We start from the raw sequence: 55,150 nt of genomic DNA, 5'->3' as shown, positions 1-55,150 counted from the left end.
TATCCTAGGCTTTTCGTGAACAAGCTGCTGTTGCGCTTGTGCGAGGCCTTCATGCCTACCTACAAACCCAATCTCTCGTTTTTTCGTCCCCATCCGGCTACGCCGGGCGCGAAGTCCCGAAAGATTGCGATCAGGGTCGATAAGGACCTTTGTCCAATGTTTTGGCAGTTCTACAAAGAGCTGCCGTATGGGTCCCGAGTGCTAGTCGCCATCAACCTCATGAACCACTACGTCCAAATGGTTGAAGGCGATAGGCAGATGCTTGAGCAAGTTTACTGGAAGGGGACGATGGAAGACCTCCCAGCCGTTGCTTCCGTTCAGGAGGCTCAACGTGAAGCTCAGCCGCTTGAGCCCTTAGCAGAAGGGAATCTACAAGCAGTACCACCTGACAACTCGTCCTCGGATGATGACGCTGCTCTCGCGCCTTCCCCGACCATCGACCCTTTATCAGCAGTCCATGTCGGGCTTTGACAGGAAGCCGTTGTTCATACAACCCTGAGCAACGGCTCCTATCCTCCGCCAACTCAAACATCCCCAATCCAAAAGTGGGTTAGCCCGTCTGAATGAGTCAGCTCTAGCTGCACTAAATCACCCCACTGGTGGAATGAATGGATCAGCGCAGCAAGCTCTGTTTCATTTCCATGAGCGACCAAAAGCGGGGCCGGTGTAGCCGCAGCTAGAATCTGTTGGGCAGTCATCCTTGATGGATCAATACGAAAAGTGATCCTAGATGGTGCAGCTTTGGCAGCAGCCACCAGGGCGAGAGCCAATTCATCGCAGTCCGCAGCCCTGATCATTGCCGATGCACCCAATAGCAGCCGCCGCTGGAGCATGAAATCTCGAAGTGATCGAATCGCTTGGCCATCCAGCTGGTGGCAATTCGAATCGAACAGATGTTGTCCGAGAGTAACGGTGGAAGTGATGTGCTCGTATCGATGAGCTTGACCGAGAAGAAACTGGCGCTGGGTCCCATCGGAACGAGGACGAACCTGAAAACCGTACCTGGAGCCTCGATAAGAAGGCAGCCGACCATTTCTTGGAAGTCGGCCAGGGCGACGTTGTGGTAGCTGCGATGGTTGGCTAACTGAAAGGCCATGCGGCGAATGAAAGGATTGGAAGGCTCGGGCCACTCAGGTTCAAGCTGATCAGCTTCGAAGGATAGCTTATCGAGGCCAGCCCAAAAGCCGTCCTCTGGCTGATAGAACAGGTCATTGTCCATCGTCGCGAATCCTGTATTCATACGAGAGCAGCCTTCCGGTAGACCTTGGTATTCGAAATCCAGCCCGGCTGAGCGTACTGGGTAATATCGTGCGACCACCTACTGGAATGTAACTCTGGGACATACCTGCTGATAAAGGGAATCTGCTGAACACCCACAACACACAAAGCGCTGGCAATCTGTTCACGGCCATCAGAAGCAGCAATCGGCAGTTCGTCGTAAAGCAAGATCATTTCCATGATCTGCGAATCATCAGCGTAGTCGGGTGAGGGGGGCACAAAAACGAACGGCGACTGAGGTAGCCTGCGTGTCTCGCTGATCGCCTGGGCCGGCGTACCTACTAGGTGAGGTCGGGGAACAAACCTGATTTCGTTGATTGCGTCCTCAACGGTCTTAGTCCAAGGGAAAGGGTGGGCAAGCTCATCGGCAGCCGAGGCAATCGAGGCTGCCCCAGGTATAAGCGCATCAGGAAACATTCCCAGCTCTAGCCGAATTAGATTCCCAGCAGCATCAAGGCTGTAACTGAAATGAATCATTTGCCGTCGCCCAGCCCAATCTGGTCACGGAAGTTGGCGTCGAGCTTGTTCCAGTACGGCTCCGTGTACAAAGACTTGTAGTTAGCAGTGACGATTTGAGGAATGGTGAGGTTGTCTCCATCGAGCTTGAGGTGATGGATCAAGCTGTTGATGGGCCAGTTAGCACCACGAACGTTGAAAGCGCCCAGGTTGGAAAAATAGGCATCAACAACGTTGCCCTGTGGATCAACGATGAACCAGTGACGCGCCCAGTGATCCCAATAATTGCCGGCCACATCATCGAACCCTTCGATGCGCTGGAACTCAGTAGCCGCGATGTAGTCATTGCCTTGCTTCTTCGCAAAGGGAAGGTAAGGCTTTAGCCATTGGTCGTAGCGCATAGAGGAACCATTCCCCCCCAGTCTGGTGGCAGGGGAATAGATGTAGTAGTCAACCTGTGGGCCGTGAGGTTTCAAGAACAGAGGGATGAAGTTATCCGGCACAGAGTCAAGGGACTCAACATATGGGCTCCCAGGATTCCGGTCGTACTGGAGCCATGCGACCTTCACGGTCGCTGATAGGCCATTGTCACGAAGGAACTGTTTGACACGTTGTACTGCCACCGCATCAGTAGCTAGGCGCTCAGTGATCGGATCACCGCCATCAGTCCATCCTGGCGACGCCATGTACACTACCCACTCAGGACGGTGTGTGTACGGCTGAGGGGCAATATTCTCCTTGAAAGTCCCGAATGTCTTGAAAACAGTCTGCCCTTTACCAGGGAAGGTCATTGGCAAAACGTTGACCTTTGATGGCTCGTAGGTAGCTTCTGTTAGGCCGGCTGCATTTTTGGACTCGTCCTTGCAGCCAGCCGAGGCAACGGCAAAGGCGGCAAGCAGGGTAGTGATGATGATTTTTTTCATGTGATCCTCCGTTGCTGTCTTTATAACGGCTCAGCATTTGGAATCAATAAGAAAGGCCCCGTAGGGCCTTTTGTGTTACTCGGAAGGTTTGGGCGGCTGTGGTGGAACAAGTGGGTTTCCGCCTCCGCCACCTCCACCAGATGGCTTGTCGCCGGTCGGTTTTGTACCGCCAGTCGATTTGCCGCCAGAGCCTGATCCACTACCAGAGCCCCCTTGCTGTCCCTGTCCGAGATTGCCCCTTCTATTCTGCGCTCCGCCACCGGCATTGGCGATCTGAGAAACTTGCTGGCTGATTGCAGACACCGTTTGGTTGAGTGCCTTAGTCGCTCCGCCAGCTTTGGTCGCCGCAGCCATTCTTGCACCACGACCGAGAACGCCTGTGACCAGTGAGGCGACAGCGCCTACCATAGCCGCGCCTCGGGCAGCTGCTTGCGTGCCTGCCGCACCGGGATTGAAGCTGGTGATAGCACGTACATCATCCCACAGAATGAATTTCGCGATAGCAACCTCGGCAATCGTAATAACAGTGTAGATGATTGACTCTGCGCTCATAACACTGATCGAGGAAGCCACGTCAACACCACCAGGGTCAAAAGTGTTGGTGATTGCTTGAAAGCCTTTGTTATAGGCAATTAAGTTGGCAGACAGCGACAAAAGAAGATTGTTGATGAATACCACGATGAAGGGGAAAGCCATAAGTTTGAAAAACGATACTAGAACCTTATGACCGAAAATTACCGAAACCACAGCAAATACAGGGAAGGTCAGCAACAAGAGCGCTACGATCATGGCCATGCTTGAAATCATTGTAGGAATCTTATATTCAAGCATCCATTTATCGTATTTGCTGCTGATTTCGGCAGCACCCTGATAGATGGTATCACCGAATGCTTCGACCAGTGATTCATCATATTTTTCTGTACTGCCAGCCTGCTGGAGTTCCTTGTTCATCGCGTCATTGATGCCCCTGCGTACAGCGTTAGCAGCCGACAATGAAACGTATGCTTGAGCAAGCTCTAGATTTTCGTAGCCAGGAACGCCTTTGGCGCCAGTACGAAGACTTTTCATAGTCTCGTTTGCAATTAGATAAAGGTCATAGCAGTTTTTAGGGTAAAAAACGTAGTCACCTTGAGTGTTAGGCTCAGTAGCCGTGGCGCCAATAGGCAGCATCTTCTGAAAGTCGCTGCCAGAGGATGAGACGGACTTGAAGGCATCAGAGCTTGACTCGTCTGATGCTCCATTGTTGGAAAGTTTGTTTTTGTAGTAGTTGCTTGTTGGTATTCGATAGCCTTTAGTTCCGTCAATTTGGCTATTGGCTGGAGGTAAATTTTTGAGGTAGCTAACAGCTTCGGTCCGTCGATTGTTGAGCTTGTTAGCCTCGATAGTCGTTAAGACAATAGGACTCAACTTGGTGAAGTCAAGAGTCTTCATCGCAAGCGTTTGCCAGTCAAAATTGTCATTGTTTGCACGCGCAGTGTACTGTCCTAGCGTAGTAGCGTCTCCAACCTCCATGCCGAGGGTATTGGCGCCAATACCTACGCTCCGAAGGATAGCTTTATCCTTATCGGAAGTAGCTTGTTTCAGCGCTTCTGAACCACATTGCTGCTGGAAGTCAAGGACTGCTGCGCGCCCCTCACCATTTAGGAACTTTTCAGCAAATATTTCAGCCTTATCGTTGTAGGCCATAGCAAGCGCCTCCCTGCTAGGCCCACCACCGTTCACGGCACCACTTACTGTAGCTTTCCAGCTAGCGGCCACGATGTTGTCAAAGACATTAGTGATCGTTCCCGCTACCACAAACGAATAATAGCCACCTACAGACAGTTCAGTACCTGCTGCACGTCCAAGGTGCTTGGTGTTCGTAGTCGGGCTAACCAGGAACCCGGCAACAAAGACCATCCCAAGAACAGCTATACCAGTGAGCAACTTGTCAACTGGAGACTTGAGAAAACAAACAGCAGCCCACGCCAGCCCAACTGAATATAGTATTCCAACGGCACCTTGCCTGAAATACGGGGCCATAAAGGCCATGTTGTGGAAGTAATACTGGTACAGGGATTCGAAATTCCCTACCAGTAGTTTCAAGTACATCCATTCTAGAAAGTCAGTTTCCATTTCTATTCGCTCAAGAAGCGTGGACGAGTTCGTTGCGCTTGAGGTCCCAATTGATTTCTTGGGTCAGATTGTCAAGCTCAGACTTCAAAGACTCGATAGAGTGTACGTATTGACGCTTTCTCAGGTCTGACAACACCTGATCGTCTGGCTGGTTTTGGATGCCAGTCAGAACAGCGATTTCAAGTGTATTGACGACATTGTTGAGGTCTTTCAAAGCGATCAGCTGCGCAAGGTTCTGAATCATTGCAAGACCCTGCGCTTGGTTTTGCCGATCAGATTCAGAGTTCATCAGTTTAGCTAGTTTACGATGTTGCATTCGTGTAATGGCGACGCCAGTACGGTTGTAAATAGCTTTGAAGCCGGCAGAATTCACGAAAGTATCTTCGTCGGCTGACATAACCTCTGTGATCCACCCTTCATATGAAACAACTAGGTCAGCGGCGTATTTGCGGAGGGTCATCGTGCGTGGAATGACACCGCTCTCGCCGTTATCACTTATCTTATAGTCTGGTAGAAGGGGGCCGTAATTTTTAATATCGTCACAAGGAATGCCGCTAGCGGCAAGAATCATTGTGCGTAGCCCCTCGCTATCAATGTTAGAGCAGGCCTTAGCTCTTACACCATTGTTGGTGCTGCCCGGAGTATTTCCGTTAGAGCCTGAACCGCTACCGCTTGAACCATTGCCCCCAGTATTGAAGCTAACAAGCCCGCCAGTTGCGCTTGATACTTTTCCAAGATATTGGCTACTGCGCTCGGTTACTTTCTGCTTGGTATCTTTCATGACTCCAGCAACATTAGAAAGAAGACCGTCGTCAGACATACACTCTGGGTCTTTGTAGCCTGCCTCGGCTGTGCAACGAGCTTCGGCCATTGCCTGAACCTTTTCCTCGGCAGCTTTATCTGCAATTGCACGAACGCCAGAACAACTCATGTTTGTCAGATCAAGACCAAACTGTCCGACATTATTAAGCTCATCAATGACGGCTTTCACAGTAGGCTGGGAATACGCAAGATACATAATCGCCAAGGTCGGAGCATTCTGGATGAAGGCTTCAACCATCTGTTGATACTGTGCCAGTTGACCGTCGATTACCCCGCCCAGGTTGATCCCATCGCAGCCAACCCCTACCTGAGTGGAGCCGTAACCGCTCAAAGCTGTCGTCCTGTCAGGGAAATAAGGTGTGTAAGAATTGAACTGCTTGCCTGTTCCTTCTATCAGTGCGCCGGCTCCGCTGACCACCTTGCCGCCGTAGGTGGTCACGTTTTCCATGCTCATTGCCCATGGAGAGTTAGATGGATCACTGGCATACGGGTCTTGAATTTTGGGCTCAGAACTGGCGATCAGGCTATCTTCGAGCGCAAATGTCGGAGCAGCCACCGAGAATGTGCATGCGGCGAAAATGGATACGGCAATCTTGTTCATTTTCATGTCAATACGTCTCACTTCTTGGCCGTAATAATGTGGCTGATCCCTTGCAGTCGTTCTTCGAGCTGGACGATGCTTCTAACGCCGGGTAGGGGTTCACGCTGCTTCATAGCTAGGTTGTCAATCCAAGTGGTCGGCCATTTATCTACACCTGCCTTCAAAGCGTTACGTGCCTCAAGCGGGTTTAGGATGCGACCTTTAAGGCCTCGATCAGTAACTTTTGATTTGAAGCCGTCTGGATTATCGTCGAACTGAAAAACAGTAATCTTTAATGCAGGATAACGCTCTTGGAGTTTAGCCATGGTTGAAAGCTGAACCTCACACGCGCCGCACATACTATGAACGAAGACTGAAACAGCGAGCGCAGACGTATTAATTGCTTTAGGCGAATCGAATTGCTGCTTTGCTTTTTCAAGGCCAATAATGTTGTCAAGAGGCCCTGCATCCCACATTGCGGATTGATAGAGGCTTGCGGACTTTTTGTACTCTCCCCAGGTTTGGTCCATGTATTTCACAGCAGCCATGGCTGCTTCTGGTGTCTGCTCCAGTTGGAGCCGAATCATTGCTGATGGGGTCCCTGGTACAAAGTTAAATTCAAGGCCAGACGCATTAGTGACGCGAATAGGCGCAGTGGGATTTTTCTTTGCCTGCTTGTTCACTTCCGTGCAGTTCTTCATCCACTGCATATTCTGGCAGTCCATGATATTTGGCAGTTTTGCCAGTTCTTCATTTTCCTTTTTTGACTGATAGTCAGCCATCGTCTGCATAGCGCCCGCCATTGCCCTAGCAAGAATGTCCTCTGTTGTAGCGCTGTTTGAGACAGCAAAAGGAGCATTAAAGATTACTCCCCCAGCCAAGAATGCGATTCCGATCTTGAAGGTAGATTTCATTGCTAACCTCGTATTAAAGCATGCTGGAAATGGTAGACGTAAGAGACGAGAAATCGTCAATGATCTTTGGCTGTCCGCTTGGCGGTAGCACGACGAAAGAAGGTAGTTTTCTAACCCCGTGTTGTTTTGCTAAGTTACCTTTGAAGTCAGGTGTAAATCCATTCGGGGGCAGAACTGATCCGCCAGTAGGAGGGGTGTCTGGTTTCCAGGTTTCTGGCCGTATTACTACAAAGAATTTAGTCCGTATCTTATTGCCAAACTGACGCTCTAGAGATTGAGCTGAACTATAAAGGCGCTCAGCTGTTGAATCGGTTCGCTCCAAGAAGACAAGTACGTCTATTCGAGGTATGTCGGCAGACTCGATTGCATTGTCGGTGAATCGAAGAACCTCGGCTTTGTACTTCTCCAATTGTGCGTTTACAGTTGCTATATCAGCTTGGCTAGGCAAACCATTTGTGCCAGCTATGGTGGGAAGGGCGCCGCTTACTTGCTGCTCAAACATTGCTTTGGCTCTTGGCAGCATTGCTTTAGCTCCTTCGTGCCCTTTAGCCGCAGCAACGGTGAAGAATTTAATTGCGCGTTCCAGGTTGTCGCCATATTCAGGTGAGCGCACCATCATTTCGCCGAGATAAAACATTGACTGAACTTCACCCGACTGAGCTAGTGGGAATAGAATTTCCCAAGCTTTCTCTTTATCACCGCTGCGCATAGCGGCAAGGCCTGCTTTCAGTTGATCTGCCGGTAGGCCAGAACTTTGCTCAGCAGCACTTACAGTATTTGTAGAAAGAAATGTACTAATAATTAGCAAGAACAGAATGCGCACGGGCTTTCTCTCTCTGGTAGATGGGGAGTAGTGCTTTCATGTAGACAGCCCGGACGGAGGGTGTCTTTGAGTGGTAGTCGCCAGCAGCCTCAATATCTGATTTGCCTCTACTTTTGTGTCTGGCCACTTCGGATGCTGCGTATGATAGGTTGTAAGCTGGATCGAACCACTGCTGTACCCTAGCCTTGCTGACGCCATGGAATCTGTAATTTACCTGAGCAATACCAATATCTGTGTTTATTACCCATAGCTGCCGAACACGTCCCTGGCCTGATTTGAGTTCCTTTAGGTTGTCGTTCCGCACAGTAATTGGCTGCATCCCTGCCTTTACCTGAGCGGCCTTGTAGCTATTCATAAATGCAATAGCATCTTGCCTGTTTGAGAAAAACTGCCGTACCGTCTTGCCTTTTAATGGTTTTACTTTGGCCATCCATGGGTTCTTGCTTATTTGCCAAAGTGCCCATACCGCTTCATTTTTACTTTGAAAGTAGAAACCTTCACCATCACAGTTAAAGGTCCAAGGATGCTTACCTGACTCCTTTTGAGCCAGGGCGCGAAGAACAATTGGATCAATTCCTTTGCTCCGCGCTGCGGCATCGATGAGGGAGTCATATTGACTTGCCCAGGTGCATTGCGAAAATAGGATCGCTATTACTGCAATAGCGCGCATCAGAATAAATCCTCGATTGTCGAGAACCTGTGCTTCCTTAGCCAGGCCACTGCGCAATTGCGTCGATAGGCAGTGGCTTCTAATCTGCGGAACAGGGGAGGGTGGGGGTTATAGTGCTTGGTCCCCAGTATCTTATGAAGCCCTTCGTGAAAAAGTACGTAGCAGAGCACGTATCTAGGGGCTTTGTAACCAATGCTCGAAAGAGCAGGGGACACTAGAATTTCTTCAACATCGTTCCGAATTTCGATGCTCGCAACTGCTGGAGCAATGGACTCCGGGTCGTTGTGCCATATCTGTTGCGAAGTATTGAACCAAATTGGCTCTTTCAAGTGGCGGAGCGTACTGATATAGAGGCTATTTATATGCCTCAGCTCGTACTGACAGAATGGCTTGAGTAGTTTCTTTGCCTTGTCCCAGTCACGCTCTGCATAAGCCTGTATGGCCTGTGCTATCAGTGCCTGTTCACTTTCGGGCAGGTGTTTCAATTCCTCAGCTGGGTCGCGAGGCTCAACGGCGCTGGGATAATCCCAGCGCGCATTGACTTCTAACTTATTGCTAAAGCGTTCTTTGTTAATTACCGCCAGACATTGCTGCAACAGGAGGTTATCTTTCTCTGTTGGCTGAATCTTTAACGTCTGTTTAACCTGCGGCACAGCCATTGGGTGAACTCCAGAACTTGTGAACTACATCGCCTTTGGCGTTCTGTAGATCAAGTCGGTCCCCAACGATGTTGACTCGAAGCCCCTCTATGAAATCGCCTTGGCCTACCATGTCTTCTGCACCACGGTGGGTGATGAAGGCATGCGGGACGCATGTGGTGCAATTCCTGGCCGCTTGGGCTACCGCAGTCACGCAAATGCGTGGTCTTGCGATAGCTTTCGGCGCAGAGGCGACTCGATTCGTCGAGTGCGAGCGCTGTGCAGCGGTGGTCTGCTTTGCGGGCTGAGTTTTTGTGGTTTTGGCGCTCGGACTCGGGCGACTGGTTAGCTTCGCCACTTCGTCTTTCGCCTTGGCAAGGTCAGTCTTGAGCTTGCCCACCTCGTTCTCCAACTCACCAATCCGACCATCCTTCTCTGCCAATTTGGCATTGAGGTTGGCTACGTCAGCATTCGCGCCCTGATCTTTCAGTTCGCCAGAACTACTATCCGCATTTTTGATCTGGGTGCCACTCAACTCGGTGGACTTACTATTAGGTGCATCAAACGGGTTCGCATCCGAGGCGCCGATCAGGCCCAAGTCGGCTTCGACGTTCAGGGTTGGCTCAGCCTTTACCTCATTCGCACCAGTGACTTGCAGCGCAGCGGCAGGCTCAGTTTTCACTTTGCCCGTGAATGGATCGAGGATTTCGTTTCCGTCATCCCCAAGTCTGGTGAGCTGTTCGTCGAGGTCCGCTGTCAGCAGGTCAGTGCCAATTGGATCATTTGCAGCATCCTTGCCTCCCTCCGCTGGTACACCGAATCCAAGCTCATCAAGCGAGCTTGTGCTGGATGTGGTCTGGATCGGTGATTCATCATCCGCAGGACCAGCTAAATCGAATGTCGGCCCGTCCACTTCCTCGCCCGCAGGCACTTCCAGTTGTCCCTGGTTCTGAGCCTGTTCGCTACCTGCTTGCTCAGTCGGCATCGGTGCGGGTGACTGGAATTGCCAGTAAATGCCAGCGATAGCCATGGCGCCAAGCACCAACAGCTTCTGCTTGTTATCAAGCCCTTTGGGTTTCGGCTTTTGTTCCTGGGGTTCCATTTCGATGATGAGCGCATCATCGATTTCGTCTTCTGGGACAGCCGAAATACGATCTTTCTCGGTGCGGCTTTCAGCAGCCAAAGCCTCGTCCATTGTTTCGTCGGGAGCACCGATGCTTTCGTTCTCGGGAGTCGAGGAACCTTTCTTGCCTTCTGCTTTGTCCTTGGCGTCTTGGTTCATGCGAGACAATCCGTCACGAATCCGCGAGCCAAGGTTCCCAAGCATGTTCGTTTTGTCACTCATTCGTTCGCTCCTAGAGCCGGCAGAAAGGTCGGCGCTTCTTCAATCCAGCGGCCAGGTGCAATCTGGACGCATTCTTCGTGTGTCGGGACCAGCATTCCGTTGATCACTCGGCCTGGAATTTCAACGCCGCATTGGATGATTGGCGCTTCCCAGGTGAATCGGTCGCGTGCTCTCATCTTCCCTTTCATATCAATGAGTACGTCCTGTACCCCTTTTTCGTATGCCTGACGCTCAAGAACCGTTTGCGGGGCAACAATTTTTTCTTTCTTGGCGGCCTTGGCCTCATCGACGATGCTTTCTCTCGGCTCGTATTTGGAGGCGCAACCGGCCAGAAGGATGGCGGTTGCAGTTGTGAGTGCGGCACTACGCAGCGTCTTGGACATGGAATCTGGCTCCGTAAGGGTATTCATCTGCTAGTTCGACGATGGCTCGTTGACGTGCTAGCTGCTCGTCAATGCCTTGTTTCTTGATGAGTTCTTGAGTTCTCTGTTCTCGCAGCACGTAGTCCTCCGGCGCGGACGATGCGATCCAGAGTGATACCGAGCTTGCGAATAGTCGGAAGACTCCCGAGTAATAGAGCCCCTGTTCGGTTCGCATCCGATAAAAGACTTCGGAGTAGAGCGGCGGAAGTGATGCCAGCGACCGCCACAACTCAATTTCCTCATCTGAGAAGCTGAGTTCACTTTTTGCGAGCTTGTAGTCCGACTCCGAGCAGGCAAGAAAGAAGTAATGCGAGGTGTTCTCCAGGATGCCATCCTGCTGATCCCCAGAGCCGTTTGCCTCCGCGTTGAGGATTCGCACAAAGTCTTTGACTGTCTGACTAATGAGTAGACACCCAGCTTTGTATTTCCGCATTTCCCGGTAAAAACCGGCCAAGGCAGCGGCTGCGGTGGGGGAGGACAGTGTTGCCCACGCTTCGTCCACTGCAATCAGCTTCTTCCTGTCCTTGTCGAGCTTGAACTTGCAGTACATGTCGATTTGGCGGAACAGCGCGAGCGTGACGATTGGTAGAGCGTCAGATTTCGCCATACGCTGTGTTTCAAGTACGGTGAAATCATTGTCCCAATCAACCTGTAATTTCCCGTCGAAAATTGCAGCATATGGGCCATTGCCATAAAACAAGGTCAGCCGTTCTACCAAGTCTTCACCAGACAGGTCGGTGAAGTTTGTCTTGGCGAGCTTAGGCATGAAGTCGCTCATGATCGGCTCATCGAACGGCCTTGTTTCTACCCACTCGCTAAAAAACTCCGAAAGGGCGGTATAGAGAAGCGGTCGCGATTTGGTATGCACCGCAGCATTGGCGTCGCCATTGCCGGTAGTCATTGCCATGACCAGCAGGTCAGCAATGAACATAGTCTCGTCGCTTTTCGGTACAAGATTCTTCCCGTCCTCATCTTTGCTGAGATAGAACGGGTTGATGCAGATTGGATAGATAGTGCGGCCTGTCGTTTTATCGACATATGGCTCAGTCGCGAGGCGAATATAGTTACCACCAAGCACGATGCAGAGTGATTCGTAGCTATCACCCTTATCAATGATCCAGACCTTGGGTCGGTACTTGACCCTTGTGCCCATCAGGATGTTGTTGAAAGCGAACGACTTACCACTACCAGTTGTACCAACGATCAGCGAGTGGGCTGTAACAACCAAGTTGCCGAAAAGGTCAAGGTAAATTGGCTGGCCAAGGCGATTGTTCATGATCAGGCCAGGGTCAGGCACACCCTGGTACTCCATGAAAATCGGGCACATATGCGAAAGACTTTCAGTGAGGTGAGGGGTGTCCCGGCGCAGCAAGGATCGGCTTTTTTCTACATAGTTCAGCGGAAAGGCGGTGCGAACCGCTGCGTCACCGCGCATCTTCTCCGCAGAGCCAATTCGCCAGAATAGCGACTCAAGCTGCTCAGTTTGAGTTTCGAGTTTTTCACTATCAAAACCCATCAAGCACACATGAATGGATGTGTCAAAAAACTGCTCACGACCTACCACGTTCTCGCTGGAGGTTTTGCCCTTCACTGCATCCAGGTCGTCTTCCTGTTGTTGCAGTGTCAGCTTGTCCCCAAGGCGCATTCCTTTTTTGGAGGCGATCAACTTGCCTCGCGCCGCAAGTCGTGCCGTGACCTTAGCCTTCGTGGGTACGTACCAGTTGAGTGTGATAAGTGACTCACTCTCAATGCCGCGCATTGCAGTTTGGAGCATTCCCGGCGCGGACTTCGCAGGTTTGCCTATGACCGAAACAGCGCGAATGAAGTAATCATGTCCGCTATCGTGAATAGTGTAACCCTTACCGCTAGTTCTAACTTGCGAGAAAGCGGTTGCAGAGTTTATTGCCTGATGACTCGGAGTCATGTCAGGTGATTTCAGGCACTCATATACAGGCATATCTGGGCGGTATGCCGGTGGTTCCATGTTGTAGTAGCGAACAGGATTGAGAAGCTGGTATTGCCAGTTTACGAAGCCCTGACCATTCAGTTCTTCTGGGCTGAACCCTTGAGCCGCCAAGGTCTGTGCGATGCCGTTGCAAAGTGAGCCGAACTTCTCGCTATGCTTGGAGTAGGCCTCATGTGCAAGCGCATCGGCGTCTGCTAAACCAACAGATGCAAGTGCTGCTTTCCAAGTTTGGTCAATGAACTTGCCAAACATGTACTCCGGTTCCCACATGAAGATCAGGTAGTAATTCGATATGAATGGGTAGCGCCCTTCATTGATTTCACGCTGGATCGCGTTTGAGACGTTGGCTCTCACGTCATCATTTTCTTCGTTGTCCAAGGCCGACATGGCATCGGCACGCATCTTCTCCAATGTGGCGGAGCTGAGCTTGGCAAAAAAACCGTTTGGGGAAATTGCAGCGTTGTACTGGCGCTTGATGATCGAGTCAGCTAGTGCTGATTCGAATTCGCCGAGGTCTGTATCCAGGTTTCGAGCGTAGTGCGACATTAGTGCGCGAATATCGCGATGCGTATGACGGATGAATTGACCTGAACTGCCATAAGGGAAGTTATTCAGCGCTTCGCCGAATGATGCGCATACGGCATGCAGTTCCTCATTGTTGAGCATGGCGCCGTCCGCGCCCTGGATGCGCCAAATCTTTGCAAATCGGCCATCGACGGTGTGGAAGTAGCATCCATGTTCCTCAAACAGGTAGGCGTCGCTCAGAAGCTCAATCGGCATACCGCCTTGGTAGTTACGCCTCGCGAGTGCTTGGAGGTCTGTGTCGTAAAGATGCAGATGATCCAGTTGGGTTATCTCGGTCATTGCGTGAGTCCTTTGGGCAGCCCTACCAGAGCCCGGCTCTCTTGGTAGACGGTGAACTGGGCATCAGTGACGCGTGTCAGGTACTCGGCTATATCGGTGAGCGAGTTCGGGCGGGAGTTGATCTTGACGATTTGCTGCTGGTTGATCTGCGGGTGCAGTACCGCGTCATAGCCACTGGCTGCCGCAGCTACTTTCGCAAGTTGCCCAAGCGTGAGGTCGTTTGCTTTGAACACCTGCGTCATGGGCACAGGGTCCAGCGGCACCAGTTTCTGCTGGTCGAAATTGTTCTCCCGACGCTCGAACAGTTTTCTGAACAGAACAACATCGGGTTGCAGATTGGTGAGGTCCTGGCTGCTGCCCATGATCTGCTTGGTGTGATACTCACGAATCGCGTCCATCTGTTGCTGAGGGATTCCTTGAGGCACACCCTCGGCCTGCGCGATGCCGGCACAAACCAATGAGCCAAGTAGCATGATCACTCGGCCCATTGTGCTTCCTCGACCACGATGTAGTTCCAGCTGCCGCCGTGCTTCACACCAGTCTTTTTGTCTGCGTATGGCACGTTCCATACGGGAGCCACAACGTCAGGTTGACGGATTGGGTAGTAGGGCTCCGAACTCCCTAGCTCGGGTCTGGCACGAAGGCCTTGTCGCAGGAGGCTCACTGTCTCGCGCTGCGCGGTCGCGTGAACGGCATCGTAAACGTCATCCATCGAGGCCTGATTGTGGAATGTCGGCTCGGAGGCGCAGCCAGTGAGCAAGGTCAGGCATGCAATGGCGGCGGCAATATGCGGCTTTTTCATACGAGTCGTTTCCTCACAGCAGAACGTCATTGCTGCTTCCGTCCAGGTCGAACGCTTCGGCAGGCTTGTAAACATGAATAGGTTGATCAGTGACGAACCGCAGGCGGATGCCGGGCTCTACTACCACTGTGTCGATGGCTGCATTGGCTTCTTGCTCAAAGCGCTGGGCAATCTTTCCGAAGATTGCTGCAATGCCCTGAGTGGTTGCCGCCTTGGTTGCATCGCCGGTCAGTTGCTGAACCGTCGATGACCCGCCCTCGGCATTGAGGTTGTTTTGCGTGGTGTACTCGCTTTGGGTGAGTGCAGAAGCAAACGCGGCCCCGGCTGCTGCCGCAGACTCCAAGGCCAGTGTCCGGCCAGAGGCCTTGTCGAGTCGTCCGTATACGTCTTGCTCGTTGTCGCGGGTATCGACGATGTAGCCGGTACTTGCGGACATTTGGGCGTCGCCGCCTTCGTCCCAGTACGACATTTGCTCGACACGGATCGTGGCTCTGCCAGCGCTACTGCTTGATGTGCGGCGCCCGGCGCAAAGCCCCATTAGATGGATGTTGCCAATATCCACGCTCGATCCGTTCGGTCCCCGAAAAATTCCACGTACAGGCAGAACTATGGGGCGTGCAGGTATCTCGCTTTGCGATTTGGAGTTTGGAGAGTTGGCGCCGATTGGGCAGGCCACCCCATGTAGGGTAGTGACTTCAACAAAGGAGAACGCAGGGATGGTGATGCGCTCAAGCTTGGGGCCTGTGGGCACAGCGCCAGCAACGGATTCAGCATTCTTTTGTTGATCCTCGTAGGCTTCGGCAGCGCTTTCATACTGCTTCTGTGGTTGTGCCTGGGCCTGCCCTGCGTTTTGGGTTGTATAGTTGGGCGTTTGCGGGGCAGGGGAACTCATCGAAGCGAATAGGTCGCTTTCGCTCGCGCTCAATGCGTCCCCGCCGTTCTTGCTCGTTACGGTGGTGCCGACATTCTGTGGTTTCAGAATGAAGTAGTTCGGCCCGTAAATCCCTGCTCCCTGAGCCGGCTGCTCAACTTGCGGCTTTGGTGGGCTCATGTCGAAATTGAGCCCGTCGAAGTTCAAACCTTCCATGCCAAAATCTGGCATTTTGTCTGGCAAGGAGGGAGGGGTTTTGCTGTCGTTCTTGTTGGCTTCTTGGTAGATCGTTTCGACGCCATTGGCTCTGAGAGCCAGTACCTCGTTAGCGAGCGATGACACCATCGATTTTACTTCGTTGTTGGACTCTTTCATTTCCTTGCGAAGTCCAGCGATGCTCTGAGCTGCTTCTCGCTCTTGAATCGAAAGCTTCTGCTCAACGGCTTCGAACTGTTTGGCAAAAACAGTTAGGGCTGCGTCCTTGTCCTTGACGCTGATTGCGTTGATTTGGTCTGAGCCTACTTCAATAGGCTTCGCGGCAATATCTACCGACTCAACCTCTTTCTTTCCATTGCCTAGTAATGCGAAAGCGATGCTGACAGCGACAACCCCGCCAGCTATCAGCGTTTTTGGCTCCATCAATGGGTTTTTTTTGTTATCGGCCTCGCTCACTTCTGCTTCTCCGAGACGATGAACAGGAGCCCACGGTGGCTTTCTGCATAGACCTCGGTAAGGAAGTCTGGCGAAGGGCCAAGGATGCGGGATGTGGGGAGCATGGAGACTTGTCGGGCGATGCCGAGTGTTTCCCGTACTGCCGGATTGCTGTAATCGATCTGATCAATTGCAACTTTGGTTGCAGTGCGACCTTTGTTGATTACTTCGTAGGTCGTACCGATATATTTCGGGCCGATGTACTGGCTTTGGAGAATGAACTCTAAAGAGCCCTGACGAAACACTGTGCGTTCTTCTTTCGACATACCGCCAAAGTCAGCCTGTCGATAGCCTGATGGCAGCTTTCCGTCGAACAGATAGTTCATCAGGCCTTTCTTATGGCCATAAGTGTTCACGGCAGTTTGACTGCGATCAGCGAGTGGCTGGTCCTGGATCGTCACTTGGCTGTCAGCGCATCCGGGGCGCGTGATAAGACGCAGGATGTAGGATTTTTTGCTCGGGCCGTCGATGGTGACTAGGCCGGTGTACATTGGGTCTTCTGACATGAACGCGATCTTGTTGTTGATCGGTGTTCTGTAGAAGTTCATGCCCTCTGTAACTTCAACGTAAATACCTTCCAGGTACGGCTCTGGGAAAGTCACTTCCGCCCGCTGGGTGTCATTGCTGATGAAAACATCAACAGGCTTATTGTCATAGACGATGGTGCGCGGCGAGCGGTTGCACTCGTCTTTTGCAAGGGCAGGCATGCTGATAGCTGCTGCAACCAGGGCAGCTAGGAATGGGGTTTTCAAACTCAAATCTCCTGCGCGATGTAGTCGTCTACAACCAGTGCCCATTCGAAGTGGGCAGATGGCTTGACGGGCTTGAGCAGCAGCTTCACGTCATATTTACGCGTGCTGAATACGCGGTTCATCGTTGCCCGAATGCGCGTTCCTTTGAACGACACGATGTAGCCCTGGCCCGGCTTGTACTCGATGGTGTATTTGCTGTCGGGAGCGAACACCTGAGTGATTTCCTGCTCGATAGATTGCTGAGCGAGTGTTTTGAGGGGTTGCTCCTGCTTGACGCGAAGGCTCGGCGACATGATGCGCAGTGCCTCGGTTGCGTTGGCCTCAGCCGAATCAGGGGTGAAGTTGTAGTAGTTCTGGATGTACCAACTGACGAACCCTTCAACGTGACGGCGAGGGATTACCTTCTCGCTGACAAACACGCCTTCTGCGTTGGGGTATCCGTACATCACCCGATCAGAACTCAGCTGCGCATTTGCACGCTGTAGATCGATTACCTGAAAAATCAGAAAGCCGATGATTGCCGCCGCCGCCAGAATGATGAACAGCAAGACAACCATGATGCGGCTCTGCCGCAGTTCCGAGGCGCCCAAGATGTTGAACAGCTTTATGGGAGGCCCATATTTGGTTGGTTTTGACATGCTAGCGCTCGTACAGATTGCAATAGCTGGGCAGCGGTAGAAGGCCGCTGGAGATCCATATGTGGTTGATCTTCACAGCCGTCCATTGCAATCCCGCTCGTGCAGGCTTGAGCTGCTGAACAACGGGATTGTTCAGCAGCTCACCCACTGCGAGCGATACGGCGATGGACAAGAACCCGGACGGCTGATCTGCTGTCATGCTTTTGTAGAGCCACAAGCAGAAGAACCCCACCAGCAAACAGATGATGGGGTTCACATCCAACGTGTTGAGCACTGCCACAGGTAGCGCGAGGATGATGAAGTCCTCGGGGTCTAGTCCTGCCAAGCGGAGTGGGGATGTTGCGTACACATAGGTGTCGCTTTCTGTTGTAACTCTCAGGTGCATGACTTCACCGTTACTTCATCAGGACCTGGAACCCATCGACGACCATTTCGCCGAATAGGAAGATTGCGCCCAGAACGAAGGGCAACTGCCAGCCTCGCGAGCTGAAAAACAGCACGCAGCATGCGAGCCAGATCATGGCAATCCAGAAGCCCGGCTTGGCCAGGAAGTGCCACCAGGAACGTGCGGACGAGTCCAGGTTGGTGCCAACTTTCTCGTCCGGCTTGATGGTTCCGTCGAAGCCGGCTGCTAAGGCGAAGTCAGGCATTAACATGAGCAGCGCGACAACGAGCAACATGACCAGCAGCAGTCCGAGTTGCCGATGTTCGCGGGTTCCGTAACGGGGAAGAACGTTCGATAAGTCCACGATTAGTCTCCAGAATTGAGAGGGGTGAAAAAGATTCCGTCCGGCACCAATGTCTGGTGAGCCATTCGTTTCTTTTCGGGGGCAAGCAACACCGCGAGGGTGTCTTCCAGAGGCCTCAGCTGTTCCTGCATCTGCTGGACGTTGAGGCCGGGAAGCTGGTAAGCGCCTTCTGCCTTGGCCATTTCTTTCCTGGCCACCGCAAGGGCTTGTGCTGCGCGAGCTAAGTGCTCAATCGACTTCTGATAGGCCGGGTCGCGCTGATCGATCAGGTAGGGGTCAGCCGCCACCGCAGAGGTGGCAGCTAGGACTGAGAGAAGGGCGGTAAAGCACAGGTGGAGCATGCGCATGAAAAAATCTCCTTTACACTTTCACAGTGCAAAGGTGATGGCCCCTGAACGGGGCCTAAATGCGCGGAGGCGTGAACTTTTTTTGCGTTTGGTTTATTCGCGTGCTCTGCGTGCTGTCTCGATCAACCAAATTCGAGCCTTATGGAACAGCGTGAGGCACATCCGAGCGAAGAAGCCTACTGCTTGAACGAACAGCAGGGCGCCGGCCAACTGGATGAAGTTCAGAACCAACTTGAAGACTCCGCCACAGAAAGTCTGCGTGAGCTTCCTTGTCGGGGGGAACGAAAGGAAAACCAGGATCACAGTGAGTGCTGTGACCACATAAGCTATTGGGCCGTGCCGGGCTGCCTGATACTGAACTGTGTCTAGGAGCCATGTTGCGACCGGCTCCCAGTCGTAATTCCACTCTCGGAGCTTGTCGATCCAAGTTGCCATTGCTTCCTCATTTTCCGCGCATGCGCGGGATTTCGTTCATGTTGGGGTGGCGGGTAGAGCCCTTCGGGTTCCGCGAATGCGTGGCCAGTTAGGGCTACCCGAGTAGCCGCGAGAATTTGTCCTTGTTCTTGCGGGTGAACTCATCCCACGCATAGATTCCCGGCCTGCCACGCGGTCGTCTCCGAACCAGCTGCATTTCGCTGAATGGCACATTCGGGAAGCTGTTGCGTACCATCGGCATTCGCACCCGGTACGTGCCTGATTTGCCGACGATGATCCCGTCGCCCTGATCCAGGGTTGCGAAGTCTTCCGGCTGGATGAGTTCTTCCCTCTGGGATTTGGTTGTGACGGAAGCGCTTTCGCCATCGGACTGGTTGGCCACCAACCCGGCCTCGTTGGATGCGTGGCTGGCGCCCACGCTTTGTCCCTCTGCTGTTGATTCCATCTTGGTGATGACCGAGCCCGCGAGCTTGACGGCGAACTCCCTCGTCTTCGTGTCTCGAATGTCGCAGTAGAGGTGATGCCAGCAGTTGCCCAGGACCATTTCCACGAATGCAGGCGAAATGTTCTCCAGGAAGCCGACGCCCTGGAAGGCGATGATGATCGGTACGTTTGCCGAGCGGGCCAGCTGAAAGAGCTGCACCTGCGACTCGTCCATGAAGGATGGGTACTCGTCGAAGATGGCTGGGAACATCATCAACGGTTTCGACTTCTCCAGCTGAATCTCACCGACCGCCCGCGCCAAGTCAGAAATGAACAGCTTGCCGAACAGCTCTACACCATCCTTGTCCGCGAGGCTGGACATGGAGAGCACCACGACCTCGTTGTTCAGAATGGCATGCTTGAGGTCCACGTCAGGTGCGTAGGTGTTGACGATGCTGGAGTATTCAGAGTGGGCGAACGCCGACAGCTTGGACACCAAGCCTTGCGTGAGGGTCTTGTACTGAGCGTAGTTCCACCCGTCGCCATCCTTCCACCAGTTATTGAGGTAGCTGTAAAGCCAGTCCATGCCTTCTTTGTGCTGCTTGCTTTCCTCAGCCCTGATCCGCTTGGTGTAAGAGAGCAGAAGGTCGAAGTCGCTCAGCAGGGCGATCATGTCCTTGATGTTGAATGCCGGCGACCCTGGCTGGAGTTTCAACGTCAATGTCGCCGCAGTCAGGGTGTAGCGGGCAATGTCCGTCCAGAATTCCTCAGACGAGTTAGCCTGGATTTTCATGAGGGTGGACAGCGTGGCGCGGACACCGCCCGAATAGACTGGGTTGTAGGTGTGCGACTGCTCTGGGAATTCGAAGTTGATCAACTTGAATTGGTCAAGGCGGTTTGCCTCTTTCATCATCGCGTAGATCGAGCCCGAGAAGTCTGAGTCGCTTTTCGCCTCGACCAGAATTAGTCCAGCCCCTTTTCTGATTTGCTGCTGGATGATTGCCAGCAGTAGTTCCGTTTTGCCGGTCCCGGTCGCAGCCAGAAGTGCTACGTGGCGCGTCATAAGGTCGTCGGTGAGCATGAAAGGCATCATCTGCGGGTACACCTCATTGAGGGTTCTCCGAATGTCATTCGCGGTCACAACGCCCTTGTTGTTGCGCACATCCTCGATGCTAGCCTTCCACTCAGAGTAGGGCATGACCTGACCGAAGTAGGTGCTTCTGCGCAGATCGCAATCCGGTAGTTCGCTTTCTTCGAGCAGAGAGTCCCAGACTATGGGCTTTTCGTTTTCGGCCATCTTCTTATTGATGCCGAGGCAGAGGTGCGCCGCAGCAACACCCATTGCAATGACAAGAGGGGGCGGCATGAATGGAATCGCTGAGCCAAAGAGCGCAGAGCTGAATGTCAGTGCGCGCTGCCTTGTAAGCTTCTCCCTGGCCTTTTCCTGGGCGTCTCGGCGTGCAGATCGAATGGTCATTTCTCAGATACCCAGTTCAGGAGTTTGGAACGAGTGCGGCTCGATTGACGCTCGGCGAATCCATCGGCCAGATCACGAATCTCGCCGGCAACGATGAGCGAGCGTGCAGACGTGTTGAGCAAGCTGCTCACCAGCTCTTGGTTGATGGCGCCGCATTGGTCAGCCAGAGCAATTAGGATCACCAGCTCGTATCGCCGGCCCCTGACGAACTTCGGCGTCATCACTAACGCGTCGAACACGTCGATACGGTCATCTGGGGTCAGCTTCGCCACGGCCCCTGTCAGGCTTTGCAAGGTCAATGAGGTTGGCGAAACCTCTGTCGGCCAATACACCGAAAAAGCCGGGCAAGACGTGGAGTTCAACTGTTGCCGTACAACCACTGGGATGCCGATGTGGTACTGCCGGCCCTGGAAGGTGATCGGCAAGCTGCCGCCTGTAAAATCCGCAATGATGGCGTCCTGGATTGCCCTGACGGCCTTGCTGCTGGTGCTGGGCGCAACGATGCGTATATCCGCCAGAGGGTTTACCTCTAGGGCTGCGGCAACCTCTCGGAGTAGCGTGGGGATCATCTTCGGGAGTTCTTCGGCTCCGCATTCCAGCCATGAAACAGGCTGCGTGGGATCGAAATCGTTGAGGTCAGGCTCAACGGCTCCGGCCCATATCTGCTCCTGTGCGTCGTGCTTTGCAGTACCAGGAATGCCCCAGAACCGGGAATGGAAGGCCTTGAACTGGCCGCAGTCCAGCAGGTCCGCAAACGGCTGGCCGACCGAAAGACTCGGCAAGTCCCTTGGGCAACCCAGTAGGTACAGACGGCCATCAAGCGGGGCGGCCTCGATCAGGTAGTTCATTTCCTCAACGCCGAGTGCGTCGGCGCCGAGCACGACGATGGCATCCGCTTCTATGGGGTTGGTGCCCCGGTGCAGTGGGATGCCAGTTTCATCGTCCAGGCCGATCAGTTCTGCGTAGGTCATTCTGGGGATTGAGCAGCCGAGCCGGGGTGACGCCTCGTTGAGCATTTCCAGGGTGTAGGTGGTGATGACCGCATCGGCACCATACGCCTCGAATATCAGGGACAAGGCCTTGGCTACAAAAAGCTGATCCTCGAAGGTCTGGCATTGCACGATTGCAAAGCATTCGGAGAGCAGTGCCGACAGGCCAGTCAGAAGCTGTTTTGCGCTTGCTGGCTTGAGCTGCATCGACTTGAGCATCTTGAGCCCCATCTGCTCCGATGGCACAAGGTCGAGGTCGAGGTCTTCTTCGTTGAGGCTGGACCATTTGTCGATATGGGCGAACAGTTTCTGCTCGGCCTCGTAGAGCTGCTTGAGCTGGACTCGTCGTTCATCGACGTGGATCAGGTTCAACCGCCGCAGCTCAGCAACTGCGGGTGCCAGCAGCGGGCGCACAACGTCCGGGTGGACACGGAGCAGTTTCACGACCAGCTGTCCGAGTTGCTTGCCTTCGATGACCGAGTGGCCAAGCCATGCTTCGCGCCGCAGTGCTGCGATAACCGCGCCTCTGATTGCCGATTCGGATTGATTGGATACGCCGAGCTGGTTCGCCAGGGCCATGGCCTTGGGGAAGGGCATGTCATCGAAGAACACGTACAGGGCGTATGGGTCGGTCTTGATCACCTGATTCAGGTCGGCATCATTCCCGTAGTAGCGCTCCAGCTTCGACAGCTTGTAGAGCGGGATGCCTTTGACCTCGATCTTGGCCAAGGTGAGTCTGTCGGAGCGAAGCTCCTTCCAGCCGGTGATGAGGCGTTCAATATCCCGTTCTGGGATTCCAGCGTCGCCGATCATGTCAGGCGAGCGCTCAAGCACATCAATCGTGCTCTCACCGAAGTGCTCGACCAGTTTCACTGTCGAGGCGCGGCTGGCGCCGGTCAGCTCGCTGAGATAGCCAGAGATTGCCTTGGGTGAGCGGGGAGGGCGCGAGGTGAATTTGCTGACAAGGAAATCACCACCCTCTATATCGGGTACGCGTTGGCCGTAGAGGATGAATTCCTCGTACAGAACGGATTGGCCGAAATCCCCCGTGGCTTCGAACGTGGAGCCATCTTCTCTGCGAAAGCGGAAAATGCCCCATGGGCTCGTAGGGGAGCGAAACACAACGCTTACAAGCGTTGCTTCCTCGCGACCACCGATATTTGCAGCAGCTGTCATACGCCCTCGTTCTTGAATCCTTTGCCGCTTTTGATCCGCCGCTCGATACCCTCGACGCGACCAGTTGCCCGGTAAACGGCGTTCCAGCAGTTGAAGATGGTGTCCGCGCCATCGGTTGCGTCTGTGTCGGCCTGGATGAGCACGGTGAGGCGATCTAGGTCTTCAAGCACGTCCAAGCAGAAGTGCATCGAGGCATGGATGTGTGGCATGTCATCCAGCTTCGGCAACTCGATGGGTGAAGCGGGGTATTTGGCAAGCAGCTCGTCGATGGGCTTGTAGAAGTAGGGGCGCAATGCGCGGTGAATCTTCGCCCAGGCTTCGTTCATGTTGGCCTGCACCATCTTGATGGCCCCGGTCCGGTTGGCCATCGACGTGCTTCGAATCGCGCTACTCATCCTGACCATGTAGGGGATGATCTGGTGGGGTGGTGGGCGCTTGTACAGCCCGTCATCAGGCGCAAGAAACGACTGTGCTTCTCGGGTGTAAATGAGGGTCATCGGGAACTCCGTTGTTCTATCTGTTATTGCAACAGGGAAGTCCCCAATTCTGGGGGTAATGGGATAAGTCAGCTATGGCATCTGAATCGGGGTCACAAGGGTTGCCGGTCGCTGCGTGACGGCCAGAACAAAAAAGCCCCGCTAATGCGGGGCTCTTTCGGCTGCCGAAGGGGCTTAGTTCACCGCATCCTTCAAGCTCTTGCCGGCCTTGAAGCCCGGCACCTTGGCTGCGGCGACCTCGATGGCCTTGCCGGTCTGCGGGTTACGGCCAGTGCGGGCGGCGCGATCTTTGACCTGGAAGGTGCCGAAGCCGACCAGAGTAACGGCGTCGCCGGCTTTGAGGGCGCCAGTTACGGTGTCGATGAAGGCATCGAGGGCGCGAGCGGCTGCGGCTTTCGGCATGTCAGCTTGGGCGGCGATGGAATCGATCAGTTCAGCCTTGTTCATATGGACTTCCTTTATGGGTGGTACTGCTTGTGAAGCGAACCGATGGCTCGCCGGTCAGAAATGGTCTACTTCGTTTAGAAGAAGACCGAGGTAATTACGCTCAGAATCGTGCCGCCATAGAACGCGCTACTGGCTGCGACGATCACGCCGTAGTTGCTAGGCCAGCGGCTGCGAGCGCCCATCAACAGGAAGGTCTGGGCGAACGGCAAAAGAGCGAGCTTCACGTAGGGCGCGCTCGAAAAGATCGGGCTCGACGCGGGAACCCAAGCGCCGGCAGTGAATGCCAGGATGTAAAGAAGGGCAACGTAGGCTACGAATCGCTTGTTGCTGATTTCAGTGGTCAGGTGCTTCAACATCGTAGTTCTCCTACACGGCGCCGAGGGCGCAAACTTCGTTTAGCTGGCTGACAACAGCGCTGATATTGAATTTATCAGTCTCTCCCATTGCGTGCATTTCAACGCGGGCCACTTCCTCCAGTGTTTGTCGGAGCAGCTGACAGGCACGAATGGGCGGAAACGTGGAGCTGTCGATCTGGGTTGGTACGGGCACAGAACAGCCATTGTCGAACACCCACATCGCCCAATGACGCACATCGATTTTCGCCTCCTGGGCATATCGACCCGCGAGGTCGGAGAGAACTTTCGGGGCAATAGCGCCATAGACGAAGCCAGCTGGCAGGGCCTCAACTCTGAAATCTGGTCCCATGGGGGCCTCCCTGTAGATACACGATCACCATAACGGCTCGATTCCCAGAATCCGCATCAGCGACAAAAAATGTTCAGTCGAATGGAGGTAACTACACGCGGTTCAGTGGATTCGGGAGAGGCGGTCGTTATTCTGGGTTGTCGATCACCCTCCGCTCGGAAGGTCAACAATCGAACCTCAGAGGTAGCTATGAACGTGGAACAACTGCTGGCGCAGAGCGCTGACCAATACATGTGTGAAGATCAACTCGAATTCTTCCGCCAGAAGCTTGCCGAAAAAGCAGCGATGCTGCGTGAGCGGATCGAGAAGAACCAGGCGCTCTGCAAGATCGAGCGCCAGCCGGACGAGGCTGACTCGGCAAGCGCTGAGGAAGATCGCTCCACGGCGACTCGCCTGATCGAAATGGACCTCCAGACGCTCAAACAGATCGATGCGGCGTTCAAAGCTATCGATGCCGGCGATTACGGTTTCTGTGCCGATACCGGCGAGCCGATCACTCTCCAGCGCCTCCTGGTGATTCCTGAGTCCCTGCTCAGTGTCGAGGCGATGCAGGCCCGCGAGGCGCGTGGCCGGCACCAGCGAGCAGCATAGTACGTGGCCACCAATGACTGAAAAGGCGCCAGAAGGCGCCTTTTTCTTTACTACTCAACGTTCATGTGGGCTCTAGGTCCTGTGTTTCGCGAATGAACTCTCCCTCCAATGGTGCTTGGCCCTTGCCCAAATTGTATGCGCGAAGCGAATCCGTGAGCTTGTTTCTCAGGGCTTCATGCACATCAATGTCTATGAGCTTGTGGAGTAGAAGGGCGGATATGTATCCGTTTGCCTGCCAGTAGAATCTGTCTCGCTCCGTGTCGTTTTTTGCCTTTGCGACCTTTCCACACTCAAGGCTAGCGGCATAAATAGTGAATGGAGCGTTCAATTCTTTCACTGCGATTTCAGTCCTTGGGTGAGGTGTGTTTGCGCCGCTCAATGGCATGGCCGGTCGCACCTGTAGTGACCATCCAGTTGTCTGGAAGGGATAAGAACTCTGGCGTCTCGGGTAGCTGCATTCGCGAATGCTGGCGCAGTAGGCTCCAGAAGACGCTGAGGGCTACATTACTGCTGTCAGCTATGCTCGATGACTTGGCCGCATCGAACGTGGCCAGTTCCACTAGAAGGTCAGCAACTGGGACGCCGCGATGGCTCACCAGGAACGGGAAGACCTTTGCTGCTGTTACGACCCAGCCGAATGAGGTGTAGATGTTCCCTGTTCGTACCAGTTGCTGCGGCAGATTGTTCAGCAGGATCACGGGGCGGTCGTCTAGGTTGCGAGTGAGGCTGACCTGGGCCAGGGCCGAATAGAACACTTCGTCTCGGCACCAGTTGGGCGGTGCAGTGAAAGCGAGAGCGAAGCACTCCAGCCGGCCAAGCTCACGATCTGCCACCCAGCCTACTCTTGTCATTGGAGCAGAAGCGTCGATGCTGTCTTCCCCAGTGAGGTCCGCAGTGAACGGCAGCCGTAGGAAGTTGAATAGGTCAAAGATCATCTGGGGGGGAAGGTACTCCCCAAGGCGGTCAGTGCTATCAACGGTGGACAGACGTTGCCCGATAGCAAGCTGGTGCTGCTGCTCCACGATTGCCTCAACAGAATCGGATGGCGGTTGATCATCCCGGTAGTAGCACAGAGCCTCATCATAGTAGGTGTCCTTGATGCCATCGAACAGGCAGTCCTGGCAGCCGACAGGGCAGCTAGTGAGGAATTGATCGGCAGCGTCCGGCAGGATTCGGAAGTCACGGATAAGCGTTAAGCGATCTTCCTTGAACCTCACCATACGGCGTTTCGAGTACAGCCGATCCGTGGTGTCTGAATCATCAGCGCTTGCCGGCAGGTCGTCATACAGCCGCTCGAAGCTCTCAATTCCGGCAAGGGTAGCGGCAGCCTTATTGGCCAGATGAGCCTTCCGAGGGAAATACACCTGGAATGCTTTTACCCACTTCAATAGGTCACGCCGGTTTGTCCAGCGGATAGAGGGAGACGGGTTCTCGGTGTTTTGTGGGGGGGCGTTCTGAGCTGACAGCATTCCAGTATCCGTTGCCTGCATATTAGGTTGGGCCTGAACGATAACGGCCACGATTGGATACTCGCATGGCACCGAACGTAAATCCCGCGCAAAAAAAACCCTCCGGGGAGGGAGGGCTACCACTGAGGGCACATCCTTGTGCGATGAACAGGACTCCAACTTAGACGATGAGCGACCCTCGATCTACTCAACACGATGCAGTTACTCATTTGCTCGGCTGCGTGGGGAGTCGGATCACAGGTACGCAGTCAACCCTTGGGCTGCTCGTCGTCAGCCGGCGTCTGAGCTTTCTCGCCGGCAGCTTCTTCACTGGACAGAGGGGTTACGACCAACGTGCAGGTAACGGGGGCATCGGCGGAGCCAGATTCTTGCACGCAGGGCGTATCGGAAATGCCCTCAACCTTGAACTTGGCCGCAGTGAACTCGTAGCGCACATCGTAAATGCGAGGACCATGCTGCTCAGCCTCGCGCAGACCTTCAATGAAGGTGAACACACCCAGGCCTGCTACAACGAGGCTGAGGATGATTACGCCCTTGCGAGCGTTGTCGGTCAGGCCGGTCAGGTTCAAGGCGCCGAAGCTGGTGAGCAACAGGCTCAGCGCTGCAAGCATGAAGCCGAGCGCGTAGCTGCCGTCGCCATTGATCCAGACTTGGCCGGCGACGCCCAGTATCACCGCAGAAAGCACGAAGTGTGTGTTGCGCAGAACCTTGTCGCGCTTCGAGTCAGTCACAGCGCCTTCACAGTGGTCGCTGGCGACGGATGGGTTAGGGGACTGAGTGCGTTGATCGGTCATGGATTACCTTGGTCCTTTGCAGGGCTAGCCAATCCAGCCCACTGCAACAAATATAACGAGGTGGCACTGTGATCCGCTTGTCTACCCTGTGTATTTTCAGGGTGTGCTTGCGAAGTCGGATTCCGCCTAGCAGAGCACCGATTTGAGAAACAGGTTATGGGTCATGTCCAAAAACAGCATGCACAACTACTCGCAGTTTGCATTGAGTGATGCCGTCTCACTTGCAAGCTGTCTTGACACTGAGTTCGACTTGAAAGCAGTGCGCAGAGCCTTTGACGGCATGTCACAATCGGAAGGCTGGCAAGGGCGCCACAGAGGTCACAAAGGGCCTGCTGCTCGTTTTTGGGATCATGGGGTTGGTGCGCGTTCGCAGCTTGATCGAGATTCGGGATTGGTTGGTTTTGATGGGGCCGGTTGCCGGCTACCGCGTCACCAACGCAAATTTTTTACGGTGTGCGCGATCAAATTGAAGGGCCATTACTCAGCCTATTTTCCTATGAGTGGCCGGATGATGTTTGCCGAGTACAGCGGTGACTTCGGATACCTGGATGACGATGACGATGAGAACGGTGCCGAGTAGTCCTGTTTAACCCATGCTCCCAGCATGGCCGAACCCGGCGCCATGCCGGGATCATAGACCGGGCGTCTTCGGCTATTGAAGGCCAAGGTACTTGAGCTTACGTTGCTCTAAATCTCGGAAATGTTTCTTCACCCCAGCCAGGGCGAAGGCTATTTCATCGGGCGGAAACTGGCAGCCCAGGCTTATTGCTTCCTCTACCGTAAAAACAGGGGAGTTGAAGTAGCCTCCAACATTCACGTAGATCGCTTCTGGGAAGGACTTCCCGTCTACAGATGCGCCTGAGCCAAGGGCATTGACCAGAATCGCAATGGTGTTGCCTTCATCCGTATTGTTCGGTCCGTAAACGGGGGATTGGCCATCGATTATCCTCGCTACTTCATCGGTTGTGGCACCGGGCCAGATAGGGATAAGCGAAATGACACCTTCATCATTTGAAGACACACATACGGTGTAAGAACTGTAGCCCTCTGACTTGGTGATCTGCACGAACAGCCCCTTAGCGCCAATGGCAAGGCAAGGGCCTGCGTGTGTTTCCTTCATATCATTCACCAATTCGACCAGCCTGTAGACGCCGCCGTTGCTTTCGATTTCGTCCAGGTCAACAACCGCAAGGACAAGGGGAGCACCTTGATTGCGTTCGAACATAAGCAGGCGGGAGTCTCCGGTTCCAGGCCCCAGGTTCAAAGATTCAGGGTTGGCAGCCAGCTCCCACCCCATCAGAGAAAGAACCGACAGCCAATTTTCCCACGCAGCAGGTTTCGCCTGCACGGCAGTCTTACGGAGTCGGTGTTCATGGCCGCGAGTTTTCAGCCATGCTGCACGATCTTGGTCGGTTTCGTCTTGGGCAGCGGAGAGGATCAGGTCAACATCCACAACAGCTACTTGATCCTTCGCATGCAGCTCAGCCAATTGTTTTTTGGCTTTTTGATAAGCGGCGCGTACCTCGGCGGCGCCGCCTATATCCACGAATTCACCGCCTGCATCCACCCTGTCGATCAGTCGAGTGAACCATTTCTCAGCTCTGGCCGCATAGGCGAACTGGCCTTTTTCCTTGAGCCAGCATGATACGTTGCCGGCGTTGAACATTCCGACCGCGAGGTTCAGCTCAGCTGCCTGTTCGTAGATTTCGACTGCTCGTTCCCAGTCCGGTTTCCCCGTGACCAGCCCGTCGCGGATTGGTACGCAGGAGTTCACCAGTGCAGATGCCTTCGTCGCCGGGTCAGTAGCGTTTATTGCTGCCTGCTTGTAATACCGCTGGGCCAAAGCATGGTCGGTTGGTGTTGTGGCGCGTTCGCTGATTAGGTTCCCTACGTTGTAAGCGCAATGGCTGAGCCCTCCCTCAGCTGCGAGCAGCAGAAGCGACTCATACCAATGGCCATGAGTGCTGTTTTCGATGGCGACCTGTGAAATCAAGTCGATTACCCCACGGCGATCTTCCAAGGACGCGCCATTGTTGTAGGCCTTGGCAGCTACTTCGGCGGCAGACTCCACGTCCCCGGACTGCAAGCGGAGCAGGGCATCGCGCCACGGTTCGAGAGTGGCGTCCTTCCGAAACCGATGCTCAATCACGAAAAGAGCCATTTCGATCAGGGGCGGGGTTTCGGGATTCTTGAAGGTCATGCAGGTGTTCTCCGATGCCAGATTCGTAGGCGCAACAGAATAACGGCCCAGGCCGTCTGCACCCTCAAAGGATATTGTTCAATCACTTTTTCGTTGAGTAGGGGGACTTGCTAGTGCATCTTTCATCGCTGGTGAGAGCATGCGCTTGATGACGGTATATGTGATGCAGCTCTCCCGTGTGCGAGGGTACTAATCAGACAGAAAATGTGCGTTCGATAGCCACTACTGTGCAGTCAGGACCATATTCAACGCCGAACTGTGAACTCAGCCAGCCGCTGAGGAATGCCGGCATCCGCCCAACCGTTGGCACTGGCTTGTAGCCCTCAAAAGTAGCCACCCTGGCTGGCGCCCCGAACAAGGTGTCGGTGGCGCTGCTTAGGTAGTCGATGATCTGGCTGCCACTCATGAACTTGAGTGAAAGGATCAACGAACCGAGGGGCGGACGCTTCCCGGCCATTGGAGTGTTGATGTGAATCCCCGGTCTCCGGTCTGAAATCCTGGTGATCCCAGCTCGCATGTCCGCCATGGATAATTGAGACAGGGTTGATCTGACGCGATGTTCAAATGACTGCTCGTTTCTAAATGGCCTGCCTGTCTCAGTCGAAACGTGCAAAAAATCCATCACATCAACGGCATCATTCGCGACATACAGCCCAATGTTCTTAGGCACATCACGCTCGATTGCTGCGCGAGCAGCGGTAGCCAACCCCTTCCAGTGAACTTTGCTGTAGTCCGTCAGCACTGGCTCGCCGGACTTATCGAGCAGAACTCCGCTGTCGGGCGAATGCGGGCACACAAGGAAGTGTATTGCTCTTGGTGATCGTGAACGTCGAGCCGCGAGTTGCCATTCATGGTCTTTCATTGAGCCTTTACTCCAAATCCTCGGGAGCGCAAAACTTGCCCCAAGCTGAGCAATTCGTGGTGCCTTCGTGTGATTGCAGAAAAACGCTTGATCATGGCCTGTACGTGCATCGTTCTCCACGGATTAAAGTCTGCATTTCGCCGTCATAGCCTTCCTCCGCAGCCCACCTTTTAAGCCAGCCATTTCCCAAGCACCACACACTATGTTGTTCATTTCGTCTGGGCAGGCGCGGCAGTGATTCCGCAACAATCCAGGTCGCGACAGTTTTTATTGTTTGAACGCGCACGAATCCGTGGGCGTCGCTGGCACCCTATTTCTATACCATCATAAGAAAGAGGCCCTAACAGGGCCACACCGCGTTCCTCCTGAAAAACCGTGCATTCCTTGAGCCCGCTCGGTGTTCCTCCTGATCCACCGAAGCTCGGGCACACCCTCACTGATCACTCGCTTTTCTGCATCATCCCGACCCACGTCGATCTTCGGGCGGGCTTTTCTTCCGCTCTTTTTCTTCTTTTTCTTGCCTGTGCGGCGGAGCCGCACGGCAGTGCTTTTTTCTCTTTCTGGTCTTTTTTTCTTCTCTTTTTCCTCTGTCATGTCCTGCCGTCAGCGCAGGCATATAGAGCAGCAAAAGCGGGTTGATCGGGGTGGTGTGTATCTTCTGCACCGTGTTGGGGTGATAGAGGGGGGTGTGGCCGTTATAACTCTCAGGCCCTGCTGGTTTGGCAGTAGGGCAGGGTGGTTCAAGCGCGGCTTTTACTCGTCATCAAGTTCAACGCAGAGGTTTCGTCTTGCAGGGTCAGATACGGCATTACAGGCAGCGCTGCTCTTGCAGGTTGAAAGAGGTGCATCAGGCGGGCTTTTACGGGATAACAGGCGCGCACGAAGTTAGAGGGGGAACTCCCTGGTTCAGGGTAAACCCCTTCTTATGATGGTATAGAATCGAGTGAATCCAGGCATCCGAGCAGGGGGTAACTCCTGGCCCGGATAATAAAAACTGTCGCTGTGGAGGTGACGATGGGGAAGGTTCGAAGTTTTCTGGCGCTGGCGGCGCTCGGTTTGCCGCTGCTGGCTACCAGCGCTTATGGGTATGGTGGTGGGGCAGCGGGGGCTGCCGCAATTTCGGCCTCGGCTGCTGGCTCGAAGCATGACGACAGCATGATGAGCGCCGGCAGCGCTGTTCCCGGAGCTACCGGCTACGTGTTTGTGGATGGTGTCGGCTGGCGCGATGCCGTGATGATCTACTGCCCGCCCTCAGTCGGCCACATTACGCCTGATCGACTCCGCCGGCATGCGCAGAACGAGATTGCCGAAGGCCAGTGCGGTAAGCAGGCAGCGATCACGGCCCAGGAATACATCGACCAGCTGATCGGCGCCGGCAAGGCAGTCGTGCTGAGTGTAGCGCCGGTGATGGGGCGTTACTCTGCGTTCGGCATCATCTACTATCGAGCCATCACTGAATGACAGGGAGAGTGGCCATGACCGCTTTGAAGCTCCAGAACGATCCAGCTGTGCAGAAGGCAATCGAAGAAGCAACCGCCAAGGCGTGCGAGGTCCTGGATGCGCAGTTCCCAGGCTGGGACGCTGGCGGCATCACCAGCAACTTCCAGGGCCTGCTCGCCGAGGTCATCACCCGCATGCTGAAAGGGCACTCCGTGCTCGATGGCGTCCGTGGCCATGCGACCATGCTGCCGCGCCTGATCGTCGATGAGACGTTCTTCGGCTGCCCTCTGATCCGAGGCGACATGTTCCTCATCCACAAGCCGGAAAAGCCCGTGTACGGCGAGCCAGACCGCGTGCTGGTGCTGGAACCGGGCGCATCGAGCTTCAAGCCCATCGCCAATGCCGGCGACGCCTTCACCAGCTTCGATGCTGCCGCCGCTGCGGCCATGAAGTACCTGGAGGCTGAACAGCTCACCCTGGAGCAGGCCAAGGCGCTCCAGCTGTCTGTGGTGCCGGTCGTATTCGACCCTCAGAGCACCAGCGACTGCGGATTCAAGATCGTGAGTCCGCCTCACGCCGCGTGATACCAGCAGGCGCCCAAGGGCGCCTTTTTCTTGTCAGTGTGGAGTGCGGTGATCGCCACGTTATCCTTACACCAAGCCCAAGCGTTCAAACGACCTACGGAGGAAGGGCCATGGAAAACACCCACATTCAGACCTACGCCCCCTTGGCGTTCCACCTCAGCATTCGCACCGAATCCACGGTGCCGGCGCTGGCTCGTAACGCCATCAACCCAAACAAGGCTACTGGCGTGCCCGCGCTCCTTGCGATTGGTGCCGCATCGGTCGCCGCAGCCGCTCTCGTAGCTGTTGGCCTGCCTGCTTGGGTGAGCATTCCGGTGGTTGCATATCCCGGCTACCGGCTGTTCCGGTTCGCCAAGGAGCGCTACGGTTCCTCTCACATTGAGCAGAGCATTCGTGCAAACCACTCGCTGGTGCGCAAGGCTGTCGATCCGATTGATGTGCAGTTGTTCGCTGACGAAACTGCGGCGATCGTCAGTTCCCATTATGGGAACCAAGCATGGTCGGCCACGGTTAATGAGCTTCGCCAAAAGGACGGTTCTGACCCGTACATGTACCTCGCGACAGTGTTCGCCTACGCACCAGTTTGCTGGAGGCTTTCCGCACGTCGCGTTTATGATCATCTGCTGGCCGGCGTAGTCCCGGCTCCCGGCCAGAGCTGACTCCACCTTCGAGACAAGGAACTGATCTGGCCATGAACACCATTACTTGCCCAGGCTGCGGGCAACAAGCCAACGCGTTTGGCAGCGTCACTTCGTGCTGGTGCGACAAGATGTATTGCGACCACGTTCAAGGGCTGTTCGCGAGCTATTCCTGCACGAACTGCGGCTCCAGCGGCGAAACGCCGGAAGCAAAACGCCACAATGACCACCAGCTCTCCAAGTTCAAGGCCGAAATGGACAGGGATGCCCATGACCTACTGGTGGACATTGAGGGCAAAGTGAAATCGACCTTCTCCACGCAGAGCGCTGCGATAGTGGGGGCTGAATTGCAGGTGGCGTTCTCCAGTGGCACCAGCGCCACCGTCACTGTCGAGAATCCATACTCGACCCCTGCGGAGTTCCAGGTTGTGTCCAGCGGTCGCAGTCAAAAAGCCAAGGGCAAGGCCGAACTCAAGCAATCGCTGGCAGCTATTGCCGGCGAGTAACAACAGGCCCACTCAATGCCGGACGCTATTTCGAGCCTCCTAGAGCCCTACTGCAACGCTCCAGTTGAGTGCGACGGTTTCACCCGAATTGCACACTCAGTGCTCGCTGGGGCCGGGATTCCGCACTCCTGCATGCAAGGGCAGCTGGTTTCAGCGTCTGGCAACGTTGAGCTGCCGATCCACTTCTGGATTCAGCTAGATGATGGCCGGGTGATCGACTACAGAGCGCGGATGTGGCTTGGCGGCGGTGCAGGCGTGCCGCATGTGGGATGCAAATAAAGTTTCATCCTAACGGGAACGATTTGCTGGGCTGGCTGGGAGGCTCACTGCCCGACCTGTACCTAAAGTCTCATCCTAATGCCTCGCAGCGGCCTTCAAATGGTCGGAAAACCCCGGAGCCATGCGAATAAAGTGTCATCCTTACCTGAAATCGTAAGTCGTTGATTTCTATTGTGATCTTGCTAATTTCCTCCCTGATTGCGGCCTTGCAGGCCGCAATCATTGGGGGTTCCAGGGGGCGGACAAGGCCAGAACCCGATTGCTCGGGATGACACTTTATTTCTAAGGATGAAACTTTATTTGCATCCCACACCGCACGGCGTCTTCAAGACGGATGAGTTCCCGGACTGGCATTACCTGGGCACCGAAATCACTCTGCCGGTATTCAGCCCCACGATGATCCAGTTGCTTCTGTGGGAGCCATCGGTATAGCGCGTGCCCTTTCGTCGGAGGTGGTGTGACTTTTTGTAATCCGCGATTGGGGATACATATCATCCTTTGCTAAAATGCGCGCCTCGTTGGGTAGCTCCCAATCGACTAGGGACGGTTCACAGAACCGATATTGGACGCGATAAGCTTGGCTTACGTTTGCAACGGATTTGCAATGTGACAGAAGGGGAGTGCTGTGGCGTAGCCACTGTACTTATGTAATGGGGAGCGATTGGGGCCGTGTGGCCCCAAACGTTTTTGACTTACTCTTTCTGCTCCGCGCCTGCCTCGTTCGAGGCATTCTCCGCCTCACCGACTTCATGATCTTCTGCCGAATCGCCGGCAGCATCACCCATCTGAACTTCGCCGCTTGCAGCTTCTGCATCCTGGGCCTGTCCATGGCCGATGGGCTCTGGGTCTTCTATCGACTCGAACAGGCCATTGATCGCAGCGTCCAGCTGATGTTGTGCCGGCCTAGGTGGCAGTATGGGCGCGCTGGCGTCTTTCAGTTTATCCAGCGCAGCCTCGACATTCTTGATTCGAAATAGCACCTCGTCATTGACGAGGCGGCTGTGCTCAACGGTGGTGGCCACCTGTGCCACTGTTTCCGCCTGCCCTGTGTCCTTCCCAACTTTCTGGAAGGTGTAAGCGGTTGCACCGCTGCCGATCACTGCGCCGAGAATGGTGAATGCAGACAGTTGCGCAATCTTGCTGATGCCGCTGACAGTCGGCGCCTGTTTCGCTTGATCCATGGTGTGGAGGCTCTGGACGATTGATTGAAGATCGCACCAGTTTCTGGTTTCTCCAGGCTCACTGCCACTGAGGTTGATGTAGTTGCTGGCGCCCTAGTAGTAAAGGCATCGAGTTCGGTTGCCGTGCGAACGCCATAACGCAAGACTCCCTTTATCCACCGCATGACCACACGTAAGGGGAGTTATGGAACAGCAGCAAAGCCCGGACAACTTGACTAAGGCCAAGTCATTCCTGCAAGCCAAGTGGTTCCCAGGTGCCATTGCAAGTCTTGCCCTGGTGATCAGTATTGGCGGTCATACCTTCACAGCCTTCAACTCCGTTGGGTTGGCAAAAATATCGAACAGCATCGACAACCTGGAGGCTTTCCGGGGCGTGACCGAGCGGGCGGACGGCAGTCAAGACCACGCGCTCCAGGCGCTTCAAGGTGAGTTGACGAAGCAACAGCGCACCATTCAATCGCTGCAAAATGAGGTAAAAGAGCTGCGCACGCTCAAGACCGAGGCCAAAGCGGAAAGCAAAATGCCGTCAGGCTTTGAGGCGGTCAATGAAGAAGCGCGCCGCCAGGAAGCTGCCGCCAAAACCGAGCAGCAACCGCTCAAAAACGGTGTGAACGAACGATTCGATAATCTGGTACGCACCCGCATGAAACAGCACTGGGAGGCGCCGCCCGTGCGCCCCGGTCGCGAACACGTTGACGATGAGGACACTGTTGTTCTCCAGTTCATCGTTGACCGGCAGGGCTGGATTTCCGATGTACAGGTCGCCAACTCCAGCGGTATCGTCGAGTTCGACAACAGTGCTGTCAAAGCAGCACTGCGCATGAACTCCATCCCTGAAATTGGCCGACTGAGTGATCAGGCCTACTTGCAGATCAAGGCGTTCCGACTGGCGATCAGCCCGGTCCATATGAAGTAGCTTCGTTGCTGCTTGATCCCGACGATGGCTCCCATTGCGGAGCCCTTTTTTGTTCCGCTCATCAAAGATGTGCAAAGCACCGGGGCTCGACGAATCAATACCGAGCATCTAGCCGGTACTCCCTTACATCGTGCGCCACGCATATACTGTCCATCCATACAGCAATGAGGCATCCGCACATGAGCAATCTGGCGCAGCGTCTAGCGCTAAGCGATGAGCCGATTCCACTCAGATTTTTCATCGGCGTAGCTTGCGGCTGGCCATCCCCAGCCGCCGATTACGAAGAAGCACCGCTGTCTCTCGACGAGCTGGTGAACGTCACCGCCTATTCAACCTTCCTTGTGCGAGCGCGTGGGAACTCCATGTACCCACTGATACGCGACGGTGACGTATTGGTCGTGGACAAGAGCCTGGATGCGCTGCTCGATGATGTTGTGGTGGCAGTGGTCGAGGGCGACTTCACCGTTAAGCGGCTAAGCCGGCTGGACGGTCGATACGCATTGGTTCCTGAAAACGACTCGATGGCGCCGATCTTCATCGGCGATGACGAACAGGTCCAGATATGGGGGGTAGTAGTTTGGAATCTACACAGGCTGGAACGAGGTCGCCCGAAATTGTCGGCCTTGTAGACGGGCACTGCTACTACGTAAGTTGCCACCGCGTGTTTGAGCCGCGCCTGGAGGGCAGGCCTGTTGTCGTCTTGTCCAATAACGACTCGGCTGTCGTCAGCCGATCTGATGAGGCCAAGGCCCTTGGCGTCAAAATGAGCCAGCCTCGTTCTGAGCTTGAGCCACTGGTTCGTCACCACGGCCTGATTCTTCGATCCTCGAACTACACGCTTTACCAGGACATACACCAGAGGTTCATGCGGGCCATAGGCTCCATGGTGGCAGGCCTGGACCCCTACAGCGTGGATAAGAGTAAGTTGTATAGTGCGGACGCCTAAGCTATTGAGTTCTATCTATGGACATTGTTAAGCGTCCCAGGGGCGTTGAATGGCGACGCTAGAGCGCATTCATTTCGTGCCCCATTACCTCGTGCGCAGAGAGAACGCCGTCGCATACTCCCCCAGTAGCAGTCGGCCATCCATTGAGGGCTTGCCCCAAATCTTTTGGGCAGACTATGCACCTTGGAGGGAGGCAAACCTGTGGGCAGTGGAGCGAGCAACGACTGGTGACGCTTCTCTTAAGACCGTTGCCAGTAACATGAATGGCCTTCTCAATTACGCTAAATTTCTTGAATTTCGTGATTTGCAGTGGTTCGAGTTTCCCGCTCGCAAAGCTGACCGCTGCCTGGTGCTATACCGAGGGGCGTTGATCAAGATGCGCGATGCCGGCCAGATCAGCCCATCCACGGCGTCTGAGTACATGCGCAATTGCATCATGTTCTATCGGTGGGTAAGGCATAGGGAGCTTCTTTCTCCACACGTCCAGCTGTGGCGGGAAAAGCCCTACGTCGTTAAATACTTCGACCGGGTGGGGTTCGAGCGAACGATCAGCGGAACCACCACCGACCTCAGCATCCCGAACCGTAAGCGCCCAGGCCAAACGCTTGAAGATGGGCTGTTGCCAGTCTCGGAGACCGATCGCGATGCAATTCTGGATTTCGCCGCAGAGAACGCCACGCCCGAGCTCTACCTCATGTTGGCCCTTGGATTTTTTACCGGGATGCGGCTCGGCAGCATCTGTGATCTCAAGATTCAATCTCTGGAGCGCGCCGCCCCCGACCCTTCCGCTGAAGGGCTTCTACGCCTTGCAGTTGGTCCAGGCGCAGCTCCGCCAGTGCACACGAAATTCGGTGTGACTGGGCAGGTCTGGATACCCGAAGCGTTGCGTGATGAATTGCTGGAATATGCCAAAGGCTGGCGGAGGATGGAACGAGAGGCGAAAGCCTCGCCCGAGAATCGTGACTTGCTGTTCTTGACCCGCTTTGGTAACGCCTATGGCAGGCGCGGCACCGATCAGTCATCTGCTGTGAATGTTGAGATGTCCGAGTTTCGAAAACGGGGCGTCAAAGCAGAACTGCAGGTGCTCCGTAAATTCCGCTTCCATCAGTCGCGCTGCACCTTCGGTACCGAATTGGCACGTCTGGCGCTATCGGCTTGTGCCGATGTCGCTATTGTAATTGCGACGGTCAGCGACGCGTTGCTCCACGGGCCTAACTCTGAAGCCACCACCTTCAAATACATCCGATTCGTACAGGCACTGCCGATCAAACAAGCCCTCTCAAATAGCTTCATGGCGGCATTTAGCGGGATCGGCGCTGGGGCGCGGTACGATGGATAGTTCCGAATTCGACCTCACTTTCCCGATGCTTGAGTATGGGGCCACTGAAACGCCCTGGGACCTCCGGCCGCTGCTGTTTCGCGGAGGTGCAGCAGCAAAGGTGAAGCATGTGGGCCGCCAGATCGCGCAGAGCGAACTCGGCAGTCCCTTGCCGGAACGTTTCGAGCTGGTGACGCGGCTGCATGAGCACATGACTGACGACCTTGCTGGTGGCGGAAGTCGCTTCTCGGTGCAGAATAAGATCAGTGCATTGCGTCGATTCTTTGCCTGGATCGATTCAGAAAACGTGAATCTCAGTCTCGAGACGGCGGCCGACACGTTCATTCGTTGGACCGATCACTTGCTCCAGCGTCATCGAGTCGAACGTAATTTCAGCGATGGGTCCCTGTACGATCTCACCAGGCTCACGGCGACGATGCTGGACCGAGCATTGGACCGCCAAGCAAGCCTGAGCAAGAGCACACGTATTCGCAAGCCGCGCGGCAAAGGCAAGGTACATACGAGCAAAGCGGACAAGCAGAGTCTGCAAAACACCTTCGCATTCGGACACCTTCTAGCTGACGTATGCGAGGCATTGACCTGGAGGGGGACAATGGCCCCCCTCCCAGTGTGTATTTCGTTACGCACCGGCCAAGTGCTGGAACTATGGTCGGGATTGCAGAGCCCCGAGAAAGTAGCGGCCCGCCGTACCAGGCCGCAAAACCAAGCGCAAATCGAAGCATCCCTGGCGGCGCGTGCCGCCCACGATGCAGATCGGACACTGCGGACCCGTTTCCCCATCGTCAATTTACGGATCGAGAGTGAATTGCTGATGTTCATCGCCCAGACCGGTCTGAACCTCCAGCAAGCACATACCCTGCGGGTTGAGCAGTTTCATTACACCAGCCACTTAGACGGCTACCAGATACGTACCTACAAAAATCGACGGGAAGGAGAAGTGCTATTCGAGATTTTTGCCAGTTATCGAGAGTGGTTCGAGCGCTATCTCGAATGGCGTTCCGAATGGTTTCCCAATGAGCCGGATGGTTTGCTCTTTCCGCTTATACGTAGCGGGGGACGAATCCTAGAAGAGGCGACGCAGTTCACGAACGTTACGCGCATCTGCCGCGAGCTTGGCATACCGCTTGTGAGACCGCGAAAACTGCGCGGGACGCGCATCAACTGGTTGCTTCGGGAGTCCCAGAATCCCCAACAGGTTGCGGAGTTGGCCCAGCATACGGTGCAAACGCTGATACGCGTATATGCCGAACCGCACCCGCAGATCGCTATGGTGGAAATTACGCGCTTCCATCAGCAAACCGATCCGTCCCTTTCACCTCCTGCTCCTGGTAGATGTGTATCGGCCACACCTGAACCAGTGGGCACGATGCCGAAGAATGGTCCGCGACCCGACTGCATCAATGCTGCCGGTTGCCTGTTCTGTACCCAGCACCGGGATATCGAAAGTGAGGATCATGTGTGGTCTCTCGGTAGCTTGCGCCACCTCAAATCGCTTGAACTGGCACGCTACCGCCCACCCAGTTCGGGTAAGCACCTGACGACAGAGCATCCGGCCCTGCTGGTGATCGATCGGCTGACGGCCAAACTGCGCTTCTTCGAAGAAAGTAGCGAGGTCCGCAGGCTTTGGGTCGAAGAAGCCAGAGCGCGCATAAGTGAAGGTGACTACCACCCGGCCTGGGATGGCTTCATCCAATTGGCAGAACTGCGACAAAGATCAGCATGACGAAAAATATTCTTTCCGAACTTGGCCTCGGCATCGACTCGCCCCTAGCGATTCCTGATGCACCGAACTACCGTCCGCCGTGCTGGCCACCGCAGCGTGATTGGCCGGTCATCATAGATGCCGCTGGCCAGGTGGTGAGCCGTTGGGGCGATGCCATTTGGCGGCTCGACGCGTGGGCGGGAAAACGGCTCACTCTCAATTTCGGCGATGGCCCAGCTAAGAAATATGTCGCCGCGATCGATCCTGCGAACGCCGATTTATTGCGGACCGTAATCGGCTGGTGGCTATACGGCCCCAATGGAGCCCGTGGATACCGAGGCCTGAAAACGCGCTTCGACCAGATGCGTCGGCTGTTCGTCTTGTGCACTCAAGAAGGCATTCTCGCATCCGAACTGAGTCATTTTCCGCGCGTTGCCGACCTTCTCCCGGAGGTGCTCCAGGCTTCCCGGTCCGGTGAGTTTTTGGCATTGCTGCACGAACTGTATGAGCGGCGGGATGCGCTGGGGTTCACCTTGTTGGATCGCGCAGGGTTGGCACGCCTCGCAGCGGCCATGCCCGACCACCAGAAGCTCCAGACCCCCTATATCCCGCCCCGCATTTGGCACTATCAAATCACACGCTTGCGTGAATGCCTGGATGACTTTTTGGCGCATCGAGGCCAAGTCGAGGAGTGCTTCCGCTTCTGTCTGTCTGCCTATCGGCACAACTCTGCCAGTCTCCAAGGACAACGCAGGCCACAATCGTTCTATCCGTTTCAGTGGCCGTCGGATGGATCAAACGGAAAGTTGACTGGGCGGCAGTACTACGGCCCATTCATCGACACAGCGCATCGGTTTGGCATGGTGGAACTATTTCGTCGCTGGCTGGGAGTGAGCGACGACGAAATTCGCATTCAAACTCTGAGTCGCTACCTCAACCTCGTGAGCCGATCTGGACTGTGCTATCTGCTGAATTTCAGCCTCATGCGAGTCGAAGAGGCTTGGAACCTGCGCGCTGATTGCTTGCACATAGAACGTGATCCGCAGTTTGGCGACATCCATGTATTGCGCGGACGAACGACCAAGACGATGTCGGATTCTGAGGCACTTTGGGTGACGTCCCCGTCAGCTCAGGTGGCAGTTGAAGCCATGCGTGTGGTCGCAGACCTCCGCGCAGAATGCGATTCTCCCCCCGGCGAGGCCTCGGTGCCGGATGATCCGGCCAAGCGCTATCTGCTTGATTATTGCCTTGAACCGTGGGGAACGAAGTTCACCAAGATCAACCGCACGATTCGGCCATCGATTCCGAGCTATGCCCATGTGCTTCAGTGGTTCGACAAGCTGTTCGACCCTGAGCAATTGCGCATTACGCCGGAAGATTTCGCATTGGCTCGGTTGGTGACGCCGACGCTGACCGACGAGTTTGCGGTCGGCAAAATCTGGCCGTTGGCCTGGCATCAGCTCCGACGAACCGGCGCAGTGAATATGCAGGCATCCGGGCTGGTCAGCGACGCTTCATTGCAGTTTCAGCTAAAGCACGTCGCCAGAGCGATGAGTCTCTACTACGGGCAAAACCATTCCAGGGTACGGCTGGAAGAGAAGGCCCATGCCTACTACGTCCGCACCATGTACGAAACTTTGGGTAGGCAACTGCAACAGCTGACGAGCAACCGATTCGTCAGCCCCCACGGCGAGAAGCGAAAATCTGAGATTGTCCGCCTGATCTCAGCCTCTGATGCTAAGAAAGCGATCAATCTGGCTAAGAAGGGGACGGTCACTCATCGACCGATTTTGCTGGGCATCTGCACGAGCCGTGCCCCCTGTCCCTATGGCGGTATCGACAATATCGCTCGCTGCGGAGGGGGCGACTCCCCTGGAGAAACCAAACCATGTGCGGACGTTCTCTATGATCCCGAGCAAGTCGACGAAGTCGAAGTGTTGGAGGCGGTATTGGATGAGCGCCTGGCCGCTGCCGAGGTAGATAGTCCGCTAAGGACTTCGTTGGAAGCCCAGAAACGTAGTGTGGAGAATTATCGCCATGTCATCCGGCAAGCATGAATCCGCTGACCCGGCTAAGCGAATGAGTGCCGGCGAGCAGTATCGCGCAGCGTTCGAGCGGCTGAAGAGTAACAAGCCCGAACGACTGCCGAAGGGGACGCCCGTAAGTCAGAACAACGTTGCCAAGGAGGCCGGCAGCGACCCCTCTGCACTGAAAAAAGCTCGTTTCCCCCTACTGATCGCTGAGATCCAAAAGTACGTGGAAGGACACGCTGAGCAACGTCCGCCATCAGTGCACCAAGTCAGCTTATTAGCCCGCAGAAGAAATCGTGGACTTCGAGAACGGATCGAGGAAATCACGCAGCAGCGTGACCACCTAGCCAGCCTACTCAGTGAGGCCGACGCCACCATTCTTGAGCTGTACGACCGTATTGCGGACTTGGAGCGCCAACTGCCGGCTTCCAATGTGCTTCCTCTTGATCCGCGAGGCCACAAAAAACTTTGAAATGAGTATTCGCATGAAAGCCGCCAGTCATTTGCCCAACATGATCGAGATTCCGCCGCCTTCGTTTCGCCTCACACCATATGGTGAGGTCGACGCCACTGGGCTAGATCGGTTTCAACAGCATTTCGATACCTCCCAGCAACTGCACCTGGTTGATCGTCTGGACCGTTGCCTCGCTGATATTGGTGGGACGGCAGCGCTGCGCGACGAGCTGCTTCGATTACATGCCATGAGCATGACCCCGGTACTCACTCCGACATCAAGAGTGTCGCCAAAGCTTGATTGCCGACAGCAGCAGAATGGTGGCCAGCAACGGCAGCAGGACAGCGGTACTGACCCAGCCAAGCAGCAAGCCCCCTAATGCGGTGCCAGCCAGAGAGCCGAGAGCCATCCAGAGCACGAACGGCTTGTGCTTGCCCAGCACGGCGAAGCTCTGGTCGCGGCTGTAGCGGGCAAAGCCGATCAGCATCGTCGGCAGGCTGACGGCCAGCGAAAGGCTACCTGCCAGTTTGATATCCGCGCCGAAGAGCAGGACAAAGGTTGGAATCAGCAGCTCTCCACCGGCCACCCCGAGCAAAGACGCGACCATGCCGACGACTAGCCCGGCCAGCAGGCCAGCCGGAATCAACCAGGATGCCTCCAGTAGCGGACGACCGGTGCTATGTGGGCTGTGGCCAAATACCAGGATCAGCGCAATCAACAGCAGCAGCACTGCGATCACCCGGTAGAGGTGGTGTGACTGTAAGCGAGTCGCCCAACCGGCACCGATCCAGGCACCGATCAGACTGCCGGCCAGTAGGTTCAGTATCGCGGGCCACCAAGCCAACACCTCATTAAGCGGCACGGAGAACGAGCGGATCGGCAAGGCCGCCGCCACGACCATCAGGCTGATGGCCTTGTTGAGGATCACCGCCTCCAGGGCATGGAAACGGAACAAACCGATCAACAGTGGCAGCCGGAATTCGGCCCCGCCAAGCCCTATCAGCCCACCGAGCAGACCTACACCAGCTCCTGCACCGAATGCGGCAGGCTTGTTTTCGCGCATGGATTTTTACCTAAAGGCTGCCCTCGACGGGCATCAAATGGATGGTTTCACCACGTAGGCGAATCGTCAGGCGCTGGCCCGCAGCCAGGCCGTAGCGTTGCGCCAGATGACGGGGCACGTTCATGGTCAAGCCCGCCTGGCCTCGACGCAGCTCGACACGCAAGTGCTCGCCCAGCGGCAACAGTCGCTCTATCTGCGCGTCTACGGGATTGTCCAGAGCGCCTGGCGCATGCTGTTGAGGCATCAGCAGTACGCTGGAAGTCGGCAACCCCCAACTCACGCGTTGTCCCGGCATCCAATCCGCCTGGCGACGAACACGCAGCGGCTGGCCTGCCCAATCGATCAGGCTGTGATCGGCGCCATGGTGCAGGACCGTACCCGTAAACAGGTTGCGCATCCCCACCAGGCGCGCCACCTCGGGCGTAGCCGGGGCGGCCAGCACGCGGTCGGGTATGCCGGCCTGCAAAGTTCTGCCGGCAGAAAGAATGCAGAGTTGATCCGCCAACAGGGTGGCTTCGTCCAGGTCGTGGGTAACCAGCAGCACCGGCATGCGCAGCACTTCGCGCAGTTCGGCCAGTTCACCGTACAGTGCTTCGCGGGTCGCCCGGTCCACCGCCGAGAACGGCTCATCGAGCAGCAACACCTTGGGTTCGCGAGCCAGGGCGCGGGCGACGGCGACCCGCTGCTGCTGGCCACCGGACAGCTGATGCGGGTGGCGTTGCGCCAGGCCGTGCAGATGGAGCCTATCCAGCAATGCCAAGGCGCGATCCGTGCGTTCGGCAGGCGGCACCTCGCCCATGGCCTGCACGATGTTGTCCAACGCGGACAGGTGCGGGAACAGCGCGTAGTGCTGGAACACCATGCCAATCCGGCGCTTATCGGTGGCTACCGCGATTTGGTGTTCGCTATCGAGCCAGGTTTCGCCACCGCAACGGATCAGTCCCTGCTTCGGCCGATGGAGGCCGGCGATGCTGCGCAGCAAGGTGGACTTGCCGCTACCGGAGGGGCCGACCAGTGCCAGCACCTCGCCCGGCGCGCAGTGCAGTTCGGCGTCCAGCGGGATGGGGGCGGCCTGCCGCACACGCAGGTACAAGCCATCCTTCTCGTCAGTTATGGGCATGGCGTCGACCCAATCTGGCGGTGGCGAAATAGGACAGGCCGATGGCCCCCAGTGAGAAGAGCAGCAGCACGGCGGACATCACCGCCGCAGCCTGGTCGTCGAAGGCCTGCACCCGGTCATAGATGGCGATGGCAATGGTGCGCGTCTCGCCGGGAATGCTGCCGCCGACCATTAGCACCACGCCGAACTCGCCCAAGGTGTGGGCGAAGGTCAGCACCAAGGCAGACAGGATGCCCGGCCAGGCCAGCGGCAACTCGATGCGTCGCAGCACTTGCCAGGGTGATAGACCGCAGCAACGCGCCGCCTCGCGGATATCCGCCGGAATGGCCTCGAAGGCCCGCTGCATGGGCTGGATGGCGAACGGCAGATTAAACAGCACCGAGGCGACCAGCAGCCCCTCGAAACTGAAGGTCAGCGAGTGGCCGAAGAGGTGTTGGTAGGCCTGACCGATAGGTGAATTGCCACCCATGGCCAGCAACAAGTAGAAGCCGAGCACCGTCGGCGGCAACACCAATGGTAGGGCCAGCAATGCCTCGGTCATGCTCTTGCCACGAAAGTTTGACCAGGCCAGCTTGCGGCCGACCCAGATGCCCACGGGGAGCAGAATCAGCATCGTCCAGAACGCCAGATTGAGCGACAGCCACAGTGCTGACCAATCCACGCTTAATCTTCCTGAGCGGGTAAAACGAAACCGTAGCGCGCCAAGATGGCGCGAGCGGCCGGCTCTTGCAGGTAGCGGTAGAACGCTTGGCTGGTGGCATCGGCTCCCTTGACCAGCACCATGCGCTGCTTCAGAGGCTCGTGCCAGTCACTGGGAATCAGGGCGTACTGGCCGCGCTTGGCCATATTCGGTGACAGCACCAGGGAGTAGGCAACGATGCCGCCCTGAGCACTGGCCGAAGTGGCGAACTGGGCCGCCTGGGCGACGTTCTCGCCCAACACCAGCTTGTCCTGGATACCTGCCCAGAGGCCGGCGTGCTTGAGCGCCTCCTCGGCCCGCCGGCCATAGGGCGCGTGCTCCGGGTTGGCGATAGCGAATTTCTTCAGGCGACCGTCCGCCAGTGCAACACGCAGGTCGGCCAGTTGCTCATCAGCCTTGAGCGGCGAGCCGTTTGGCACCATCAGTACGATGCGGCCCACGGCATAAAGTGCGCCTTCATCCTCTGTCTTACCTGCTTCATGCAGTTTCTGCACGTATTCCTCGTCGGCCGAGAAATAAAGCTGGAAAGGCGCCCCCTCACTGATCTGGCGGTAGAAATTGCCGGAGGAGCCGAATACCAGCCGTAGCGACAGACCTGTATCGGCCTTGAACTGCTGATGAACTTCTTCCAAGGCAAACTGCAGGTCAGCTGCGGCGGCGACAGCGGGGGCCTCGGCCCAGGATTGAGCCGTACAAATCAGCATGGACAGACCGACCAGCCAATTGCGGATAGTTGTGCATGAAGCCATGGTGAACCTTCTTCTGTGTTGTTTTTGGAGTGACGCTATATATCTTGGGATACAGCGTCAATCAAGAATAATCTGACTATAAGGTCAGCTTTTTTATTGGATCAGCGCTTTAGTAATGCTTGAATGGTCGTCATACCCGTCTCAACCTCCGAGCGGGCGCGAGCCTCGATACTGCGTATTTCGGCCCACCGTGACCGGCTGTTTCGGTAGATCGTGACCGGACATTTCGCTAACGCGTGACCGCTCATTTCGCTATCAACGTGACCGATTTCCAGCCTGCTCCGAAACAGGCGGTCACGACTTACCGAAATCGTCGGTCACGGCTTAGCGAAACGCTTCCACCCCGTTGCGCATGACCTGACGCGACCGTCACCCTCGCCCGATTTCGGGGAGTAGAGGGATGGCGGCGCAGCGAGTAGCCATGCGTAATATCAAAGAATGTCTGCGCCTCAAGTTCGAGGGCGGCCTCTCTCACGAGAAGATCGCCCGGGCCTTGCAGCTGTCCAAGGGCGTCGTCAGTAAGTACGTCACCGCAGCCGCTGAAACCGGGATGGAGTGGCCGGCGCTGGCCGTGCTGGATGAGGTGGCGCTGGCGGCGGCACTGTTGCCCACTGCCAGGGTTCGCCAGACCCGCGGCGAGCGGGTGCTGCCGGATCTGATCACGATCCACCGCGAATTGCGGCGCAAGGGCGTCACCCTGCAACTGCTGTGGGAGGAGTACGTCGCCGCCCATCCCGAGCAGCCGACCTACCGCTATACCCAGTTCGTCGAGCACTACCGCCGCTACGCCAGCACCCTCAAACGCTCGATGCGTCAACAGCACCGGGCCGGCGAGAAGCTGTTCATCGACTACGCCGGCCCGACGCTGCCGGTGATCGACCCGGCCACCGGCGAGATCAGCCGGGCGCATATCTTCGTCGCAGCGCTGGGGGCCTCGAACTACACCTATGCCTGCGCCACGCCGGGGGAAACCCAGGTGGACTGGCTGACCGCGCTGGGTCAGGCATTCAGCTATTTTGGCGGGGTCAGCGAGATGGTGGTGCCGGACAACCCGCGCGCCCTGATCGCCCATCCCGACCGCTACGAGCCGGGCTTGAACCGCGCCGCGCTGGAGTGCGCCCGGCATTACGACACGGTGATGCTGCCGGCGCGGCCGCGTAAGCCGCAGGATAAAGCCAAGGCCGAGGTGGCGGTACAGGTCGTCGAACGCTGGATCATGGCGCGGCTGCGCCACCAGCAGTTCTTCAGCCTGCACGCGCTCAACCAGGCGATTGCCAAGCTGCTGGAGGACTTGAACCAGCGCCCGTTCAAGAAGCTCGATGGCTGCCGCCGGGAGTGGTTCGAGCGGCTCGATCAACCGGTGCTGCGGCCGCTGCCACAGCATCCCTACGAGGTGGTGACCTTCAAGCGCTGCAAGGTCAACATCGACTACCACATCGAAGTGAACGGCGGCTTCTACAGCGTACCCTCGGCCCTGGCCCGGCAGAGCGTCGATGTGCGGCTGAGCGCGCATACCGTGGAAGTCCTGCACGGCAACCGGCGGGTCGCCAGCCACTTGCGACTTCAGCGGCGCGGCGCCTACAGCACCCAGAGCGAACACATGCCGGCCTCGCACAAGGCGCACCGCGAGTGGACGCCGCAGCGCCTGCTCGACTGGGGTGAGCGAATCGGCCCGCAAACCCGGCAGATCGTCGAGCACCAACTGACCCACAAACCGCACCCGGAGATGGGCTATCGCGCCTGCCTGGGCCTGCTCTCGCTGGCGCGCCAGTACGGTAACGCGCGCCTGGAGGCGGCGGCCAGCCGCGCCGTGCAACTGCGGGCGCTTAACGGCCGCACCGTGCGCAACCTGCTCAAGCAAGGCCTCGACCAGCAACCACTGCCCAAGCCCGCGACGCCGGCAGCACAACCCAGCAGTCACGAGAACGTCCGTGGCGCCGATTACTACACCCAAGAGGAGCTGTTCGATGATGACCCAACACACCCTGAGCCAATTGCACCAACTGCGGCTGGGCGGCATGGCCCGAGCACTGGAAGAACAATGGACGCTGCCGGCCAGCCACAGCCTGAGCTTCGATGAGCGCCTCGGCCTGCTGCTCGACCGCGAGCTGGCCTGGCGCGACGACAAGCGCCTGGAGCGGCTGCGTAAACAGGCCAAGCTCAAGTACGCCAGCGCCTGCCTGGAAGACCTCGACCGGCGCCGTGGCCGCACGCTGGACGAGCGCCTGATCGCGACCCTGGCCAGTGGTGACTGGATCCGTCAACGGCACAACCTGCTGCTGACCGGCCCGACCGGCGTCGGCAAGACCTGGTTCGCCTGCGCCCTGGGCCACCAAGCCTGTCGCCAGGGCTACAGCGCGCTGTACCTGCGCACCCCGCGCCTGCTGGAGCAACTGCGCATCGCCCACGGCGACGGTAGCTTCGGGCGCACCCTGCAACAGCTGGCCAAGGTCGATGTCTTGATTTTGGACGACTGGGGCCTGGCGGCGCTGGAGGAAAATGCCCGGCATGACCTGCTGGAAGTGATCGACGACCGCGCCGGCAGCCGCTCCACCATCCTGACCAGCCAGCTTCCCGTCGAGCACTGGCACGGCTGGATCAACGACCCCACGCTGGCCGACGCCTTGCTCGATCGCCTGGTACACAACGCCTACCGAATCGTGATGAAAGGCGAGTCACTACGGAGGAAAAACACGGAGGAAGAAGCCGCATCGTGACCGATGCGGTTAGAATTTAAACCCCGCGCAATCGGGTGAAGCCACCGGTCACGTTGTTAGCGAAATGAGCGGTCACGTTCACCGAAATCCGCACGATACTGCGAAATTGCCGCAGAACCTGCTCCCCAGCATCACTCAGTCGAGCACCGCCGCCATGCCGACCGCCGACTAGCGATATGACCAGAGGCTCGCGAAAGCAGCGGTTCATGGTTTCCACCAGAAGCCAGGCACGTCGATAGGACATACCCAGTTCGCGCGCCGCTCCACTGATCGAGCCGCTACGCTGAATGGCTTCCAGCAGATCAACCTTCCCGGGGCCGATGGCGATATCCTCACCAAGGTGCAGGCGGATTCTCAGGCTGATAGTGCTGGTCACAGAGTCGCGTCCTCGGTAACGGATTCGTCGTAGACATAGCAGACGCGCTGCCCGAGCCAGGTCTGCGGAAATGCCTGCTCTTGTCGAATCGTGTCCTCGATGGTGGCAACCCATGACTTGCCGTGCGAGAGTCCGAAGAATTTGGCTTCCAGCAGGCTGCATAGTCGGCGCTGGCCCTGATAGGCCTCATTGAGGCTGGAGCGCAGCACACCAAAACCTCTGAGCAGCCGGGCCAGGCCGCTCACCTGCTCGAAACGTATCGGAGTCTCCGTGGCCAGTTGCCCGAGCAGCTGGATACCCCCTGCGGCCTGGTAATGCTCGTCCGACTCCAGCAACTCACAAAGCGTCAGGATGTCGATGGCTTCGCCGAGACTGGCCAGTGTTTCCATGGCCAGGTAAATCCGGCAATGCGGATACCCCTCGAAATCGCCTGGATCGATAATCTTTGCCACCACGCGCCACGCCTCACCATTGAGCATCAGGTAGCCCAGCAGATTGCGCTCCGCGAGATGGGCTGCCAGGGCATAGGCTGGGTCGAGGCGAATCAATCCGGGACTGGTCTGGGTGGTATGGTTGGCGTCAAGCGGGAGGGACATTTGTACCTTTGTACCTTTTCTGGACAGCGGTGAAGCGGGGTTACGACAATAGCGCGCATTGTACGGCCCTCCAAACACGGAGCGGTCCGCCAGTAAAGGAACTCAAACCATGCTTTACCTTACCGATGTGCAACCTGCTCATTGCCCCAAGTGCGGCAAGCCCGTGGAGCCGAGGCTGCATGGCTGGGAGGCGCAGGATCGTTTCTATAACGCCAAGCAAGCATTTCTCTGCGATTGCGGCGCGCGTTATCTGCTCAAGGAGAATGCCGTTGCCACTGCATTCGATCATGCCGAGTCAGTCGGTGATGATGCCGGCTTCGATCGCGCAGCCAGGATTAACGTGTTATCCGAGCTGTACGTGATTCTCGGTGCTCTCGATGCCCCCGAGGCGGTGCTGGACCAGGTATTAGCCGCAGCCGAAGATGATCCGCTGCCGTACTCCACATTGCTCCCTTTCGAGAAGGAATAAATGGATAAGATTCATTGGTTTGCGGTTTCAAACCCCGAGCAGAAGCGATTCCCCGAATGGAGACGCTCTTTCGGTATCAGCAACAACGGCACTGTCTTCGTGCCGGCGGCGATGGCCGGCGATGATTCAGAGTTGAACGTCATGCTCTGCGCGGTTGCCGAAGATCAAAGCACAGTCGTTCACCTCGATCATCACTTCGTACCGAGCGGCTGGCTCAAGCGCGAGTTCCCCAAGCACTTCGAACTGATCGAGATCATTGAGGCCCGTGCACAGTTGACACTGGCAGCAGCCTTTCAGCGGCACGAGGCCTAGGGGCACTGGTCAGGGCTTTTTGGCGATAACCAGGAGCCCGGCCACGATCAATCCCGCACCGGCCAGCATCCGTAGCGTGATCACCTCGCGCAGCAGCAGCCAGGCCATCAGCATCGCTACCACGACGCTGCCCTTGTCGATCAGCGCCACCGTGGCCACGTCCCCCAGCTTCAACGCCTTGTAGTAGAAGATCCAGGACAGCGCCGTGGTGATGCCTGAGAGGCCAAGCCACAGCAGGTTGCGCTGGTTGACCTCGGCAATTTGCTGCACGGGCACCGCCCAAGCGGCGAAGATCAGCACGAAGGTGCAGACGAACAGGGTGCGAATAGTCAGCCCCAGCTCGCCGGAAATTCCATTGAGCCCCATCTTGGCGATCACCGACGTGAATCCGGCGAAAAACATCGAGATGAAGGCGTACAGCACCCATTTTTCCATGCTCTGCTCGTCCTATTTGAACAGTTTGCGGGGGACCCACCACAGGTAGAACACCATACCGAACAGCTCGATCACCGACTGCAATACGATGACCATGGCCGCAACCTCCCAGCCCGCAGGCAGGGCCAGGGCGAATGGCAAGACCACGAAGGAGTTGCGCGTCCCCAGACTGAACGTCAGGGTGCGGGCATGATCGCTGGGCAACGCCATCAGCCGCGCCAGTAACTTGGCAATGTAGGGCACAGCCAGCAGGAACACCACGAACACCGGGATGACGACAAGCAACTCTCTCAGCGCCGCCCGCACCGCTTCAGCCTGGGCGCCGGCGATGAGGAACACCACCAGCGTCAACAGCGGCACCGGTCCCCAGGCCAGCCGCTCGCGCCAGAGATCGCGCCCCGCTCTGGACTCGATCCAGCGCTCCGACACTGCAGCCAACACAAGTGGAATCAGCACCACCAGCAGTGCCGGCCACAGGTCGATCAGATTCAGTTCCAGAGTGATGTCCTGATCGAGCATCAACCACAGGTAGAGCGGTAATAATGCCAACTGCAGTAGCAGGTTGATCGGCGTGACCGCAATAGCACGGGGCACATTGCCTCCGCCCAGTTGGCTAAAGGTAATGAACCAGTCCGTGCAGGGCACGAGCAACACCAGCAACACGCCCAGGCGCAGCGCTGGGTCGTGAGGCAGCCACTGCAACATGGCCCAGGCCAGCAGAGGAATGAAGAGGAAGTTGCCCAGTAGCACCGCACCCACGAAGCGATGGTCGCGAAACGCCTCACGCACATGTAACAGCGGCATCTGCACGAAGGTGGCGTAGAGCAAAGCCACCAGAGCAGGCCATAGCAGGTATTCCAGAGTACTTCCCATTCCGGGCGCGAGATTGCCAAGAACCAGTCCGGCGAGTATACCGCCCAGGTACAGCCAGACCTGGTTGCGTTCGAGTGTCAGGCGTTCCACTGTGAGTCCTTCTTAGGGGGCAGCCGCCTTCGTTCGGCGATGCAGGCGATTAATCGCGGCAGCATAACGGATCGGTAGAGTATGCCGAATGCAGTATTCCTGTGTGACCGAAAGCCACGGCGCTGGGAATGGCTGGTGTGCAGCGCCGAGCAGTCCGCAGGTATGGACTTCAAGCCCTAACTTCTTGGAAAAGAGGTTCTTTCTATGGACATCCGACATCAGAGATTGAGTAGCGGAATGTCTGAGCTTAAGTCATGTCCATGGTTGTTTTTCTTTCCTTTACATCGACGAGGCCTTCATTTTGCTGACCGGCATGAATGGCGACCTCTCTGAGCTTGGCGCCAGCATCCAGCGCCACGTCCTAAAGGCGGTCGGCATCCCGGTTGGGGTCGGTATTTCTCGCAACAGAACGACAGCAAAGCTAGCGAACTGGGCCAGTAAAAAGTGGAAGCGTCAGACCAAATCAGTAGTGGCTTTGACCGAGTACGAGCGACTACGCAAGCTGATGGCCTTGGCGGAAGTTGGGGACGTTTGGGGGATTGGCAGCCGTCTAACCGAGCATCTGAATAGCTACGGCATCCACACAGCTTTACAGCTGGCCGACGCTGACGCGGCCACGATGCGCCGGCACCATGGAGTGGGTTTAGCCAGGACCATAAGGGAGTTGAACTGGGAATACTGCATAGGCCCAGACAATGACGGCAGCCCTCGCAAATCCATGACCTGCTCTCGGACATTCCCATCACCCACAAGCGCCTTCTCTGATCTGTCATCCAGCCTTGCATCATTTGCTGCCAACATAGGCCGAAAGTTGCGTAGAGAGGGAATCCTGGCAGCTGCGGTGAGGGTCTTCTTGCAACCCGCCCGTGCTTCGATAATGACATCACGGGTCAAATCTGAAACAATTGAATTGTTGTCACCGACAAATGACACACGGGTACTGATTGAAGTCGCACTGATCTGTTTGCGATCAAGCTACCAAGAAGGTGTTACCTGGATACGCGCCGGCCTAATGGTCGTTGAGGCAATCCCGGAGCAGCACTACACACCGGACTTGTTCGCCCCCCGAGCGCGCCCACGCAGCAGGGAGCTGATGAAAGCAATGGACCTGATCAATCGTTCCTCTGGAGAGGGTACGATCCGATTCGGTGCGGAACGCCGTAATCTCGCACATATGATTCGTCGTCAATACTTGTCTAACCGTTTCACAACCTCATGGACTGAGCTTCCAGAAGCTACTTAGAGGCTCTTGCAAAATTTGCGAGAACAAGGTTTCCACACAGGGAGCAGTGATGGCGCGTAAAGCGAAGCCCCGTAAAGGGATGCGTTTCAACTACGCCATTGAGTCTGTGGTGGACCGGACTGTTCGTGAGCAATATCGCTTCTTAGACCACTGCCAAACCAACCGGGTCGAACTGACGATCTTTTCCACCAGCGGCGCCTCCTTCAACGGCATTGTCCATCGCTTCGACAGAGAAACGATCCTGTTCGGCGGAAGGGGGAAAAGCGCTACGCCAAGGCTCATCTACAAGAGCTTTATCGCCATGATTATCCCTCGGGAGGCCATCGGCCTTTTCGCTGAGTACAAAGGCCTGGGCACCGCACGCTGCAAGAACCGTAAGAAGCGCTTTCTAAGGGCACTGCAAGAATTGAGGGATCGACAGCAGAAGGCTGGCTGGCTTTGTCATGACGATGACAATCCCGCGCAGGAGTGAGAAGGAGTGATGAATAGGTCTAGGGAGGGAGGCGGCGCCGACGAAACCTTGGTCACGCCGCGCCGCCATGTCACAAGTCGGTACGGCTACAGCGCATCCTGAACGTCGCTGATCACGTAATTTCGGATCAGACGCGAGGTGGCTTGCTTCATCTTCTTGTTGGGTCGGAACAGGCTGCCTTGCAGCTTCTTGAGAGCGGCAGGAGAGACGGACTGGCTTATGGGTGCAGCTTCGCCCACAAAGACCAATTCATGGTCATAGGCCAGCCGGCGCATGAAGGTCGGGCTGATGCCGGCTGCCTTAGTAGCTTCTTCCCTGGTATGGGTTAGGGAAAGTTCGCGAAGGCTTTCGATAAACCCGTTCACCGATTCTTGATCGCGGCGACGAGCACGCTCACGCATCTCGGGGGTGATCTTTTCAGAGTCGAGAGTCGTGACAGTCTTGCGGGTCAGTGATCGAGCTACAACTGTTGAGGTGTGGCGTCGTTCACGGGCAATGACAGCGCTGGAAATACGCTTAGTCCGACTGCCATCGGTCCCTACGAAGGTGATCCCATGGCGCTCTGCGAACTGTCGCAGATACGGGATACTCATCCTGTGGATGCTCGCTACCTGGCGGATAGTGAACATACTGCTTTTGTCACGAATGCGCTCAGCGACCTCTAACTCCCGAGCAAGCATAATGTCGTCAGACACATCATTCTGTGTCCTTTCAGCTTGAGCATGCTGCATTACCAAAATCCCCTTGGTTTCAAGAAGACAAAGGCCACGGCGCTTGCGATGCAGACTCGCTAGCGAAGTGAATCCACCTGCGTCTCTTGTGCTGTCATCTGGCTTACCCGTACCCGTAGGGCATCAAAGCAAGCCTTAATCGTTATGCTCAAAACCCAGCCTAGGCTTCGAGGTGCCACCATTTTGGCAGCACGTCGCCAGATTTACAACGCCAAATTTTGAACTGTCGGACAGCATAGCTGTCGGGCTGCGCAACCTTCTGATTTGAATGAATTTTCATGCGAAACCTATTGCAGAGCCCCAAAAGGAAAGGCTCTGTCTGAGTTATCTGTTGCAGTGGTCTAAACTGAATCGTGATCTTTCCCAGCATGAGGGATCTATCATGAAAGCGGTTCAGTTTTCGCGGTGGATGGCACAGCTCTCCAGCCTCAACCCAGA

At 56.0% G+C, this 55,150-nt stretch carries 64 protein-coding genes (1 of these 64 cut by a window edge); 21 read left to right on the top strand and 43 right to left on the bottom strand.

The window, feature by feature from the left end; translation table 11 throughout:
- Window positions 1-471 carry the 3' portion of a hypothetical protein gene (locus PSOLE_RS16545; protein ID WP_074857390.1) on the top strand. The gene continues 75 nt to the left of window position 1, outside the view, so the window shows 471 of its 546 coding nt (coding positions 76-546); its start codon lies beyond the left edge, outside the window; it ends in the stop codon at window positions 469-471.
- Between the two features lie 322 nt (window positions 472-793).
- Here the strand turns inward: PSOLE_RS16545 and PSOLE_RS16540 are convergent, their stop codons facing one another.
- The 27 genes from PSOLE_RS16540 to PSOLE_RS16415 all read right to left on the bottom strand — a co-directional run bounded on the left by PSOLE_RS16540 (window position 794) and on the right by PSOLE_RS16415 (window position 24,835).
- The gene (locus PSOLE_RS16540; RefSeq protein ID WP_074857394.1) at window positions 794-1,219 is read right to left on the bottom strand and encodes a hypothetical protein; all 426 of its coding nucleotides are present in this window, start codon (window positions 1,217-1,219) and stop codon (window positions 794-796) included.
- A 17-nt stretch (window positions 1,220-1,236) separates the two neighbouring features.
- The gene (locus tag PSOLE_RS16535) at window positions 1,237-1,755 is read right to left on the bottom strand and encodes a hypothetical protein (RefSeq protein ID WP_139204936.1); all 519 of its coding nucleotides are present in this window, start codon (window positions 1,753-1,755) and stop codon (window positions 1,237-1,239) included.
- Window positions 1,752-2,657 (bottom strand): hypothetical protein, encoded by a 906-nt coding sequence (locus tag PSOLE_RS16530; protein WP_074857401.1) that lies wholly within the window; start codon window positions 2,655-2,657, stop codon window positions 1,752-1,754. Before PSOLE_RS16530 ends, PSOLE_RS16535 begins: the two co-directional genes overlap by 4 nt.
- Window positions 2,658-2,732: 75 nt before the next feature.
- Window positions 2,733-4,772 (bottom strand): hypothetical protein, encoded by a 2,040-nt coding sequence (locus PSOLE_RS16525; RefSeq protein ID WP_074857404.1) that lies wholly within the window; start codon window positions 4,770-4,772, stop codon window positions 2,733-2,735.
- Window positions 4,773-4,782: 10 nt separating this feature from the next.
- Window positions 4,783-6,195, bottom strand: a complete 1,413-nt coding sequence (locus PSOLE_RS16520; protein ID WP_139204938.1) for a hypothetical protein — start codon at window positions 6,193-6,195, stop codon at window positions 4,783-4,785.
- A 17-nt stretch (window positions 6,196-6,212) separates the two neighbouring features.
- Window positions 6,213-7,088, bottom strand: coding sequence for a TlpA family protein disulfide reductase (locus PSOLE_RS16515; protein WP_074857409.1), 876 nt, complete (start codon window positions 7,086-7,088; stop codon window positions 6,213-6,215).
- A gap of 13 nt (window positions 7,089-7,101) precedes the next feature.
- The gene (locus tag PSOLE_RS23815; RefSeq protein ID WP_135406515.1) at window positions 7,102-7,911 is read right to left on the bottom strand and encodes an SEL1-like repeat protein; all 810 of its coding nucleotides are present in this window, start codon (window positions 7,909-7,911) and stop codon (window positions 7,102-7,104) included.
- Window positions 7,883-8,581, bottom strand: coding sequence for a lysozyme family protein (locus PSOLE_RS16510; protein ID WP_020309091.1), 699 nt, complete (start codon window positions 8,579-8,581; stop codon window positions 7,883-7,885). The genes PSOLE_RS23815 and PSOLE_RS16510 overlap by 29 nt, the downstream gene beginning before the upstream one ends.
- A complete protein-coding gene (locus PSOLE_RS16505; protein ID WP_020309092.1) occupies window positions 8,581-9,240 on the bottom strand; it encodes a hypothetical protein in 660 nt (219 codons plus the stop codon). The genes PSOLE_RS16510 and PSOLE_RS16505 overlap by 1 nt, the downstream gene beginning before the upstream one ends.
- Window positions 9,221-10,564, bottom strand: a complete 1,344-nt coding sequence (locus PSOLE_RS16500; RefSeq protein WP_074857412.1) for a hypothetical protein — start codon at window positions 10,562-10,564, stop codon at window positions 9,221-9,223. Before PSOLE_RS16500 ends, PSOLE_RS16505 begins: the two co-directional genes overlap by 20 nt.
- The gene (locus tag PSOLE_RS16495) at window positions 10,561-10,947 is read right to left on the bottom strand and encodes a hypothetical protein (RefSeq protein WP_020309094.1); all 387 of its coding nucleotides are present in this window, start codon (window positions 10,945-10,947) and stop codon (window positions 10,561-10,563) included. The genes PSOLE_RS16500 and PSOLE_RS16495 overlap by 4 nt, the downstream gene beginning before the upstream one ends.
- A complete protein-coding gene (locus PSOLE_RS16490) occupies window positions 10,928-13,816 on the bottom strand; it encodes a VirB4 family type IV secretion system protein (RefSeq protein ID WP_074857415.1) in 2,889 nt (962 codons plus the stop codon). The genes PSOLE_RS16495 and PSOLE_RS16490 overlap by 20 nt, the downstream gene beginning before the upstream one ends.
- Window positions 13,813-14,304: a hypothetical protein gene (locus PSOLE_RS16485; protein WP_020307677.1), complete on the bottom strand. Its 492-nt coding sequence runs from the start codon at window positions 14,302-14,304 to the stop codon at window positions 13,813-13,815. Before PSOLE_RS16485 ends, PSOLE_RS16490 begins: the two co-directional genes overlap by 4 nt.
- Window positions 14,292-14,618 (bottom strand): TraV family lipoprotein, encoded by a 327-nt coding sequence (locus tag PSOLE_RS16480; protein WP_020307676.1) that lies wholly within the window; start codon window positions 14,616-14,618, stop codon window positions 14,292-14,294. The genes PSOLE_RS16485 and PSOLE_RS16480 overlap by 13 nt, the downstream gene beginning before the upstream one ends.
- Before the next feature lie 13 nt (window positions 14,619-14,631).
- Window positions 14,632-16,161 (bottom strand): conjugal transfer protein TraB, encoded by a 1,530-nt coding sequence (locus tag PSOLE_RS16475; protein ID WP_244597299.1) that lies wholly within the window; start codon window positions 16,159-16,161, stop codon window positions 14,632-14,634.
- Window positions 16,158-16,952, bottom strand: a complete 795-nt coding sequence (locus PSOLE_RS16470) for a hypothetical protein (RefSeq protein ID WP_020307674.1) — start codon at window positions 16,950-16,952, stop codon at window positions 16,158-16,160. The genes PSOLE_RS16475 and PSOLE_RS16470 overlap by 4 nt, the downstream gene beginning before the upstream one ends.
- A gap of 2 nt (window positions 16,953-16,954) precedes the next feature.
- Entirely contained in the window at window positions 16,955-17,590 is a 636-nt protein-coding gene (locus tag PSOLE_RS16465) for a hypothetical protein (protein WP_020307673.1), read from the bottom strand.
- 1 nt (window position 17,591) lies between these two features.
- Window positions 17,592-17,975 (bottom strand): hypothetical protein, encoded by a 384-nt coding sequence (locus tag PSOLE_RS16460; RefSeq protein WP_074857419.1) that lies wholly within the window; start codon window positions 17,973-17,975, stop codon window positions 17,592-17,594.
- Between the two features lie 10 nt (window positions 17,976-17,985).
- Window positions 17,986-18,339 (bottom strand): hypothetical protein, encoded by a 354-nt coding sequence (locus PSOLE_RS16455; protein WP_020307671.1) that lies wholly within the window; start codon window positions 18,337-18,339, stop codon window positions 17,986-17,988.
- 2 nt (window positions 18,340-18,341) lie between these two features.
- The gene (locus tag PSOLE_RS16450) at window positions 18,342-18,686 is read right to left on the bottom strand and encodes a hypothetical protein (RefSeq protein WP_020307670.1); all 345 of its coding nucleotides are present in this window, start codon (window positions 18,684-18,686) and stop codon (window positions 18,342-18,344) included.
- A gap of 93 nt (window positions 18,687-18,779) precedes the next feature.
- Window positions 18,780-19,121 carry a hypothetical protein gene (locus tag PSOLE_RS16445; protein ID WP_020307669.1) on the bottom strand — a complete coding sequence of 114 codons (342 nt, stop codon included), beginning with the start codon at window positions 19,119-19,121 and terminating at the stop codon, window positions 18,780-18,782.
- 94 nt (window positions 19,122-19,215) lie between these two features.
- Window positions 19,216-21,021, bottom strand: a complete 1,806-nt coding sequence (locus PSOLE_RS16440; RefSeq protein WP_074857421.1) for a type IV secretory system conjugative DNA transfer family protein — start codon at window positions 21,019-21,021, stop codon at window positions 19,216-19,218.
- A complete protein-coding gene (locus PSOLE_RS16435; protein WP_020307667.1) occupies window positions 21,018-23,186 on the bottom strand; it encodes a helix-hairpin-helix domain-containing protein in 2,169 nt (722 codons plus the stop codon). The genes PSOLE_RS16440 and PSOLE_RS16435 overlap by 4 nt, the downstream gene beginning before the upstream one ends.
- A complete protein-coding gene (locus PSOLE_RS16430; RefSeq protein WP_020307666.1) occupies window positions 23,183-23,683 on the bottom strand; it encodes a hypothetical protein in 501 nt (166 codons plus the stop codon). Before PSOLE_RS16430 ends, PSOLE_RS16435 begins: the two co-directional genes overlap by 4 nt.
- Before the next feature lie 174 nt (window positions 23,684-23,857).
- A complete protein-coding gene (locus tag PSOLE_RS16425) occupies window positions 23,858-24,145 on the bottom strand; it encodes an HU family DNA-binding protein (RefSeq protein ID WP_255312123.1) in 288 nt (95 codons plus the stop codon).
- Between the two features lie 59 nt (window positions 24,146-24,204).
- Entirely contained in the window at window positions 24,205-24,486 is a 282-nt protein-coding gene (locus PSOLE_RS16420; RefSeq protein WP_020307664.1) for a hypothetical protein, read from the bottom strand.
- Window positions 24,487-24,496: 10 nt separating this feature from the next.
- A complete protein-coding gene (locus PSOLE_RS16415) occupies window positions 24,497-24,835 on the bottom strand; it encodes a hypothetical protein (protein WP_020307663.1) in 339 nt (112 codons plus the stop codon).
- Between the two features lie 189 nt (window positions 24,836-25,024).
- On the opposite strand from PSOLE_RS16415, the gene PSOLE_RS16410 reads away from it, so the two are divergent.
- On the top strand, window positions 25,025-25,426 hold the full coding sequence (locus PSOLE_RS16410; RefSeq protein WP_045632760.1) for a TraR/DksA family transcriptional regulator: 402 nt from the start codon (window positions 25,025-25,027) through the stop codon (window positions 25,424-25,426).
- Between the two features lie 61 nt (window positions 25,427-25,487).
- Here PSOLE_RS16410 and PSOLE_RS16405 read toward each other — a convergent pair whose 3' ends face one another.
- The 3 genes from PSOLE_RS16405 to PSOLE_RS16395 all read right to left on the bottom strand — a co-directional run bounded on the left by PSOLE_RS16405 (window position 25,488) and on the right by PSOLE_RS16395 (window position 27,689).
- Window positions 25,488-25,763: a hypothetical protein gene (locus PSOLE_RS16405; protein WP_020307661.1), complete on the bottom strand. Its 276-nt coding sequence runs from the start codon at window positions 25,761-25,763 to the stop codon at window positions 25,488-25,490.
- Window positions 25,764-25,770: 7 nt separating this feature from the next.
- Complete coding sequence (locus PSOLE_RS16400) at window positions 25,771-26,895, bottom strand: hypothetical protein (RefSeq protein WP_020307660.1); 1,125 nt, start codon at window positions 26,893-26,895, stop codon at window positions 25,771-25,773.
- Window positions 26,896-27,143: 248 nt separating this feature from the next.
- Window positions 27,144-27,689, bottom strand: a complete 546-nt coding sequence (locus PSOLE_RS16395) for a hypothetical protein (protein ID WP_020307659.1) — start codon at window positions 27,687-27,689, stop codon at window positions 27,144-27,146.
- A gap of 163 nt (window positions 27,690-27,852) precedes the next feature.
- Here PSOLE_RS16395 and PSOLE_RS23810 point away from each other — a divergent pair, with 163 nt between their 5' ends.
- Entirely contained in the window at window positions 27,853-28,269 is a 417-nt protein-coding gene (locus PSOLE_RS23810) for a hypothetical protein (RefSeq protein ID WP_139204940.1), read from the top strand.
- 72 nt (window positions 28,270-28,341) lie between these two features.
- On the opposite strand, the gene PSOLE_RS16390 is transcribed toward PSOLE_RS23810, so the two are convergent.
- On the bottom strand, window positions 28,342-29,889 hold the full coding sequence (locus PSOLE_RS16390; RefSeq protein ID WP_074857424.1) for an SEL1-like repeat protein: 1,548 nt from the start codon (window positions 29,887-29,889) through the stop codon (window positions 28,342-28,344).
- Between the two features lie 193 nt (window positions 29,890-30,082).
- Window positions 30,083-30,751, bottom strand: a complete 669-nt coding sequence (locus PSOLE_RS16385) for a hypothetical protein (RefSeq protein ID WP_074857427.1) — start codon at window positions 30,749-30,751, stop codon at window positions 30,083-30,085.
- 384 nt (window positions 30,752-31,135) lie between these two features.
- Between PSOLE_RS16385 and PSOLE_RS24125 the strand changes: the two genes are divergently transcribed.
- The 5 genes from PSOLE_RS24125 (at window position 31,136) to PSOLE_RS16365 (ending at window position 33,919) form a co-directional block, all read left to right on the top strand.
- The gene (locus PSOLE_RS24125) at window positions 31,136-31,390 is read left to right on the top strand and encodes a hypothetical protein (protein ID WP_126866384.1); all 255 of its coding nucleotides are present in this window, start codon (window positions 31,136-31,138) and stop codon (window positions 31,388-31,390) included.
- A 363-nt stretch (window positions 31,391-31,753) separates the two neighbouring features.
- A complete protein-coding gene (locus PSOLE_RS16380) occupies window positions 31,754-32,212 on the top strand; it encodes a hypothetical protein (protein WP_139204941.1) in 459 nt (152 codons plus the stop codon).
- 8 nt (window positions 32,213-32,220) lie between these two features.
- Window positions 32,221-32,775 (top strand): hypothetical protein, encoded by a 555-nt coding sequence (locus PSOLE_RS16375; protein WP_139204942.1) that lies wholly within the window; start codon window positions 32,221-32,223, stop codon window positions 32,773-32,775.
- Window positions 32,776-32,885: 110 nt separating this feature from the next.
- Window positions 32,886-33,434, top strand: coding sequence for a hypothetical protein (locus PSOLE_RS16370; RefSeq protein ID WP_074857439.1), 549 nt, complete (start codon window positions 32,886-32,888; stop codon window positions 33,432-33,434).
- A gap of 32 nt (window positions 33,435-33,466) precedes the next feature.
- Window positions 33,467-33,919, top strand: coding sequence for a hypothetical protein (locus PSOLE_RS16365; protein ID WP_042920022.1), 453 nt, complete (start codon window positions 33,467-33,469; stop codon window positions 33,917-33,919).
- 971 nt (window positions 33,920-34,890) lie between these two features.
- On the opposite strand, the gene PSOLE_RS16360 is transcribed toward PSOLE_RS16365, so the two are convergent.
- The gene (locus PSOLE_RS16360) at window positions 34,891-35,379 is read right to left on the bottom strand and encodes a hypothetical protein (protein WP_034012239.1); all 489 of its coding nucleotides are present in this window, start codon (window positions 35,377-35,379) and stop codon (window positions 34,891-34,893) included.
- A gap of 184 nt (window positions 35,380-35,563) precedes the next feature.
- Here PSOLE_RS16360 and PSOLE_RS16355 point away from each other — a divergent pair, with 184 nt between their 5' ends.
- The 7 genes from PSOLE_RS16355 to PSOLE_RS16325 all read left to right on the top strand — a co-directional run bounded on the left by PSOLE_RS16355 (window position 35,564) and on the right by PSOLE_RS16325 (window position 42,784).
- Entirely contained in the window at window positions 35,564-36,295 is a 732-nt protein-coding gene (locus PSOLE_RS16355; protein ID WP_020307646.1) for a TonB family protein, read from the top strand.
- A gap of 179 nt (window positions 36,296-36,474) precedes the next feature.
- The gene (locus PSOLE_RS16350; protein WP_020307645.1) at window positions 36,475-36,924 is read left to right on the top strand and encodes a LexA family protein; all 450 of its coding nucleotides are present in this window, start codon (window positions 36,475-36,477) and stop codon (window positions 36,922-36,924) included.
- On the top strand, window positions 36,858-37,241 hold the full coding sequence (locus PSOLE_RS25200) for a Y-family DNA polymerase (protein ID WP_083393765.1): 384 nt from the start codon (window positions 36,858-36,860) through the stop codon (window positions 37,239-37,241). Before PSOLE_RS16350 ends, PSOLE_RS25200 begins: the two co-directional genes overlap by 67 nt.
- Window positions 37,242-37,290: 49 nt before the next feature.
- A complete protein-coding gene (locus tag PSOLE_RS16340) occupies window positions 37,291-38,580 on the top strand; it encodes a site-specific integrase (protein WP_057390140.1) in 1,290 nt (429 codons plus the stop codon).
- The gene (locus PSOLE_RS16335) at window positions 38,573-40,303 is read left to right on the top strand and encodes a site-specific integrase (protein ID WP_057390146.1); all 1,731 of its coding nucleotides are present in this window, start codon (window positions 38,573-38,575) and stop codon (window positions 40,301-40,303) included. The genes PSOLE_RS16340 and PSOLE_RS16335 overlap by 8 nt, the downstream gene beginning before the upstream one ends.
- A complete protein-coding gene (locus PSOLE_RS24750) occupies window positions 40,300-42,339 on the top strand; it encodes a hypothetical protein (protein ID WP_172480675.1) in 2,040 nt (679 codons plus the stop codon). The genes PSOLE_RS16335 and PSOLE_RS24750 overlap by 4 nt, the downstream gene beginning before the upstream one ends.
- Window positions 42,320-42,784, top strand: a complete 465-nt coding sequence (locus PSOLE_RS16325) for a hypothetical protein (RefSeq protein WP_057390149.1) — start codon at window positions 42,320-42,322, stop codon at window positions 42,782-42,784. The genes PSOLE_RS24750 and PSOLE_RS16325 overlap by 20 nt, the downstream gene beginning before the upstream one ends.
- A 259-nt stretch (window positions 42,785-43,043) precedes the next feature.
- Here the strand turns inward: PSOLE_RS16325 and PSOLE_RS16320 are convergent, their stop codons facing one another.
- The 4 genes from PSOLE_RS16320 to modA are packed head-to-tail and all read right to left on the bottom strand — an operon-like array spanning window position 43,044 to window position 46,398.
- Entirely contained in the window at window positions 43,044-43,829 is a 786-nt protein-coding gene (locus tag PSOLE_RS16320) for a sulfite exporter TauE/SafE family protein (RefSeq protein ID WP_057390150.1), read from the bottom strand.
- Between the two features lie 10 nt (window positions 43,830-43,839).
- The gene (locus PSOLE_RS16315; RefSeq protein ID WP_057390152.1) at window positions 43,840-44,949 is read right to left on the bottom strand and encodes an ABC transporter ATP-binding protein; all 1,110 of its coding nucleotides are present in this window, start codon (window positions 44,947-44,949) and stop codon (window positions 43,840-43,842) included.
- Window positions 44,936-45,610 (bottom strand): molybdate ABC transporter permease subunit, encoded by a 675-nt coding sequence (modB, locus tag PSOLE_RS16310; RefSeq protein ID WP_057390154.1) that lies wholly within the window; start codon window positions 45,608-45,610, stop codon window positions 44,936-44,938. Before modB ends, PSOLE_RS16315 begins: the two co-directional genes overlap by 14 nt.
- A gap of 2 nt (window positions 45,611-45,612) precedes the next feature.
- On the bottom strand, window positions 45,613-46,398 hold the full coding sequence (gene modA / locus PSOLE_RS16305; RefSeq protein ID WP_057390156.1) for a molybdate ABC transporter substrate-binding protein: 786 nt from the start codon (window positions 46,396-46,398) through the stop codon (window positions 45,613-45,615).
- Window positions 46,399-46,798: 400 nt separating this feature from the next.
- Between modA and istA the strand changes: the two genes are divergently transcribed.
- Together istA and istB are read left to right on the top strand one after the other, a co-directional pair.
- Window positions 46,799-48,478, top strand: a complete 1,680-nt coding sequence (istA, locus tag PSOLE_RS16300; RefSeq protein WP_011077898.1) for an IS21-like element IS1162 family transposase — start codon at window positions 46,799-46,801, stop codon at window positions 48,476-48,478.
- Window positions 48,366-49,115, top strand: coding sequence for an IS21-like element helper ATPase IstB (gene istB / locus PSOLE_RS16295; RefSeq protein ID WP_013100941.1), 750 nt, complete (start codon window positions 48,366-48,368; stop codon window positions 49,113-49,115). Before istA ends, istB begins: the two co-directional genes overlap by 113 nt.
- A gap of 16 nt (window positions 49,116-49,131) precedes the next feature.
- On the opposite strand, the gene PSOLE_RS16290 is transcribed toward istB, so the two are convergent.
- Together PSOLE_RS16290 and PSOLE_RS16285 are read right to left on the bottom strand one after the other, a co-directional pair.
- Window positions 49,132-49,491, bottom strand: coding sequence for a winged helix-turn-helix domain-containing protein (locus PSOLE_RS16290; protein ID WP_244597300.1), 360 nt, complete (start codon window positions 49,489-49,491; stop codon window positions 49,132-49,134).
- Window positions 49,488-50,087, bottom strand: coding sequence for a DnaB-like helicase N-terminal domain-containing protein (locus PSOLE_RS16285; protein ID WP_057390158.1), 600 nt, complete (start codon window positions 50,085-50,087; stop codon window positions 49,488-49,490). Before PSOLE_RS16285 ends, PSOLE_RS16290 begins: the two co-directional genes overlap by 4 nt.
- Window positions 50,088-50,196: 109 nt before the next feature.
- On the opposite strand from PSOLE_RS16285, the gene PSOLE_RS16280 reads away from it, so the two are divergent.
- Together PSOLE_RS16280 and PSOLE_RS16275 are read left to right on the top strand one after the other, a co-directional pair.
- Window positions 50,197-50,556 carry a hypothetical protein gene (locus tag PSOLE_RS16280; protein WP_057390159.1) on the top strand — a complete coding sequence of 120 codons (360 nt, stop codon included), beginning with the start codon at window positions 50,197-50,199 and terminating at the stop codon, window positions 50,554-50,556.
- Window positions 50,557-50,868 (top strand): hypothetical protein, encoded by a 312-nt coding sequence (locus PSOLE_RS16275; RefSeq protein ID WP_057390160.1) that lies wholly within the window; start codon window positions 50,557-50,559, stop codon window positions 50,866-50,868.
- Window positions 50,869-50,877: 9 nt separating this feature from the next.
- Here the strand turns inward: PSOLE_RS16275 and PSOLE_RS16270 are convergent, their stop codons facing one another.
- Both PSOLE_RS16270 and PSOLE_RS16265 read right to left on the bottom strand, forming a co-directional pair.
- Window positions 50,878-51,303 carry an EamA family transporter gene (locus PSOLE_RS16270; RefSeq protein ID WP_057390161.1) on the bottom strand — a complete coding sequence of 142 codons (426 nt, stop codon included), beginning with the start codon at window positions 51,301-51,303 and terminating at the stop codon, window positions 50,878-50,880.
- Window positions 51,304-51,315: 12 nt separating this feature from the next.
- Window positions 51,316-52,266: an arsenic resistance protein gene (locus tag PSOLE_RS16265; protein WP_057390162.1), complete on the bottom strand. Its 951-nt coding sequence runs from the start codon at window positions 52,264-52,266 to the stop codon at window positions 51,316-51,318.
- Window positions 52,267-52,507: 241 nt separating this feature from the next.
- Here PSOLE_RS16265 and PSOLE_RS16260 point away from each other — a divergent pair, with 241 nt between their 5' ends.
- Window positions 52,508-53,509, top strand: a complete 1,002-nt coding sequence (locus tag PSOLE_RS16260) for a DinB/UmuC family translesion DNA polymerase (protein WP_346244437.1) — start codon at window positions 52,508-52,510, stop codon at window positions 53,507-53,509.
- 49 nt (window positions 53,510-53,558) lie between these two features.
- Window positions 53,559-53,981: an RNA chaperone Hfq gene (locus PSOLE_RS16255; RefSeq protein ID WP_058151439.1), complete on the top strand. Its 423-nt coding sequence runs from the start codon at window positions 53,559-53,561 to the stop codon at window positions 53,979-53,981.
- 86 nt (window positions 53,982-54,067) lie between these two features.
- Here PSOLE_RS16255 and PSOLE_RS16250 read toward each other — a convergent pair whose 3' ends face one another.
- Together PSOLE_RS16250 and PSOLE_RS24400 are read right to left on the bottom strand one after the other, a co-directional pair.
- Window positions 54,068-54,712 (bottom strand): hypothetical protein, encoded by a 645-nt coding sequence (locus PSOLE_RS16250; RefSeq protein WP_074860863.1) that lies wholly within the window; start codon window positions 54,710-54,712, stop codon window positions 54,068-54,070.
- 160 nt (window positions 54,713-54,872) lie between these two features.
- A partial coding sequence (locus PSOLE_RS24400) for a hypothetical protein (protein ID WP_211281480.1) occupies window positions 54,873-55,150 on the bottom strand: 278 nt, incomplete at its 5' end.

It is taken from the genome of Pseudomonas oleovorans subsp. oleovorans (assembly GCF_002197815.1).
GTDB lineage: Bacteria > Pseudomonadota > Gammaproteobacteria > Pseudomonadales > Pseudomonadaceae > Aquipseudomonas > Aquipseudomonas oleovorans.
Note: the sequence above shows the minus strand (reverse complement) of the source record. Positions and strands in the feature narration are given on the sequence as shown.

Coding starts and splice junctions, on each gene's coding strand:
- PSOLE_RS16320 (WP_057390150.1), bottom strand. CDS start 43,829: ATGCGCGAAAACAAGCCTGCCGCATTCGGTGCAGGAGCTGGTGTAGGT.
- PSOLE_RS16355 (WP_020307646.1), top strand. CDS start 35,564: ATGGAACAGCAGCAAAGCCCGGACAACTTGACTAAGGCCAAGTCATTC.
- PSOLE_RS16315 (WP_057390152.1), bottom strand. CDS start 44,949: ATGCCCATAACTGACGAGAAGGATGGCTTGTACCTGCGTGTGCGGCAG.
- PSOLE_RS16360 (WP_034012239.1), bottom strand. CDS start 35,379: ATGGATCAAGCGAAACAGGCGCCGACTGTCAGCGGCATCAGCAAGATT.
- istB (WP_013100941.1), top strand. CDS start 48,366: ATGATGACCCAACACACCCTGAGCCAATTGCACCAACTGCGGCTGGGC.
- PSOLE_RS16420 (WP_020307664.1), bottom strand. CDS start 24,486: ATGTTGAAGCACCTGACCACTGAAATCAGCAACAAGCGATTCGTAGCC.
- PSOLE_RS16390 (WP_074857424.1), bottom strand. CDS start 29,889: ATGACCTTCAAGAATCCCGAAACCCCGCCCCTGATCGAAATGGCTCTT.
- PSOLE_RS16490 (WP_074857415.1), bottom strand. CDS start 13,816: ATGACCGAGATAACCCAACTGGATCATCTGCATCTTTACGACACAGAC.
- PSOLE_RS16395 (WP_020307659.1), bottom strand. CDS start 27,689: ATGACCGATCAACGCACTCAGTCCCCTAACCCATCCGTCGCCAGCGAC.
- PSOLE_RS16535 (WP_139204936.1), bottom strand. CDS start 1,755: ATGATTCATTTCAGTTACAGCCTTGATGCTGCTGGGAATCTAATTCGG.
- PSOLE_RS16480 (WP_020307676.1), bottom strand. CDS start 14,618: ATGAAAAAGCCGCATATTGCCGCCGCCATTGCATGCCTGACCTTGCTC.
- PSOLE_RS16495 (WP_020309094.1), bottom strand. CDS start 10,947: ATGTCCAAGACGCTGCGTAGTGCCGCACTCACAACTGCAACCGCCATC.
- modA (WP_057390156.1), bottom strand. CDS start 46,398: ATGGCTTCATGCACAACTATCCGCAATTGGCTGGTCGGTCTGTCCATG.
- istA (WP_011077898.1), top strand. CDS start 46,799: ATGGCGGCGCAGCGAGTAGCCATGCGTAATATCAAAGAATGTCTGCGC.
- PSOLE_RS16285 (WP_057390158.1), bottom strand. CDS start 50,087: ATGTCCCTCCCGCTTGACGCCAACCATACCACCCAGACCAGTCCCGGA.
- PSOLE_RS16350 (WP_020307645.1), top strand. CDS start 36,475: ATGAGCAATCTGGCGCAGCGTCTAGCGCTAAGCGATGAGCCGATTCCA.
- PSOLE_RS16370 (WP_074857439.1), top strand. CDS start 32,886: ATGGAAAACACCCACATTCAGACCTACGCCCCCTTGGCGTTCCACCTC.
- PSOLE_RS16250 (WP_074860863.1), bottom strand. CDS start 54,712: ATGCAGCATGCTCAAGCTGAAAGGACACAGAATGATGTGTCTGACGAC.
- PSOLE_RS16540 (WP_074857394.1), bottom strand. CDS start 1,219: ATGGACAATGACCTGTTCTATCAGCCAGAGGACGGCTTTTGGGCTGGC.
- PSOLE_RS23810 (WP_139204940.1), top strand. CDS start 27,853: ATGTCCAAAAACAGCATGCACAACTACTCGCAGTTTGCATTGAGTGAT.
- PSOLE_RS16510 (WP_020309091.1), bottom strand. CDS start 8,581: ATGCGCGCTATTGCAGTAATAGCGATCCTATTTTCGCAATGCACCTGG.
- PSOLE_RS16515 (WP_074857409.1), bottom strand. CDS start 7,088: ATGAAATCTACCTTCAAGATCGGAATCGCATTCTTGGCTGGGGGAGTA.
- PSOLE_RS16500 (WP_074857412.1), bottom strand. CDS start 10,564: ATGAGTGACAAAACGAACATGCTTGGGAACCTTGGCTCGCGGATTCGT.
- PSOLE_RS16270 (WP_057390161.1), bottom strand. CDS start 51,303: ATGGAAAAATGGGTGCTGTACGCCTTCATCTCGATGTTTTTCGCCGGA.
- PSOLE_RS25200 (WP_083393765.1), top strand. CDS start 36,858: ATGGGGGGTAGTAGTTTGGAATCTACACAGGCTGGAACGAGGTCGCCC.
- PSOLE_RS16505 (WP_020309092.1), bottom strand. CDS start 9,240: ATGGCTGTGCCGCAGGTTAAACAGACGTTAAAGATTCAGCCAACAGAG.
- PSOLE_RS16525 (WP_074857404.1), bottom strand. CDS start 4,772: ATGGAAACTGACTTTCTAGAATGGATGTACTTGAAACTACTGGTAGGG.
- PSOLE_RS16400 (WP_020307660.1), bottom strand. CDS start 26,895: ATGCTGTCAGCTCAGAACGCCCCCCCACAAAACACCGAGAACCCGTCT.
- PSOLE_RS16385 (WP_074857427.1), bottom strand. CDS start 30,751: ATGAAAGACCATGAATGGCAACTCGCGGCTCGACGTTCACGATCACCA.
- PSOLE_RS24750 (WP_172480675.1), top strand. CDS start 40,300: ATGACGAAAAATATTCTTTCCGAACTTGGCCTCGGCATCGACTCGCCC.
- PSOLE_RS16450 (WP_020307670.1), bottom strand. CDS start 18,686: ATGCGCATGCTCCACCTGTGCTTTACCGCCCTTCTCTCAGTCCTAGCT.
- PSOLE_RS16460 (WP_074857419.1), bottom strand. CDS start 17,975: ATGCACCTGAGAGTTACAACAGAAAGCGACACCTATGTGTACGCAACA.
- PSOLE_RS16465 (WP_020307673.1), bottom strand. CDS start 17,590: ATGTCAAAACCAACCAAATATGGGCCTCCCATAAAGCTGTTCAACATC.
- PSOLE_RS16340 (WP_057390140.1), top strand. CDS start 37,291: ATGGCGACGCTAGAGCGCATTCATTTCGTGCCCCATTACCTCGTGCGC.
- PSOLE_RS16410 (WP_045632760.1), top strand. CDS start 25,025: ATGAACGTGGAACAACTGCTGGCGCAGAGCGCTGACCAATACATGTGT.
- PSOLE_RS16415 (WP_020307663.1), bottom strand. CDS start 24,835: ATGGGACCAGATTTCAGAGTTGAGGCCCTGCCAGCTGGCTTCGTCTAT.
- PSOLE_RS16335 (WP_057390146.1), top strand. CDS start 38,573: ATGGATAGTTCCGAATTCGACCTCACTTTCCCGATGCTTGAGTATGGG.
- PSOLE_RS16275 (WP_057390160.1), top strand. CDS start 50,557: ATGGATAAGATTCATTGGTTTGCGGTTTCAAACCCCGAGCAGAAGCGA.
- PSOLE_RS16530 (WP_074857401.1), bottom strand. CDS start 2,657: ATGAAAAAAATCATCATCACTACCCTGCTTGCCGCCTTTGCCGTTGCC.
- PSOLE_RS16485 (WP_020307677.1), bottom strand. CDS start 14,304: ATGGGCCGAGTGATCATGCTACTTGGCTCATTGGTTTGTGCCGGCATC.
- PSOLE_RS16520 (WP_139204938.1), bottom strand. CDS start 6,195: ATGAACAAGATTGCCGTATCCATTTTCGCCGCATGCACATTCTCGGTG.
- PSOLE_RS16280 (WP_057390159.1), top strand. CDS start 50,197: ATGCTTTACCTTACCGATGTGCAACCTGCTCATTGCCCCAAGTGCGGC.
- PSOLE_RS16325 (WP_057390149.1), top strand. CDS start 42,320: ATGTCATCCGGCAAGCATGAATCCGCTGACCCGGCTAAGCGAATGAGT.
- PSOLE_RS16435 (WP_020307667.1), bottom strand. CDS start 23,186: ATGACAGCTGCTGCAAATATCGGTGGTCGCGAGGAAGCAACGCTTGTA.
- PSOLE_RS16430 (WP_020307666.1), bottom strand. CDS start 23,683: ATGACCCTCATTTACACCCGAGAAGCACAGTCGTTTCTTGCGCCTGAT.
- PSOLE_RS16255 (WP_058151439.1), top strand. CDS start 53,559: ATGGCGCGTAAAGCGAAGCCCCGTAAAGGGATGCGTTTCAACTACGCC.
- PSOLE_RS16365 (WP_042920022.1), top strand. CDS start 33,467: ATGAACACCATTACTTGCCCAGGCTGCGGGCAACAAGCCAACGCGTTT.
- PSOLE_RS16440 (WP_074857421.1), bottom strand. CDS start 21,021: ATGACCATTCGATCTGCACGCCGAGACGCCCAGGAAAAGGCCAGGGAG.
- PSOLE_RS16445 (WP_020307669.1), bottom strand. CDS start 19,121: ATGGCAACTTGGATCGACAAGCTCCGAGAGTGGAATTACGACTGGGAG.